Below are 55919 nucleotides of genomic sequence, written 5' to 3'. Positions count from 1 at the left end.
CGGTGCTGAGCGCGGTGAACTTCGCCATCGACAAGATCGGCCTCCCGTACATCTGGGGCGGCAACGGCACCGGCGGCAACGACCCGGGCTTCGACTGCTCGGGTCTGACGACGGCGGCGTACGCGAGCGCCGGGGTCAAGCTGATGCGGACGGCCGACACGCAGTTCCGGAGCGTTTCGCACGTGACCGACCCGCAGCTGGGCGACCTGATCTTCTACGGCGAGCCGGCGACGAAGATCCACCACGTCGGGTTGTACATCGGCAACCAGCAGATGATCGACGCGCCGCAGACCGGCCAGGCGGTGCAGGTGCACTCGTACCGCAGGGACGGCGACGACTACGCGGGAGCGGGCCGCCCGACGGCTTGAGTTCGCTGGTCGAGTGGGATGTGGTCGGTTTTCGGCCACGGTGACGAGCAGCCGACTACCGGGCGGCCGCGCGGGCTGTGGTCAAGTTTCGACCACGCCGGCGAGCGCTGGCTGGCCGTGCGGCGCGTGGTCGGTTTTCGGACGGGGCGACGAGCGCGGTCGACCGACTGGCCGGGCGGGCTGTGGTCGGAATTCGGCCACGCGACAAGCCCGGTTGGCAGGCGGCAGGCGGTCAAGTTTCGACCACGCCGGCGAGCGCTGGCCGGCCGAGCCGCGCATGGTCGGTTTTCGGCCAAGGCGACGAGCGCCCGTTGGCCGGTCAGCCGCGCGGGCTTTGGTCAGATTTCGGCGACGGCCGCCGTTAGCCGGTAGCACCGAAGGCGCGGTCAGATCACCGCGTACGAGATCCTGAAATGTTCTCCCCGCCCCCTTCAAGATATAGCCGACCCCGGGGCTTGCGGCAAGGCCGGGGTGATGCCCCAGAATGGCTCGCCTGAAGCCAGGACCAGGGGAAACGGGGATTCATCAAGTGCGTGTTCTGTTGACGACGTGGGGATCGCGCGGGGACGTCGAGCCGTTGGCGGGGCTTGCCGTCGCCTTGCGGGAGCTCGGTGCGGAGGCGCTCGTGTGCGCGCCGCCGGATGGGGATTTTGTGCGGTTGCTGGAGCGGGCCGGGGTGCCGCTGGCGCCGTTCGGCGCCTCTGTGCGTCAGGTGGTCACCGGTGAGCGGCCGGATCCCTTCCGGCTGGCGGCCGACCTGGTCGCCGCGCGGTTCGAGGCCCTTGCCACCGCCGCCGAAGGGTGTGACGTGCTGCTCGCGACCGGGCTGCTGCCCGCCGGGGCGCGGGATGTCGCCGAGAAGCTGGGCATCCCTTACGTCTACGCCAGCTTTCACCTCCACGGGCTGCCGTCGCAGGTTTTTCCTCCCGGCATGCGGCCGGGCAAGCCGTCGCCGCCCGATGAGACCGACAAGCGGGTGCTCTGGGCGCAGGACGCCGAGCGGGTCGACGCCCTGTACGGCCCTCCGCTCAACCGCGGGCGGGAGGCGCTCGGCCTGCCGCCGGTCGGCGATGTCCGGGACCACGTCTTCACCGACCGGCCGTGGCTGGCGGCGGATCCGGTGCTGTGTCCGTCCGACGGCATGACGGACCTCGACCTCGTGCCGACCGGCGCGTGGATCCTGCCCGACGAGCGCCCGCTGCCGGCCGACCTCGAGACGTTCCTGGACGCCGGTGAGCCGCCGGTCTACGTGGGCTTCGGCAGCATGGCCGCGTACGCGCCGAAGGGCATCGCGCAGGTCGCGGTCGAGGCGATTCGCGCGCAGGGCCGCCGGCTGCTGCTCGGCAGCGGCTGGGCCGAGCTCGCCCTGGCCGACGGCGCCGACGACTGCTTCGTCGTCGGCGAGGTCAACCAGCAGGCGCTGTTCCGGCGGGTCGCCGCCGTGGTGCACCACGGCGGCGCGGGCACCACGACGACGGCCGCGCGGGCCGGCGCGCCCCAGGTAGTCGTGCCGCGGATCGCGGACCAGCCGTACTGGGCCGGGCGGGTGGCCGAGCTGGGCGTCGGCGCCGCACACGACGGTTCGACGCCGACCGTCGAGTCCCTGTCCGCCGCGCTCACCACGGCCCTGGCTCCCGAAACCCGGGCGAGGGCCCAGGAAATCGCCGCCAGGGTGGGGTCCGACGGCGCCCAAGTAGCCGCGAAACTGCTCCTCGACCTGGCCGCCCAGCCGTAGCCGAGGAGGCCGTCACGGCTCCAGGTCGGCCACGCCCCGGCCGCTCACCAGGTCGAACGGCACGGACGCCTGGTCGTGCGTGATCAGCCATTCGCCGTTGATCTTCCGGAAGCCGAAGGTGGCGCGGACCCACATCCCGTCCGTCGCCACCCCGGTTTCGAGCGTGCCGCTCAGCCGGCCGAAGGCGTGGCCGAAAGCCACACTCCCGTCCACGGTGACCGTCAGGTCGCGGACCTCGTAGGACACCTCCCGGAAGAAGGTGAACGCTTTCGCCCAGTTCTTGGCCTTCGCCTCGACACCGACGTGCTGCAGCGGCGGCTCGACGTCGAAGGAGACGACGTCGGCCGCGTAGTGCCGCATCAGGCCGTCGAGGTCCTTGGCCCCGATTCCGGCGACGATCCCGTCGATCTGTCGCCGGATTTCGGCTTCGTCGGTTTCACGCCGGGACGTCGTGCGCAGCGGCGCGAGGGCTGCGCTCCAGGCGACGACCTGGTCGAGCATGGTGCCCAGCGTGCCGACGGTGTGGTCGCTGGGCTTGAGCGTCGTGAAGTTCTCGAACTCGGTCGCCAGTGGCAGCGTGACCTGCACGGCCACGTCGGCCATGTGCAGCGCGCCGCAGACCAGCCGCAGCTGCTCGACCGCTCGGGCACCGCCCGCGCCGCCGTAGGACACGAACCCGGCCGCCTTGTTGTTCCACTCGTAGTAGACGTGGTCGAGGGCGTTCTTGAGCACGCCGGGCAGGGAGTGGTTGTACTCGGGGGTGACGATCACGAACCCGTCGAACGCCGCAACGACGTCCGCCCAGGCCCGGGTGTGCTCATGGGCGTGCTCACCGGGGGTCAGCGACGCCGGCGTCGGCGCGTCCAGGTGCGGCAGCGGGTGGTCGAGCAGGTCGACGAGCTCGAACCGGGCGTCGCCGCGCCGCGACGCCCGGTCGTGGACCCAGCGGGCGACCTGCTCACCCCTGCGGCCGGGACGGGTGCTGCCGAGGATGATTCCGATCTTGGTCATCGTTCTCCTGTTCCGATGCGGGTACTCCTCCGACGACGCGGCCCGCCGGAACGTCAGGTGGCCCAGTCCCAGCCGGTGATCGTGGTGCGCAGGAGACGCGCGGCCGCCGGCAGCCGGCTGCCGGCGGCCCAGGACAGCGTGATCGCGCGGCGGCAGCCGGGGCTGTCGACGGCGAGCCAGACCAGCGGGGCGCTCAGGGCCATGCGCCGGGCGAAGCCGGGGACCAGGCCGACGCCGAGTCCGGCGCCGATCAGGTCGGCGATCGCGGTGGGCTCGTCGACCTCGCAGACGATCTTCGGCGTGTCGTCCCGCGCGGCGAAGAGCCGATCGAGCAATCGCCGTTGCCAATGCCCTTTCCGCGCGGTCACGAACGACTCGCCGGTGAGCTCCTCGACGCGCACCGAAGTGCGGCCCGCCAAGGGATGCCCGACAGGCACGGCCACCCCCACCGCCTCCTCGAACAGCTGCACCGACTCCAGGCCCTCGGCGTGGATCGGCTGCGAGGCGACACACAGGTCGACGTCCTGGGCTCGCAGGCGGCGGGCCATCTCGTCGGCCGGCGACCACTGGAGCTCGACCTCGACCGCGGGATGGTTCCGCTTGAACGCCGCCAGCGGCCCGGTCAGCGTGAGGAACGTTTCCGACGCGAGTCGCACGGACCCCAGGCCCTCGGCGACGGCACGGCGTCCCGCGTCGAGCTCGCCCAGCGAGCGTTCGACGTGGTCGCGAAAGAGCCGGCCCGCGTCGTTCAGCCGGAGGCGGCCGGCCCGGTCGAACAGCGGCGCGCCGAGCTCTGCCTCCAGCCGCGCGATGGTGCGGCTCAGCGACGGCTGGGCGACGCGCAGCTCGCGGGCGGCGCGGCTGAGGTGCTCGAGCCGCGCCACCACGAGGAACTGCCGGAGTGAGTTCAGGTCCACGGGACGCTCAGCCGAGGTGGTCGTTCGCCCCACCGGCCCAGGCGATGTAGCGCTCCGCGGACCGGCGCACCGCCCCCTGGGCGTCACCGAGGACCGTGCCGCCCAGCAGGCCGTAAAGGCGGTCGAACCCGTACGGCTCCAGCCGGTCCACGATCCGCCGCACCAGCCCGGGCGAGAGCGGGATCTTGTTGGGGTAGCTGCGCATGAACGTCACCCAGCCCGCCGCGGCCACCGGCACGATCGTGTCTCCGGCCAGCAGGGCCCCGCCGGTGGCGTTTTCGACGTGGGCCACCGCGGCGCCCGGGAAGTGGCCGCCCGCTTCGACGAGCGTCACCCCGGGCAGCACCTGTTCGGTGCCGGACCATTCGCGCAGCACCGGGTCCTCGCGCCGCACCCATCGCCGGTCGGCGGTGTGCACCAGCACCGGAACCCGCCCGAGCCGATGGCTCCAGCTGACCTGCGAGCCGTACATGTGCGGGTGGCTCGCCACGATCACCGCGGCGCCGCCGAGCTCCTCGACCTTGGCGACCAGCGCCGGGTCGAGGTGGTTCGGCGGGTCCCACAACAGGTTCCCCCGCGGGGTCTGCACCAGGTGCGTCCACTGGCCGATGCCGAACGGCGGTTCGCGGTTCAGCCGGTGCAGCCCCGGTTCCAGCTCTTCGTGCACCACGGCGTGGCCATCGGCCGACAGCTTTTCGAGAGTGGTCCACACCTGTCCGGCGGCGGGCACCCACTGGCGCTCGTCCGCGCAGATCTCGCACTCGCCCGCCGGGGGCCGGTCGGTGTCGGGGTGCTCGACCCCGCACGTCCCGCAGATCCAGATCGTCATGACGACAGTCTTGAAGCTCCAGCTAGGTCGAGGTCAAGGAATGTGTTCAGCAGTGGCGCCAGGACTTCCGGCCGGTCGAGCGGGATGATGTGACCGCAGTCCTCGATGAGGTGGGACGTCAGGTCGTCGGCGACGGGCCGCAGCTGACGGGCGAGCGTGTCCCCGACGGGCTGCGCGCCGATCGCCATCGTGGGCACGGTGAGCCGCCCGTGCGCGACGGCGTCCGCGATCTGCCCGGCGCTGACCGGCATCGCGCGGTAGTGGGCGAACGCGCCGCGCAGGGCGTCACGCCCGGTGTACGCGGCAACGAAGTGGTCGTGGATCTTGCGCGGCACCCCGCGTCCTCGCGTGCCGGCGTCGAGGAACCAGCCGATGTATTCGGCTTCGTGTCCGATGAGGACGGTCTCGGCGAGGTCCGGGACGGCGTGGAACCCGAACCACCACGGCGGTCCGCCGGCCAGGAAGTCCTCGGCGCCGGGAAGGCGGCCCAGCAACGACTCCATGAGGACGAGCCGCCGGACGCGCTCGGGGCGCCGCATCGCCAGCAGGAACGCGGGCGGCGCGCCGGCATCGATGCCGACCACAGCGGCCGTCGGCTCCCCGAGCGCGTCGAGGAGCGCTTCGGCGTCAGCGGCGAGAGTGCCCGCGTCGTACCCGCTGTCCGGCCGGGCCGTTCCGCCGAGCCCACGCAGGTCGGGCGTGATGACGCGGAACCGCGTCGCCAAACGTGGGATGATCCCAGACCAGAGCCGCCCGGTATGCGGGAAGCCGTGCAGCAGCAGGACGGCCGGGCCCTCCCCCGTGACGCTGACGTTGACCTCGATGCCGTTCGCGCGCACCATGACTCTCCCCGGAGCAGTTACCATTGGTTACCAGAAAACCGTAGGTAACTCCCCGGCCCCGGCCAAGACGGCACTTTCCCGACAGGTGGTGAGCTCCAGGTGACCCCCTCGAACCGCGGCGACCTGTTCGACCCGGCGTGCCCGACGCGCCGGTTGCTCGACCGCATCGGCACTAAGTGGACGTCGATGGCGGTCAAGGTGCTGGCCGAGGCGGACCCGCGCGAGGTGCGCTTCGCCGAGCTGCAACGCCGGATGCCGGGCGTCTCGCAGAAGATGCTGTCGGTGACCTTGCGCTCGCTCACGAACGACGGCCTGGTCGCCCGCCGCGTCGAGCCGACCGTGCCGCCGAAAGTGCACTACCGGCTCACGGATCTGGGCCGGTCCCTCGAGATTCCCTTGGCCGCGCTGCGGAACTGGGCCGAGGAGAACATGGCGGCCATCGACCGGGCCAACGCGGCCGAGTAGCGAGGTCAGGCCGGGCCGGCGAGGCCGATCAGGTTGCCCTCGACGTCGGTGAAGTGGGCGACGACGAGGTCGCGTCCCGGCGCCCGGTCCGGGCCCATCCGGCGGGTGCCGCCGAGGCGCTCGGCCTCCGCCAGCGCCGCCGCGACGTCCGGAACACCAACGTAGAACACAACGTGGCTTTGGTGGCCCGCACCGCCGCCGACCCCGCCCGGGATGCCGTCGGTCTCGACGAACCCGTAGTTCCCGGCTTCCGACACCTGGTCGGACACGGGTCCCGACGTGTCGAACTCCCAGCCGAACAGCTCGCCGTAGTAGCCGCGCAGGCGCGCCGGGTCCGTCCCGATGATTTCGAAGTGCACAACCGGATTTCCCATGGCGGCCACCGTACGCGGCTCTAGTTGTTAAAAACAACCTCGTAGTTGTAAATTGGCACCATGCCGACGAACCGGAGTTACGGCGACGCCTGCGCCACCGCCCGCGCGCTGGACGTCGTCGGGGAACGCTGGGCGCTGCTCGTGGTGCGTGAGCTGCTGCTCGGGCCGCAGCGCTTTTCCGACGTCCGCCGCGCGCTGCCGGGCGCGAGCTCGAACCTGGTCACCGACCGGCTGCGGGAGCTCGAGGGCCACGGCGTCGTGGCGCGCCGGAAGCTGCCGCCGCCGGCCGGTTCGACGGTTTACGAGCTGACGGAATGGGGCCGCGAACTGGAGCCGATCGTCCTGGCGCTGGGCGCGTGGGCGACCCGCGTCCCGCTCCCCCGGCCCGCGACGCTCGGCGCGACCTCGGTGCTGCTGTTCCTCCGCGGCTCCGCCCGCCCGCGCGAAAGCGCTTGCTACCGCGTCGAGCTGGACGCTCGGGTGTGGACGGTCCGGACCGAGCCGGGCGAGCTGACCGTCGAGCTCGGCGAACCCGACGAGCCGGACGCCGTGCTCCGGACCGACCCGCCGACGCTGAACGCCCTGCTCGAAACGCCGTCGGACCTCGACGCCGCGATCGCCGACGGCCGCGTCGAGGTCGAAGGCGATCGCAAAGCCGTGAAACGGCTGCTCACCGTGTAGGCGCGGCTTCCCGTACCCGCAGCGACGGCGCGAGGAACACGATCGCGAAGGTGACCACGACGGCCGACGACAACGCCCAGTGCAGCCCGACGCGCGTCGCGAGTGCCCCGACCAGCACCGGCTCCACCAGGAAACCCAGGTATCCGCAGGCTGCGACGGCGGCGACCGCGCGGCCCGGCGCGTCCGCCTGCTTCCGGCTCGCGACGCTCCACGCGATCGGCACGATCCCGGCCACGCCCAGGCCGACAACCGCGAAGCCGAGCACGACCGCGGCCGGCCACAGCGCGGCGAGGACCACGGCGAACCCGAGCACGGCGACCGTGGTCGCGAAACGAACGAACCGCACCGCGCCCGTCCGCGCCACCACGCGGTCGGCGACCAGCCGGACCGCGATCATCGTCCCGGAGAAGGCGAAATAGCCCAGCGAAGCGAGCGCGGGTGTCGCGCCGGTGACGTCGGCGAGGTACACCGCGCTCCAGCTGTTGACCGCGCCCTCGGCGACGAACCCGCAGAACGCGATCACGCCCAGCGGCACCAGCGCGCGGCTCGGCCACGCGAACGCCGTCTCGCCCTGGCCGCGGTCGGCGCCGGTGAGGAACCGGGTGCGCGCGGCCCACAGCGCCAGCGCGAGCAGCACCGCGCCGGCCACCGGGAAGTGCACCGAAACCGGGATGTGCAGGGCCTCCATCAGCGCGTCGGCCCCGGAGCCCGCGAGGCCGCCGATGTTCCAGAACGCGTGGAACCCGGCGAAGATCGGGCGTCCGTAACCCTCCTCGACGCGCGCGGCGTGCGCATTCATCGCGACGTCGAGCAGGCTGTTGCCCACACCGAGCACCACGAGCGCGAAGACGAACACCGGCGCCGACCAGGCGAATGCGACCAGCGGCAGCCCGGCGCACAGCACCACTGCGCCGAGCACGACGGCCGCGCGGCTGCCGATCCGCGTCAGCAGCGCTCCCGCGCCCAGCAGCGTAAGCACCGACCCGGCCGCGAGGCCGAACAACCCGATCGCCAGCTGTCCGGTGCTCAGCCCCAGCTGGTTCTGCACCGCCGGTACCCGGGCCAGCCAGGTCGCGAACGCCGCTCCGCACACGGCGAAGACGACGGAAACCCCCAGGCGAGCGCGTTTCAGTTCCCCAGTCACCCCTCGGATTATCCTGATCTTCGGTCCACGGGTGCCCTTCCGGGCGGCCGATCAGGACTCCCGCGGCCACCGCCGGAGGCCCTACGGTGGCCGGGTGAAGTCACTGAGCCACGACCGGCTGGCCGAAGCCCTCGTCACCGAGGCGGAGCTGTTCGGAACGGTGATCGCGGACGCCGAGCCGGAGCTGCGCGTCCCGACGTGTCCCGAATGGACGCTGCACGAGCTGACCCGCCACGTCGGGCTGGCCTACCACAAGTCCGCCGCGATCATCGCGAGCCGGCCCACCGGCTACGTGCCGTTCGACGCCGTGACGGTTGACGACCCACCCGGGTTCGACGCCCTCGGCGACTGGCTCCTCGACGGCGCGGAACAGCTGGTAACCGTCGTGGCCGAGGTCGGCCCGGAGACCCCGACGTCGACCTGGACCCCCGACCGCCGCGCCGGGTTCTGGACGCGGCGGCTGACCCACGAGACGGTCGTCCACCGCGCGGACGCCTCGCTCGCGACCGGCGCGGACTACGAAGTGGACGCCGACCTCGCCGTCGACGGCATCTCCGAGGGCCTCGACCTCGTGGCCGTTTTTTCGCGACAGCACCACCCGGCGCTGGACCGGACGGCACTGCGGGGCGCGGGCGAGACCCTGCTGTTCCGCGCCACCGCCCCGGCGGTCGAGTGGCTGGCGCGGCGGACGCCGTCGGCGGTCGAGGTGAGCCGGGAAACCGCCGAGGCCGACGTCGTCGTCGAGGGCCGCGCCGTCGACCTGCTCCTGGCCCTGACCGGCCGGATCGCCGCCGACGACCCGCGGTTGTCGATTTCCGGCAACGCCGATCTGTTCCGGCACTGGCGGGAGAACACGAAGTTCTGAGGCGTTCCCTCGGCTAGAATTCGGCGTTCGTTCCGCACCTGCGGACCCGAGGAGGCCGGATGCTGCTCCGTGTGCTCGCCCTTTCCGCCGCGTTGCTGGCGGGGACCGTCGCGCCGGCCGGCGCGTCGACCCGGACGGTGACGATCGACGGCGCGGTCGCCACTCCGGCGTCGTACACCGCTTCGCAGCTGAAGGCCTCCGGCGGCGACCTGGCCAAGCTCGTCGCCGCATCGGCGCCGGTGCTGCCGCCTGGGAAGAACACCGCGCTGCGCGTGACGCTGACCGTCACCGGCTCGGCGCACCGCGCGGTCACCTTCGCGCTCGCGGAGCTCGACCCGGCGTTCGGGAACCACCCCGCCGTCCTGACGACCGATCATGGGATCAATCTGGTCGTGCCAGGCGACCGGGACCGCAGCCGCAGCGTCCGGGACGTCCGGCGGGTGCAGGTGGCCGTTTCCGCCGCGACCGCCGCCGAGCGCGCCGTGCGGATCACGACCACGCACCGGTCCGTCACGCTGCCGCCGGCGTTGCTGGCTCACCTGCCGTCCCGCACGGTGACCGCGTCCTTCGGCTCGGGCACCGGCCAGCAGACGCACACCGAGACCGGGCCGTCGCTGGCCCTGGTGCTGCTGGTCGCCGGCGTGCTCCCGCGGCCGGACACCGCGGTGGTCGCGGTCGGCGAGGACGGGTACGGCGCGGCCGTCACGCTCGCCGAAGAGCGCACCGGCGGCCGCCCGCTGCTGCTGTCCACGGTGGAGGACGGTGTCCCGCTGGCCCTGCCGCGGCTCGTGCCGCTGGGGGACGTCAAGGGCGGCCGGTACGTCTCCGGGGTGACGGCGCTCGACGTGCGCTGACGTCAAATGTGGTGCACCGACTCGACGGTGTAGAGCTGCGGGTCGGCCGTCGCGAACGCCAGCGCGGCCTGCATGTGCTCCTGGCACACCGGGTCGGCGAGCATCGCGCGGAACGCGTCCACGCTCTCCCATTGCGCGTAATTGACCACGCGCGTGCCTTCGACGCCGGCGTGGATGTTCGCCGCGACGAAGCCCGGCCGGTGCCGCATGACGTCCTCGGTGGCCTTGACCAGCACGTCGACCAGTTCCTGCTGCCGCTCGGGCTCGACGGTGAAGACGTTGACCAGGGTGGCCAGATCCGCCCCGGCGGTGATGGTCGTGGTCGCCATGACTCCTCCTCGATGTCAGGGTCCTTACAAGTCCAGTATGTGTAAGGTTCCTGTCATGAGTCAAGCCCCGACCGGCGACCGGCCCGGCTACCTGCTGAAACGCGCCCAGCAGGCGCTGCACCAGGCCTGCACCGACCGCCTGCGGCCGCTGGAGCTGTCGATGGCGCAGTACGCCGTGCTGCGCGCGCTCGACGACCACCCCGGCGCGTCGTCGGCCGAACTCGCGCGGGTCACGTTTGTCACCCGGCAGTCGCTGCGGGACGTCCTCGGCGGGCTGCGGACGGCCGGCCTGGTCACCGTGGCCGAACGGGCGACCACCGGACGAGCGCTGCCGGTGGCGCTGACGCCGTCCGGCCGCACGAAGCTGCACACGGCCGACGACCTGGTGGCCGAGGCCGAGGAAGAAATGCTCGGCGACCTGTCGGGCGACCAGCGACGCTTCCTGGCCGGGCTGTTGCGCACCTGCGTCGGCAACCTGCTTGACGGCCGTCGTATAGTCGGAAACGACTAATAGGGAGCGACCAGTGCCACGCAAGATCCGCAACACACTCGCGCTGGCCCTGCTCGGCCTGCTGCTGGAACGCCCGATGCACCCGTACGAAATGGCGTCCACGCTGCGCGAGCGCTACAAGGACAGCAGCTTCAAGATCAACCCCGGCTCGCTCTACGACACCGTGGAGGCGCTGGCGAAGCACTGCTGGATCGAGCCCGTCGAGACGGTCCGGGACGGCAACCGGCCGGAGCGGACCGTCTACGCGCACACCGAGCTCGGCCGGCAGGAGTTCGTCGCGTGGCTCGACGAGCTGGTCCGCGAGCCGGTCGCGGAGTACCCGAAGTTCGTCGCGGCGGTGAGCTACCTCGGCGCGCTCGGCCCGGAGCGCGCCGCCGACGCGCTGGAGGAACGCGCGCGTCACCTCGCCGAACGCATCGAAGGCGCGGACACCGCGCTCGAGGAGACGGTCGGCAAAGGGGCACCGCGGCTGTTCATGATCGAGGTCGAGTTCGTCCGGCACGCGTGGCAGGCCGAGCTCGAGTGGGCGCGTCGCACGGTCGCCGAAATCCGGTCCGGCTCCCTGCCGTGGCCCGAACACTTCTGAGGGGAAGACCGTGCTCGAAACCGAGGTCCTGATCGCCGGCGCCGGCCCGGCCGGCCTGCTGCTCGCCGCGGAGCTCGCGCTGGCCGGCGTGCGCACGACGGTCGTCGAACGCCATCCCGAGCGGCCGCCGCACTGCCGCGGGTTCAACCTCAACGCGCGTTCGCTCGACCTGCTGGCCCGGCGCGGGCTGGCCGACGACCTCGTCGCCGAAGGCCACCAGGTGCCGCACGCGCCGGTCACGGGACTGCCCGGCCCCCTGCTGCTCGACGGCACGGCGACCGACCACCCGTTTTCGCTGGGCATCCCGCAGACGCGCGTCGAAGAGGTGCTGGAGGCGCGGGCGCTCGACCTCGGTGTCGAGCTGCTGCGGGGCCACGAGCTGCGGTCGTTCACGCAGTCGGCGGGCGACGTCCTGGTCCACTGTGGACGGGAGATCCGGGCCCGGTACCTCGTGGGGTGCGACGGCGGGCGGAGCACCGTGCGCAAGCAGGCGGGGATCGGCTTCCCCGGTGTCGACGCGCGGTGGTTCGCGCTGCTCGGCGACGTCGAATGCGAGCTGCCGTACGGGGTTTCGGCCGGTCCGGACGGCCGGACGGTGTTCGTCATCCCGCGGCCGGGGTACGTCCGGATCGTCGTCCGGGAGGACGAGCCACCGGCGGACAAGTACGCGCCGGTGCCGTTGTCGCTGCTCCAGGCGCAGGTCGACGCGGTGCTGGGCCGGCACGTCGAGCTGCGGGAACCGCGGTGGCTGACCCGGTTCGGCGACGCGGCGCGGCTGGCTTCGCGCTACCGGGAGGGCCGGGTCCTGCTGGCCGGCGACGCGGCGCACATCCACCCACCGGCGGGGGCGATCGGGGTCAACGTCGCGCTCGACGACAGTTTCAACCTGGGGTGGAAGCTGGCGGCGACGGTGCTGGGGACGGCGCCTCCCGGGCTTTTGGACACCTATCACGCCGAGCGGCACGCGGCGGGGGAACGGATCCTGGCGAACACGCGGGCCCAGGTGGCGGTGGAGGAGGCGGCGCCGGAGGAGCCGTGGGCCGACCTCCTGCGGCGGGTGGCCGCGCACCCGGCGGGGAACCGGGCGCTGGCGGAGATCGTCACCGGGTTGGACGCGTGTTACGAGCCGGGCGGGCACGCCTGGCTGGGGCGGATGGCGCCGGACGTGCCCTTGACGGTCGCGGGCCGCCCGACGCACCTGGCGGCGCTGCTGCACTCGGGACGCCCGGTGCTGGTGGATCTTGCCGGAAGGTTCGAGGGTTGGGCTTCGGAGCTCTCGGTGGTGACGGCTTCTTCGTCCACTTTGGACTTCGACGCGGTTTTGCTGCGGCCGGACGGGCATGTGGCTTGGGTCGGGGTGCCGGGGTCCGGTGATGCCGGGCTGGCCGAGGCTCTCCGGCGGTGGGTCGGGGATGTCCCGGCTCACGTCTGAGCCTCAGCGCGAGCGTTCCAGAACGGCCCGCTGCTCCACCCGGCCGTCCAGCGTGAACTTGCTGTGCGGCTTGAACCCCAGCTTCGCCACCACCCGCGCCGACGCGGCGTTCACCGGCTCGTACACCGCCAGCAACCGCTCGGCGAACCCGGACGCGAACACGTGGTCCCGCACCGCCGTCGTCGCCTCCGTCGCATAACCACGGCCCCAGCCGGAGGGGGCTATCCACCAGCCCATCTCCACCGCCGGGGCGCCCAGGCCCGACTCCGTCGCGTTCCGGCGGACCAAGGACACCACACCGTCGAAGGAATCCACTCCCGCCGACACCGCGTACCAGCCGAAACCGTGGGTGGCCCAGTGCTCGAGCGTCGCGCGGTGCTTGGTGAGCGTGTACTCGTGGCTCCACGGCTCGCCCGTGCCCACGTAGCGGACCGTTTCCGGCAGCTGGGCCAGGGCGAACAGGTCGTCGAAGAAGTCTTCAGACCACGCGTGCAGCGTGAGACGTTCCGTGGTGATCAGCACCGGCGGGAGTCTTCCAGCAGTACCGCGATGCCGTCGAGCTGGCGGCGCAGGCCGAACTCGAACGCCTCGTCAAGATCGACGTCTTCGACGCCCGTGATCACCTCCGCCAGCACCGGGAAGCGGCCCGACTCCAGGTAACCCGCGAGCAGTGCCATTTCCGTCCCCAGGCGCTGGTCGCCCGAAATGCCCGTGTCCTGCTCGGCCGCGACCTCGAACGCGTTGCTCACGGCCAGGCCGCCGACCCAGCCGTTGAGCGTCATCACCACCTGCAGCTTCACCCGGCGCCGCAAGCCCGACTCGGCCAGTGCGCGCAGGGACCAGTCGACCAGCCGCAGCCCGGCGGCCAGGACCGGCGGGCGGACCAGCGAGTTCAGCAGGATCGGCGCGAGCCACGGGTGCCGGCGGTAGGTGCGCCACTGGGCGCGGGCGGCCAGCTCGAGCCGGGGCCGCCACGCCGCCGGGCCCGGCTCCGGCAGCTCGGCCTCCCCCAGCGCCGCGTCGGCCATCAGGCGGAGCAGCTCGTCCTTGTCCGGCACGTGCCGGTACAGCGCCATCGGGCCGACCCCCAGCTCGGCGGCCAGCCGGCGCATCGACAGCGCGGCCAGGCCTTCGGTGTCCGCCAGCGCGATCGCCGCGCGCACCAGCGCCGCCCGGCCCAGCGGCGTCTTCTGCGGGGTCCGCTCGGCGACGACCGTGCCGCTGCCCGGCACCGCGCGCACCCAGCCCTGCTCGCCCAGCGCGGAGAGCGCTTTCGCCGCGGTCGCCATCGCGACGCCCCATTCGCGGACCAGCGTGCGGGTCGACGGGACGCGGTCGCCCGGCCGCAGCTCGCCCGCGTTGATCCGGCGACGCAGGTCCGCCGCGATCCGCAGGTACGGCGCCGGCTCGGCCACGAACACCTCGATCCGTACTAGAACACTTCACCTCGGGACCTAGAACGGTTTCAGGGTACTCCCCCATTGTCGGAGCCTAGGATTGCCGCGGGATTCCGCTGGTCAATACGGTGCTGATACAGCGTACGAACCAGGGGGGAAACGATGACCACGACCGAGACTCCGGCGAGCATCGGCGACGCCCGGCGCGCCACGCCGTGGTGGCGCCGCCCGTGGGTGTTCCCGCTGGGGCTGCTCGTCACGGTGTTCCTCGTGTACTCGCTCCCGCCTTACCTCGGCCTGGACCCGGCGGAGTCGCGGATCCCGGCGCCGGACGGGGTCGGCTGGTACTACCCGGTGCTCGTCACGCACATCGGTTTCGCGACCATCGCCATGGTGACCTGCTCGCTGCAGATCTGGCCATGGCTGCGGCAGAAGCACCCGGTGGTACATCGCCGGACGGGCCGCGTCTACGTCTTCGCCGGCGCGATCCCGGCGTCGATCGCGGGGTTCGCCATCGCGCTCGCCGCGCCGTTCGGGCCGATCGGGGCCGTGTCGAACGTGCTGCTCGCGCTGCTGTGGTTCGGCTGCACCGTGCAGGGCTACCGGATGGCGCGCGCCCGGCGCTTCGGTGAGCACCGGCGGTGGATGATCCGCAGCTTCGCGCTTTGCATGTCCATCATCAGCAACCGGATCTGGGGGATCGTCTGGGCGGTCGTCTTCGCGCCGCAGCTCGACACGACGTTCGGCGGCAGTGAGCTGGCGATGGGCCAGGCGATCGCCGGGATCACGACGTGGACGGGCTGGGTCGTGCCGCTGCTGGTCACCCAGTGGTGGCTGGAGCGGGGACGCAGGCGCGCCTGAGCCCGTCACCGGCGGTCATGCCCCCGAACGGCCTATGGTCCGGACCACATTAATGGTCTATACCAATCAGGACAGGAATTCCCGCCGCCGCGCTCGTCGTCGTGGAGGTCCCCCATGCGTCTACCCCGTTTCCGTCCCCTCCTGGCCGCTTTGGGCGGTTTGGCCGTGCTGGCCACCGGGTTCGCCGCGCCCGCGGACGCCGCGGCCGGCTCCCCGATCCCGGTCGGGCCCTACGTCGACATGGGCGCGTGGCCGACGCCCAGCCTCTCGGCGATGTCCGCCGCGAGCGGTGTCAAGGGCTTCACGCTCGCCTTCGTCAACTCCTACGGCTGCAAGGCCAGCTGGTTCGGCGCCTACGACCCGCGCACCGCGTGGCAGAAGGACGAGATCACCAAGATCCGCAACGGCGGTGGCGACGTCAAGATCTCCTTCGGCGGCGCGTCCGGCATCGAGCTGGCCCAGGCGTGCAGCACGTCGGCGCAGGTCGCGGCCGAGTACGACGCCGTGGTCAAGGCGTACGGCCTGAAGTACGCCGACTTCGACATCGAAGGAGCGGCCGTCGCGGACCCGACGTCGATCACGCGCCGCTCGCAGGCGCTGAAGACGTTGCAGAACAACAACCCGGGGCTCAAGATCTCGCTGACCCTGCCGGTGCTGCCGAACGGCCTCGACGCGAACGGGCTCAACGTCGTCAAGGCGGCGAAGGACGCCGGCGTCAACCTCGACCTGGTCAACATCATGGCGATGGACTACTACCAGGGCGCCGGCGACCAGGGCGCGAAGGCGATTTCCGCGGCCAAGGCGACGCAGGCCCAGCTGAAGTCGCTCTACGGGCTCAGCGACGCGGCGGCGTGGAAGAAGGTCGGCGTCACCCCGATGATCGGGGTCAACGACTCGCAGAACGAGATCTTCTACCAGAAGGACGCGAAGGCGCTGGTCGCGTTCGCGAAGACCGTCCACCTGGGCATGCTGTCGTTCTGGGAGGCCGGCCGCGACGCCAACGCGTGCACCGGGGCGCTCTACAAGTGCACCAACGTGCCGCAGTCGAAGTACGAGTTCGCGAAGATCTTCGCGGGCTACACGGGCTGAGTCACCAGCGGGCGGCGTCCGCGAGCAGAGCGTCACGCACTGCCGCGGGCCCCGCCCGGCTCGGCTCGGCCCTGGTCACGACGAACAGCGTGTTGATCGGCGGCTCGGCCGGATCCAGCAGCGCCACCAGCTCGCCCGACGCCAGTTCCGCCGCACACAAATACCGAGGCAGCACGCTCACGCCGAACCCGGCCAGCACGCACGCCAGCACACCTCGCAGGTCCGGCACCACCACTGCGGGCCCGGCGGGCGGACGGACGCCCAGCACCGAACGCCAGTAGCGGCGGATGATCGGTAGGTCCTCGGCGTAGGCCACCAGCGGCGCGGTCCGCGGGTCGCCGGTGAAGCCGCGGGGGCCGACCAGGACGAACTCCTCGTCCGTCAGCGGTGTTGCCGCCAGGCCGCGGCCGCGGGGGCGGATCGTCGAGACGACCAGGTCGTAGCGTCGCTGTGTCAGGCCGGCCAGGAGGTCGTCGGCCAGGCCGAAGCTCACACGCAGCTGGAGACCGGACGCGACCAGGCTCGCCAACGCGGGCAGGACCCGAGCCGTGGTCAGCTCGGCCGGGCCGGCCAGGTGGACCGGCGTCGCGAACGGGTCCGCCGGGCCCAGCGCGACGCCGGCGAGGGCGTCCACGTGCGGGGCGATGCGGGCCGCGAGCTCGTCGGCCACCGGTGTCGGCGTCACGCCGCGGGCGCGCCGGACGAACAGCTGCTGCCCCAGTTGCTCCTCCAGGGCTCTGACCTGCGCGGTCACCGTCGGCTGGGACAAGCCCAGCGACGGCGCCGCACCGGTCAGCGAGCCCGCGCGGTGGACCGCGAGGAACGTTCGCAGCAGGTCGAGGTCCAGGTCAGTCCTCGACCAGCTCGATCGAGTCCACGACGTTCGGGTAGAACGCGACGTGGTCCTTGATCGCCGCGACCGCGTCGTACGGCTTCTCGTACGTCCAGATCGCGTTCTCCGCCTTAACGTCACCGACGTTCAGGCTGTAGTAGTTGGCGTCACCCTTGTACGGGCAGTACGTCTCGTGGTCGGTCCGCTCCAGCACATGGGCGTCGACGTCCGCCCGCGGGATGTACTGCGCGGCCGGGTAGGTCGACTCCTGCAGGGTCAGCGCGCTGCGGCTGTCCGCCACCACGCGCCCGCCCACCTTGACCACCACGCGCGCCTGGGTCGGCTCGACGGTGATCGGGTGGTCCGGGCCCGGGACCAGCACCTTCTTCTCCGGCATGTCAGCTCCTCGAAAAGGTCGTGTACCAGGAGCAGCACCCGGGACCCGGCGGTTATTCCAGCGGATCAGGGCAGGTAGTACATCGGGTTCGGCAGTTTGGCCGGCCGCAGGGCGTAGCCGCCTTCGAGGTCGCTGAACTGGTCACCGACGTTGAGCACGATGTGCGCGCCGGTCGCCTCGATGTGCGCCCGCGTGCCCGACTTGTACTGGACCGTGGTGCAGGTCAGCCCGCACGGCAGGTAGTCCGGCGCGGTCACCTTCGGCTTGAAGAACGCCCCGGCCGGGGCCGGGTACCCCTCGTTGGCCAGGTTCTTCAGCGACTGCGGGCCCTGCAGCTCGTTGCGGCCGGTCAGGAAGTACAGCTTGACGCCGTGCTGCACGGCCCAGTTGGCCAGCTCCAGCACCGGCTTGTTCGCGGTGAACGTGCCGTTGTCGATGGCCTGCTGCTGCTTGACCGGGTCGAAGCCGAAGTCGTTGTCGGCCTCCCAGCCGTAGGTGACCTCGGCGGTGTCGTCGACGTCCAGCACGATCGCGGGGTTCTTCACCCGGCCGAGCTGCTGCTGCAGAAAGCGCTTCGCGTCCGTGACCACGCGGTTGGTGTCCTTCACGAACCGGCTCGTGTCGGAGTAGTGGTGCTTGCCGGCGGCGTCGAGGTAGTCGCCGTAGTAGGCCTTGACGTCGTTCTTGACCTGGCCGATGTTGGCCGGCTCCTTCGAGCGCGCGGCCGTCGCGTCGTCCGAGCCGGCCAGCGCGGTGGCGCCCGAGGCGACCGTGGCGCCGATGGCCGCGGCGGCGGCGAGCTTGACGAGACCTGACCATTTTCCGGACACGGTGACCCTCCAGTGCAGACTTGACGACTCGGGGAACCTACGTCACGTTCACCCGGAGTTCCACCCCTCGAAAGTTTCCGTTCACCTTTCGGCGCGGCAGAGGAACACCACCGGCGCGCGGCCGATCCGCGTCAGAACCACCGAAGCTTCCGTTTCGCCGCGTGGCTTCAGTCTGCGGCGCAACGCATCCGGGTCGACGTCGAGGCCGCGCACGAGGATCTCCAGCCGCCCGACGTCGTGTCGCTTGAGGACGGCCTTCAAGGACTTTTCGCTGTACGGACCGTGTTCGAGGACGCGGAACGCGCGCACGCCCGGCGGCGGGGTGTCCCCGGTCAGGTACGCGATGCGCTCGTCCAGCTGCCACAACCCGTGCCGCGCCGCGTAATGGCGGACCAGCCCGGCGCGGACGACGGCGCCGTCCGGGTCGACGATCCACTCCCCCGGCTCCCGGTTGGGCAGGTCGTCCGGCTCGGCGTCGGTGACTGTCCACTGTGTCCCGTCCGAGCGGAGAACCGTCGCCCGCCGGGTGACACCGGTGCCAAGGCCGCGCCAGAGGCAGGACTCGCGGACCTGGCCGTCGAGGGACACCAGTTCGACTTCGTCGGCCCACGGCGTGAGTGCGAAGTCCAGACCTGGCGCGCACTTCACCGACAGCGGACGACCTGGGTAGGCCTCGACCAGCCCGTCCAGCGGCGGGGCGAAGTCCGCGGGTTTCCACGCCCGGCGTCCCGCGGAGTCGCGGCGAGCGGGGTCGGCGACGACAACACCATCACGGCTGACCGAGCGCAGCGCGTCAGCCCTCGCGAGTCCGAATGCGACACCGGCGGCGATCCCGTTGTGCCGCGCCATCTCCAGCCGGACCGGGTCCAGATCGGACCCGAGCGCGCGCCGCGCCACCCGCGCGATCTCGACGAGGTCCGCGCCGACCGAACACGTGACGTCGTGGACGTCGAGCCCCGCCAGCCGCGACGCCCGGTGCCGCGCGACCGGCGTCGCGCTCGCCTGCTGGAGCGCGTCCGAGGTGAACAGCCAACCCTCGGCATCCACTTTGGACACGGCCTTACGCCGCAGCAGCACGGTTTCCAGGACGGCGGCCGCGAACTCCTCGCCGGCGATCCGGCGCACGGCGGCGACGGACGCGATGCGGTCGGTCAGCGGCAACGACGAAACCTCGGCGAGCGCCGCCACACCCGCGCCGGAACGCAGGTGGGCGACGTCGCCGAGGCTGAAGGAATAGCCCACTCAGGACGGCCGCTTGGTCCCGGTGATCATCACGTTGTAGAACAGCTCGCGCGGCAGGATCTTCGCCAGCAGCTTCTTGTCCACAGCGGACAGCCGCAGCCACAGCTTGTAGGCGAACAGCCGCCAGCGGACGGTCAGCTTCTCCTGCGGCACCGCCGCTTCGAACGTCCGGATCGGCCAGCCCGCGAGCGCCGCGGCGAACTCCTCGGTGACCGCGTGGACGTCCTGGGCGCCGGCCCCGCGGGCCCACGACTCCAGCTCCGACGGGTCGAACGTGTGGATGTCGACGACCGCTTCCAGCGCGGCCGCGCGCGAAGACTCGTCCAATTCGGACTGCGGACGACGCCAGCCGCTCAACGCAGGCAGCTTCGTCACGCGGGTCGTGAGGAACCAGGTGAACTGGCCGAGCTTGCGGGCGTAGAAGTCGCCGATCTTGGTCGGCTCGCCGGCGAAGACGAACCGGCCGCCCGGCTTGAGCACGCGCAGCACTTCGCGGAACGCCGCCTGGACGTCCGGGATGTGGTGCAGCACCGCGTGCCCGACCACGAGGTCGAACGTGTTGTCCTCGTACGGGATGCGCTCGGCGTCGGCGACCCGGCCGTCGACGTCGAGGCCGAGCTTCTCGGCGTTGCGCAGCGCGACCTGGACCATGCCCGGCGAGAGGTCGGTGACCGAGCCCTTCTTGGCGACGCCGCCCTGCATCAGGTTCAGCAGGAAGAACCCGGTGCCGCTGCCCAGCTCCATCGCGTGCTGGTACGGCTGCCCGTCGTCACCCGCGACGGCGTTGAACACGTCGGTGGCGTAGGAGATGCAGCGCTCGTCGTACGAGATCGACCACTTCTCGTCGTAGGTGCCGGCTTCCCAGTCGTGGTACAGCACGTTCGCCAGCTTCGGGTCGGCGTAGGCCGCCTGGACCTCTTCGGCGGTGGCGTGCGGGTTCGGGGCCGGGTCGTTCACGTCGGTCAAGGCGTCATTTCCCTTCGAAAGTGGCCTTGCCGGGCCCGTTTTCGATGAACGACTTCATGCCGTTCCGCTGGTCTTCGGTCGCCCAGAGCGCGGCGAACAGGTGCGACTCGAGCTTGAGCCCGTTCGCGAGGTCGGTGTCGAGGCCGCCGTCGATGGCCGCCTTGGCCGCGCGCAGCGCGACGGCGGGGCCGTTCGCGAACTGGGCGGCCCACTTGTGCGCGGCCGCGTAGACGTCGTCGGGAGCGACGACCTCGTCCACGATCCCCAGCGCCAGCGCCTCTTCGGCCTTGACGAACCGTCCGGTGTAGACGATGTCCTTGGTCTTGCTCGGCCCGATCAGCCGCGCCAGGCGCTGGGTGCCGCCCGCGCCGGGGATGACACCGAGCTGGATCTCGGGCTGGCCGACCTTGACGTTGTCACCGGCGACCCGGCGGTCCGCGGTCAGCGCCAGCTCGAGGCCGCCGCCGAGGGCGTACCCGGTGATGGCCGCGACGACCGGCTTCGGGATGTTCGCGATGGCGGCCAGCGTGCCGGTGAGGTTCGCGCCGAACTTGGCGATCTCGGGATAGCTGCGGCTGGCCATCTCCTTGATGTCCGCGCCGCCCGCGAAGGTCTTCTCGCCGCCGTAGAGGATCACCGCGCGGACGTCGTCACGCTCGGTGGCCTCCTTCGCCAGCTCGGCGAGCTCGGCGGTGACCTGGGCGTTCAGGGCGTTGACCGGCGGGCGGTCGAGCCGGATCGTGCCGACCCCGTCCTTGACCTCGAGGGTTACGAACTCTCCCACGTCACTCCTCCTCGTTGACGGACTGCCAGCAGGCTACCGGTCGGTAAGCGACAGCTTAGCGACGGCGGGCGAAGAAGCGATCGCCGGAACGCTCCAGGACGAGGTCCTGGTCGAACGTCTTCGAGAGGTTTTCGCTGGTGATGACGTCGTCCACGAGCCCGGACACCACCGCGTGGCCGTCGCGGAGAAGCAGCGCGTGGGTGAACCCCGGCGGGATCTCCTCGACGTGGTGGGTGACCAGCACGAGCGCGGGCGCGTCCGGGTCGAGGGCCAGCGCGGAGAGCCGCGCGACGAGGTCCTCACGGCCGCCCAGGTCGAGCCCGGCGGCCGGTTCGTCGAGCAGCAGCATCTCCGGGTCGGTCATCAGCGAGCGGGCGATCAGCGCCCGCTTGCGCTCGCCCTCGGACAGCGTGCCGAAGGTGCGCTCGGCGAGGTTCCCGATGCCCATCGCGTCGAGCAGCTCGCTCGCGCGGGCGGTGTCGAGGGTGTCGTATTCCTCACGCCAGCGCCCGAGCACCGCGTAACCGGCGCTGACCACGACGTCCTTGACGAGCTCGTCACCCGGCACGCGCTGGGCGATGGCCGCCGAGGTGAAGCCGATGCGCGGGCGCAGGTCGAAGATGTTGACCCGGCCGATCCGCTCGCCGAGCAGGTCGACCTCGCCGGTGGTCGGGTGCAGCTCGGCCGCGGCGAGGCGCAGGAGGGTGGTCTTGCCCGCGCCGTTCGGCCCGAGCACCACCCAGCGCTCGTCGAGCTCCACGCTCCAGTCGAGGCCGGCGAGGAGGTCGTTGGTCCCCCGGCGGACGCCGACACCGGCCATCCGGACCACGAGATCGTCAAGTTCGCTGGGCTGGATCGGCTCGCTCACGAACCCCATTCTGTCTGCCGTCGCGCGCGCGTGCGCACCCGCCCGGGTGAGACGGCGAACCGGCAGGTCGGAGCGGGTTCCACGAGGTGGAACAGCGCAGTCGGGAAGTGTCGGCCGCGCGCGTGCTGTGGCAGGATCATGAGCATGACAGCCGACGCGCCCGCCACCCCGGTCACCCGGGGGTCGTTCTGGCGCCGCCGTGCGATCGACCTGCTCCTGGTCGCGTCCGCCGGGTGTACCCGGGCACCGCTCGGCTGATCCCGCGTGCCCTCGCCGGCGCCGCGGACGGCCGGGCCGTGCTGCCCCCGCCGTCCCGATCACTTCGCGTCCGAGGAGCACCCGCGTTGACCACGTCCCTCGTCCGGCCCCCCGTCGAGATCCACCCGCAGCTGACCGACCCGCTGCTGCCCGACCTGCTGCACCCGTCGCGGCTGTTGTGGACACCGCGTGAGCTGGCTGACCTGACCGCCACCGTGACCACCGAGCTGACCGCGAACCTGCGGAGCATCCTGCGGTTCGACGAGGACCGCCGCTGGTGGGCCCGGCTGGCCCTGACCGACGGCGTCGAGCTGTGGCTGCTGTCGTGGCTGCCCGGCCAGCACACCAAGCCGCACGACCACGGTGGCGCGTCCGGCTCGTTCACCGTGCTGCAGGGCGAGCTCGGCGAGGAGTACCGCTACCCCGGCGGCCCGGTCCGGCGCCGCACGCACGTCCCCGGCCAGGGCATCGGCTTCGGCGCCGGCCGCGCGCACCAGGTGACCGGCCTCGGCGACCGGCCCGCGGCCAGCATCCACGCGTACTCGCCGCCGCTGGTGGCGACGCGCAACTACGAGAGCCTCGCCGACGTCCCGGCCGAAATCCCGCCGTTGCCCGCTATCGTCCAGCGATGAGCGCCATCGACACCTTCCTCGAGAAGGCCCGGTCCGGTCTGGAGCGGGTGTCGCCTTCGCGGGCCCACGAGCTGCAGGAGGCGGGCGCGTTGCTCGTCGACATCCGGCCCTTCGCGAACCGCCAGGCCGAGGGCGAGATCCCCGGCGCGGTGGTCGTCGAGCGGATCCACCTGGAGTGGCGGCTGGCGCCGGACAGCGAATGGCGGCTGCCCTCGGTGACCCCGGACGCGACCGTGGTCGTGCTCTGCAACGAGGGGTACTCGTCGAGCCTGGCCGCGGCCGACCTGCAACGGCTGGGCCTGCGCAACGCGACCGACCTCGAAGGCGGCTTCCGCGCCTGGGCCTCCGCCGGCCTGCCCGTGCAGACCGGCGGAAGCCCCGCGGTGCCCTAGGCGAGCGCCGGGGCGACCTGCTCGGTGAACAGGTCGATGCCGGAGCGGTCGTACGCGGCTTCCGGGAAGTTGAAGATCGCGTAGGACATGCCGAGCTCGCCCATCGCGGCGAGCTTCTCGGTGATCTGCTCGGGCGTGCCGGTGGTCGGGCTGTTCTCGAAGTTGCCGGCCCAGCGCTCGACGGCGTCGGCCTCGATGTACTTGGCCAGGTGGGACCGCAGCCACGCCAGCTTGTCCTGGACGTCCTTCTCGGTCGCCCCGATGACGATGTTGTGGTTGGCCGAGCGGACGATGGCGTCGAAGTCGGTGCCGACGTCCTTGCAGTGCTGCGCGAGGATCTCCGACTTGCGGGTGAAGGTCTCCGGGTCGGCGGCGAAGTTCGTGTACTTCGCGTACTTCGCGGCGATCTTGAGCGTCTTCTTCTCGCCGCCACCGGCGATCCACAGCGGGATGCCGCCGTCCTGCGGCGGCAACGGACGCAGGATGGCGCCGTCCGTCTGATAGTGCTTTCCGTCCAGTGTGGACTTTCCGGTCGTCCAGAGGTCGCGCATGATCTGCACGCCTTCGTCGAGCTGGCCGAGCCGCTCGCCGGCGCCGGGGAAGCCGTAGCCGTAGGCCCGCCACTCGTGCTCGTACCAGCCCGCGCCGATGCCCATCTCGACGCGGCCGCCGGAGATGGTGTCGGCGGTCGCGGCCACCTTCGCCAGGTAGGCCGGGTTGCGGTAGCCCATGCAGGTGCACATCTGGCCGAGCCGCACGGTGTCGGTCGCGGCGGCGAACGCCGAGATCAGCGACCACGCCTCGTGCGTCGCCTCCTCGGTCGGGACGGGCACGGTGTGGAAGTGGTCGTAGACCCAGATCGATTCGAAGGGCCCGGCCTCGGCGTGCTTCGCCAGGCCGAGCATGGTCTTCCAGTGGTCCGCGGGATCGATGCCGGCCAGGTCCAGCCGCCACCCCTGCGGAACGAAAATTCCGAAGCGCATGCGGCCAACTTAACGCCGCCCGCGGCCGCGCGCGCTGTGATTTCCGGCCGCGCTGGGCTGGAGTAACTCCAGGTCAGGCCGGCGCGGCTTGCCCCTCAGGCCAGGAAAGAGAGTGCACCGTCGATCCGCCCTCGTCAGCCTTCCGGCTCCCAGTTGACGGAGTCCGGACGCATCCCGCCGGACTCCACGAACTCGCGGGCAGCCTTACGCACGTCGGCCTCGAGGAGTTCGGCGTAGATGACCTCACCTCATTCCGGCAGCGGGAACGCACACAGCTACGGGCGAGGCGCAGAAGCGCGGCGTTCCCCTCCGCTCCAGGTCAGGCCAGCACGACGCGCGCCAGCTCGGCCGGCGCGGCGAGCAGACCGTGCTTCGGCAGCACCCGCACCGTGTATCCGATCGAGCCCGGCCTCGGCAGCTTCAGGCGGGCCGCGAAGGCGCCGATGCCGTCGTCGGTCATCGGGACCGTGACCGCGTCGCGTAGCTCGTCGTCGTCGCCGACGCGGCCGACCACCGCCTGGATGTCCACTTCGGACGGATCAAGGCCGGCCAGGTCGATGCGGGCCCGGATCGTCACCTCCGTGCCGACCACCAGCGGCTCGGTCGCCTCCACCAGCAGCTCCGAGTCGAAGATCCGCAGCCGCGGCCACGAAACCTCGAGCTTGGTGCGGTAGTCCGCCAGCGACAGCGCGCCGCGGTAGCCGTCACCCGTGGCCGCCGCGACCATCCGGGACGCCGGGAGGTACCCGTTGTCGACGTATTCGCGGACCATCCGGGACGCCTGCACCCGCGGGCCGAGCGTCTCCAGCGTGTGCCACACCATCGACAGCCAGCCGGTCGGCACACCGCCGTCCGAACGGTCGTAGAACAGCGGCGCGATCTGCTGGCCGAGCAGCTCGTACAACGCCGCGGCCTCGAGGTCGTCGCGGCGCAGCGGGTCGGCGACGCCGTCCGCGGTCGGGATCGCCCAGCCGTTGCTGCCGTCGTAACACTCGTCCCACCAGCCGTCGCGGATGGACAGATTGAGGCCGCCGTTCAGGGCCGACTTCATGCCCGACGTCCCGCACGCCTCCAGCGGCCGCACCGGGTTGTTCAGCCAGACGTCACACCCGCGGTACAGGTACCGGGCCATCGACATGTCGTAGTCCGGCAGGAAGACGATCCGGTGCCGCACGTCGGCGCCGTCGACGAACCGGACGATCTGCTGGATCAGCTGCTTGCCGTTCTCGTCGGCCGGGTGCGACTTACCGGCGACGACGACCTGGATCGGCCGGTCCTCGTGCAGCAGCAGCGTGCGCAGCCGCTCGGGGTCGCGCAGCATCAGCGTCAGCCGCTTGTACGTCGGGACGCGTCGGGCGAAGCCGACGGTCAGCACGTCCGGGTCGAACACGGAGTCCACCCAGCCCAGCTCCAGCGGGGACGCGCCACGCTGCAGCCACGCCGCGCGCACCCGGCGCCGGACCTCGAACACGAGCTTCTCGCGCAGCTCGCGCCGCAGCTCCCACAGCTGGGCGTCGGACACGCCGGCGCGCAGCGGGCCCTCGCCGACGTCGAGGCCCCACTCGCGCCCGAGCAGCGTGCTGAGCTCGCGCGCCACCCAGGTCGGGCCGTGGACGCCGTTCGTCACCGACGAGATCGGCACCTCGTCGTGGTCGAACCCGGGCCACAGCCGGGAGAACATCTTGCGCGTGACACGCCCGTGCAGCTGCGAGACGCCGTTCGCGCGCTGCGCCAGCCGCAGGCCCATGTGCGCCATGTTGAACAGCCCGGGGTTGTCCTCCGCGCCGAGCGCGAGCACGCGGCGCGGGTCGATGTCGGGCACCAGGCGCCCGTCGGAGAAGTAGCGCTGCACCAGGTCCACCGGGAACCGGTCGATGCCCGCGCTGACCGGGGTGTGCGTCGTGAACAGCGTCCCGGCGCGGACGGCGGGCATGGCCTCGTCGAACGCGAGGCCGTCGGCCTGCACGATCTCGCGGGCGCGCTCGAGGCCGAGGAACCCCGCGTGCCCCTCGTTCGTGTGGAACACCTTGGGCTGCGGGTGGCCGGTCAGCTCGCAGTACTTGCGGACGGCGCGGAAGCCGCCGATGCCGGCCAGGATCTCCTGCCGCAGCCGGTGGTCGGCGTCGCCGCCGTAGAGCCGGTCGGTGACGCCGCGCAGGTCGTCGTCGTTGGCCTCGGTGTCGGTGTCGAGCAGCAGCAGCGGGACGCGCCCGACGCGGGCCTGCCAGATCTGCGCGCACAGTTCGCGTCCGCCCGGCATCGCGACGCCGATCAGCACCGGGCGCCCGCCGGCAGTCAGCAGCTCGAGCGGGAACGCGTTCGGGTCGATGACCGGGTAGTGCTCGACCTGCCAGCCGTCGAGCGACAGCGACTGCCGGAAGTAGCCGTTGCGGTAGAGCAGCCCGACGCCGACCATCGGCACGCCCAGGTCGGACGCGGCCTTGAGGTGGTCGCCGGCGAGCACGCCGAGGCCGCCGGAGTAGTTCGGCAGGGCTTCGGTGACGCCGAACTCCATCGAGAAGTAGGCGACCGCGGGCGGCAGGTCCGGGTCGTCGCGCTGCTGGTACCAGCGCGGCTCGGACAGGTAGTTCTCCAGGTCCGCGGCGGCGGCCCGGGCGCGCTCGAGGAAGCCGTCGTCCACGGCGAGCTCGTCGAGGCGGTCCGGCGGGAGCGCGGTGAGCATGCGCAGCGGGTCGCGCACGGAGTTGAACAGCTCGGCGTCCATCGACGCGAAGAGGTCGCGCGTCGGCGGATGCCACGTCCAGCGCAGGTTGGTGGCCAGCGCGCCCAGGCCGGACAGCGACTCCGGGAGACTGGCGCGGACGGTGAACCGGCGGACTGCACGCATGGGAAGCGACGATATCGGGCCACGGCCCCGCGTGCGCAGGGAGTAGTTCGGGGATAACGCGCACGCGTCCCGTAAGCCCTGGGTATGGTCCTGCCCGTCGGGTAGGCGGGCACGAGAGCGAGTGAACAGATGATCCCAGGGGGAGGACGGCGCGCGCTGGTCGCGTTGCTGGCCGTCGCGGCCGTGGCCGTGAGCGGGTGCAACGGCAAGAGCGGCGGCGCGAGCGGGGACCCGGCCAAGGACACCGGCGCCGGATCGGTCTCCGGGCTCCCGGTGACCCACTTCGAGAGCGGCCTCAAGCCGGACGCGCCGACGCCGCGTCTCGACGTCCGCAACGCCGACGGCGGCGAGGACGACAAGCTCGCCACCGCCGCGATCGACGACGTCCAGACGTACTGGGGCGAGCACCTGCAGGCCGACTTCGGGCAGCAGTTCGAGCCGGTGAAGTCGCTGCTGTCCTACGACGCGCAGACCGACACCGAGGAAACCGGCTGCGGCAGCGTGAAGAAGCTCGTGAACGCGTTCTACTGCCCGGTCGACGACTCGGTGGCGTGGGACCGCGGCGTGCTGCTGCCGATGCTGCGCCAGCGGTTCGGGCCGATGTCGGTGGTCGTCGTGCTCGCGCACGAGTTCGGCCACGCCGTGCAGTACCGGCTGGGTGACAAGGCCGGCATCACGAAGAGCACCCCGACCGTGGTCAAGGAGCAGCAGGCCGACTGCTTCGCCGGCGGGTACTTCCGCTGGGTCGCCGAGGACAAGAGCAAGTACTACCGGGTGTCGACGTCCGAGGGCCTGAACCAGGTGATGGCGTCGATGTTCCTGATCCGCGACCAGGCGGGCACCAGCGCCGCCGACAAGGGCGCGCACGGCACGGCGTTCGACCGCACCTTCGCGTTCCAGGCCGGGTTCGAGAAGGGCCCGAAGGAGTGCGCGGCGATGAACACCGACAACGTCAAGGCCCGGCTGACCGAGCGCCCGTTCGACAAGGGTGACACCGGCAAGGGCGACGCGAAGTTCACCAACCAGGCGGTCGAGCTGCTGAAGAAGAGCCTCGACGAGGCGTTCAAGGGCGCGGGGGTGGCGGCCCCGGAGATCACCGACGGCGGCAGCTGCCAGACCACCCCGCCGGCGTCGTACTGCCCGGCCGACAACACGGTGAGCATCGACCTGGCGAAGCTGGCGCAGCTGGCCCAGCCGATCGACCGCGAGGCCGAGATGAAGGGCGAGGACCCGGGCGGCATGGGCGACTTCGCGGCGTTCTCGGAGGTCGCGTCGAGGTATGCGCTGGGGATCCAGAAGGGGGTCGGCGCGTCGATCGACAACCCGAACGCCGGCCTGCGGACGGCGTGCCTGGTGGGCGCGTGGGCCGCGTTCACGAACCGCCCGGGCGACCTGCGGCTGTCCGCGGGTGACCTCGACGAGGCGATCGCGGACCTGCTGCAGCCGGAGAGCCTGGTGTCGGCGGATGTGAACGGGAAGCGTCCGGACAGCGGTTTCGACCGCGTCGAGTCGCTGCGGCGCGGGTACCTCGAGGGCTCGTCGGTCTGCTCGAAGCAGTACGCCTGAGGGCTTGAGAAAGGCCCCCACCGCGTGGTGGGGGCCTTTTTTGTGGCCGGGAACGGTGGGGTTCGGCTGGTTTCATCGCGAACGGTCCTTTCGCGCCCCCTCTCCCGGGCACGAACGGCCCTTTCGCGCCCATCGCACACCGACGCGAACAGCCCGCCCAGGCCCGCCCCGGCGCGAACGAGCCACTCGCACTCCTGCCCAGCGCGCACGAAGGCCCCCACCGCGTAGTGAGGGCCCTTTTGTGGTCGGGAACGGTGGGGTTCGGCTGATTTTGTCGCGAACGGGCCACTCGCGCTCCTCTCGCGGGCACGAACGGCCCCTTCGCGCCCATCGCACACCGACGCGAGCAGCCCGCCCAGGCCCGCCCCCGGCGCGAACTGGCCACTCGCGCTCCTGCCCAGCGCGCACGAAGGCCCCCACCCGGTGACTCGGGGTGGGGGCCTTTCTCGTGCGGTCTAGAAGAGGGCGCTCGCCAGATCGCGGCGAGCCTTCATGACACGATCGTCGGCCGGGTCGAAGAGCTCGAACAGCGCCACCAGGTGCTCGCGAACCCTGTTGCGGTCGTCGCCCGCTGTGCGGCGGACCGCGTCGATCAAGCGCTTGAAGCCCGCCTCGACGTCGTTCGACGCGATGTCGAGGTCGGCCGCGTCGAGCTGGGCCGCCAGGTCGGTCGGGTCCGCGTCGGCCTTGGTGCGGGCCTCCGGGTCGGCGTTCTCGGCCCGGGCCGTGAACTTGACCTGGGCCAGGGCGTTCTTCGCCAGCTCGTTCGCCGGTTCGACGTCCAGGATGCGCTCGTAGGCCGCCTGCGCCGCCGCGAAGTCGCCCTGCTCGAACGCCTCTTCCGCCTCGGTGAAGCGCGGGTCCTCGGGCTCCTCGACCGGACCCGCTCCGCCCGCTTCGGCCTCGCGGATCGACGGGAGCTTGTCGCGCAGGGCGTCGAGCAGCGCGTTGATCCACTTGCGGATCTCGGGCTCGGGCAGCGCGCCGGAGAACGCGTCGACCGGCTGGCCGCCGCCGATGGCGACGATCGTCGGGATGGACTGCGCGCCGAACAGCTGCGCGATGCGCGGGTTGGCGTCGACGTCGACCTTCGCCACGACCCAGGCGCCGCCGGACTCGGCGGCCATCCGCTCCAGCACCGGCGACAGCTGCTTGCACGGGCCGCACCACTCGGCCCACAGGTCGACGATCACCAGCTGGTGCAGGGACCGCTCCACGACCTCGGTCTGGAAGGTCGCTTCGGTGACGTCGATCACGGCCTCGGACGAGCCGGGGGCGGGCGGCGGCGGGCCGTCCCCGCCGGCCGGGCCGGCGGGCGGGGCCGGCTGCTTGCGCGCCGTTTCGGCGCGGGCCTTGAGCGCGGACAGGTCCACCGCGCCGGAAAGGGCGGCGGACAGGGCCGCTGACTTCGCTGCAGATCCGCGTGGTTGTGTCACGCTTCCATCCTGGCACGCGCGCCGGGACGTTTCACCGGGTGCCCGGCCCGTCCGCTTGGCAGGACGGCGTCGGGTGGGGCAGGCTCGGCCGGTGCACATCCGGCGTGACGTGAAGGTGGGCCTGTCCATCGCGGCGGCCGTCGCCTGGATCGGCGCGGTGACCCTGCTGATCGTGCACGAGCCCGACCCGGGCGCGGCCTCCCCCGGCGAGCTGCGCGACAAGCTCGCGTCGGCGCTGTCCGGCCACGACGCGGACGCCTTCGCCGGCCTCGTCGACTACCCCGGCTCCGGCGGCGACGACTTCGCGAAGGACTACGTCGCGGTGCTGGCCGACCACGGGGTGCACGACGTCCGCGTCGCCCTCGGCCCGGACGCGGCGGCCCCCGTCCACGCGACGATCGAGGGCGCCCTCGGCGACGGCAGGCCGTTCAGCTACGCGCTGAACGTGACGAGCGAAGACGGCCGCTGGACGGTCGCCTTCACCCCGCCACTCCCTTAATCCTCGCGCAGGTGGGCCTCGACGCGGTCCACCTTGGCCTCCAGCTGGCCGGAGAAGCCGGGGCGGATGTCCGCTTTCAGGACCAGCCCGACCCGCGCCGAACCCTCCCCCGCGGCTTCGACCGCGCGCTTCACGACGTCCATCACCTCGTCCCAGCTCTCGCCCTCGATGTTCGTGAACATCGCGTTGGTCGAGTTGGGCAGCCCGGACTCGCGGACGACCTTCACCGCGCGGGCGACGGCCTCGCTGACTCCGCCGTCGGGCTCCCCGCCGGACGGGCTCACGCTGAACGCGACGATCATGCTCGGAAGTCCCTTCTTCGGTGTTCTTTTCCGCCGGTCGGGCGACACCCGCCGGTACCCGCTGGTAACTTCGCGTGTCATGAACCGTCCGCTGCCGTTCGACCCGATCGCCCGCGCGGCGCAGCTCTGGGAGGACCGGATCGGGCCCTCCGGCACCATGGCCGCGGTGACCGGCGTGATGCGCGTCCAGCAGATCATCCAGTCCGCGGTGGACGGCGCGCTCAAGCCGCACGGCCTGACCTTCGCCCGGTACGAAGCGCTGGTGCTGCTCACCTTCGCCCGCAGCGACAGCCTGCCGATGCGGGTGATGGGCGAGCGGCTCCAGCTGCACCCCACCAGTGTCACCAACATAGTCGACCGGCTGGAGCGCGACGGGCTCGTGAAGCGCGTCCCGCACCCGACCGACCGCCGCACGACGCTCGTCGAGATCACCAGCGAAGGCCGGAAGCGCCGCGAGTCCGCCACCGAGGCCGTCACCGCGATCGACTTCGGCCTGTCCGGGCTCACCGACCGGCAGACCGAGCAGCTGACCGACCTGCTGACGAAGGTGCGTCGCGCGACAGGCGACTTCACCGAATAGAAGAAGGGCCCGCGCCGAAGCACGGGCCCTTCTCATCTGCTGGGATCAGGCGGCGACGGGTTCCTTGACCTGGAACAGGCCGACCCCGCCGTGGGACAGCCGCTGCGGGCCGTCGAGCTTGCCGTTGCGCAGCGCCCACTTCTCGAACAGCCACGTGAACAGCGGCGGGATGCTCGCGAGCAGGGCGTAGACCAGGGTCTTCGGGCGCCAGCCGAGCGGCTTCGCCACGGACAGGGAGACGACCACGTAGAGGACGAAGATCACGCCGTGCACCATGCCGATGACGGGCACGCCGCCCTCACCGGAGGAGTGCACGACGTACTTGAGGAACATCCCGACAAGCAGCGCCGCCCAGGACAGGGCTTCGGCAACTGCGGCCACGCGGAACACTAGAGCGGCCTTGCTGGACACTTCTTCCTCCTGTGGGGTCTCACCACTTTGTCGTAGGCACAAAAAACGTCCGACGCACCGTCCAAGGCGGACTGCCTGTGGACGTCAACGGCGCTGTCGGACGTGCTGAGACCAGTGTGAGGCGTGATGGCCCTCACGGGAACACCGGGGCCCGTGACGATGCTCACGAACGTGGTCCACTGTGGTCCGGACCACGTTCGCGAGCACCACTATCTAGTCAGAACACGGGGAAACCGGTGCTGCGGAGGGCGACGTGCCCCAGGTCGCCTTCGCGACATCGGCAGTCAAGGAGAAGTCGAGCGTCGTGCCACGCTTCAGCTGGTCCACGTTGACATACACCCGGTCACTCGGCTTCGAGCCGACCTCGAGCCCCGAGACGTACTGCAGCTTCGAGCCGTCCGCGCCGGGCGCCTTGATCGTGACGTCCCGCCCGTTCTCCAGGTGCAGCACGGACTTCGCGAAGCGCGGCGAGTTGAGCACGAAGTTCCCAGTCCCTGGGACGGCGGGATAGAGCCCCAGCGCGCTGAAGACGTACCACGCCGACATCGTGCCGAGGTCGTCGTTGCCGGTGACGCCGTTGGGCGCGTTGGTGAACAGCGTGTGCGCCGCCCGCACGACCGTCGACGTCTTCGCCGGCTGCCCGGTGAGCGCGTACATCCACGGCGAGTGCAGGTCGGGCTCGTTGTTCGGGTTGTAGCGGAACTGGTCGTAGTAGTCGTACGGGCCGACGACCCAGTTCTCCCGGACGGCCGTCGCCGGGTTCTTCACCAGCGCGTCGTAGGCGAAGAAGTCGTCGAGGCGCTTGCCGGTGGCCGCCGGGCCGCCCATCCGCTGCTCCAGGCCGGGGACGTCCTGCTGGACCAGCCACTGGTACTGCCAGGCCGTGCCCTCGTGGAAGCCGTCCTGGCTCTGCGGGCTGTACGGCTTGTCGGCCGGGCTGAACCAGGCGCCGCCGGCGACCTTCGGCCGGAAGAAGCCGTCGAAGCCGCGGTCGGTCTGCGACTCGTCCCAGAGCGTCCGGTAGGTCCGGCCCTTCTGCTTCAAAGCGGCCGCGTCGGACTTCTTGCCGAGCGCCGCCGCCATGACCGACAGCGAGCAGTCACCGAGCGCGTACTCCAGGGTCGCCGACGCGCCGTGGTTCGGGTCGGTGTCCTGACCCTTCTTCGGGAAGTTCGGGTCGTACTGGACGAAGCCGTCAGCCTGGTAGCTCGCGTTGCCGGAGCGGCCCTGGAACGGCGACGACGCGGGCGGGATCTGCGTCGAGTTCTGCAGCAACGCCTGGTAGGCGCGCATCTCGTTGCCCGACAGCGCCCCGAACCGCCAAAGGTCCACGAGGAACGGCGTGACCGGGTCACCCGTCATCGTGTTCGTCTCCTGGCTCGCGTACGCCCACCGCGGCAGCCAGCCGCCCTGGTCGTGGATGGCCAGGATGCTCTTGGCGATATCACGAGCGCGGTCCGGCCGCAGCAGCGCAAGGAGCTGGTTCTGCGTGCGGTAGGTGTCCCACAGCGAGAAGAAGTCGTAGTACGTCCAGCCGACCGCGCGGTGGATCTTCTTGTCGAAGCCGTAGTAGCGGCCGTCGGCGTCGTTCGCGGTCAACGGCTGCAGCAGCGCGTGGTACAGCGACGTGTAGAAGACCGTGCGGTCGTCGGTCGTGCCGCCCTTGATGTCCACAGTGGACAGCTCGCGCCGCCAGGTCCGCTGGACGTCCGCCTTGGCGGAGTCGAACGACCGGATGTGCTCGGCCGCCAGGTTCACCCGGGGCCCGGCCGCGTCCACCTGCGAGATCGCCGTGGTCGCGGTGACCTGGCCCGCGCCGCCGAACGACAGCCACGCGCCACGCAGGCCCGCGCCGCCTTCGGAAGACCGGCTGCCGGGGGTGCCGCCGGTCGGCGACCAGGTGCCGAACGTCTTGAACGGCTTGTCGAACTTCGTCGTGAAGTACGTCGTGTAGGCCTTGCCGCCGCAGAAGGCCTGCGACTCCACGGTTCCTTCGACGGTCCGGTCGTCGACGACGCGGATGCTGCTGCCCGTCACCGGTTCCTTGTCGTTGGCCTGCCCGACGTTGACGAAGACGTTGGCATCACCGGGTTTCGCAAAGGTGTACCGCTCGACACCCGCGCGCGTCGCCGCGGTCGTCTCGACGTCGACACCGCCGTAACCGGTCAGGTGGACCTTGTAGTAACCGGGCTTGCCGACCTCGCCGTCGTGGGTGAACGGCGCCGCGTACTTCGTCTGGTCGAAAGTGGACGCCTTGGTCGTGTCGAACGCCTTGCCGGGCCCGATCTCGCCGGTCGTCGGCAACGTCGAGACGAGGCCGCCCTGCTCCCAGCAGCCCGCGCCGGACAGGAAGAAGTGGCCGAAGCCGCGGATGGCCGTGTCGGTGTAGCGGTAGCCGGCGTAGTGCGAGGTGATGGGGCTGACCTGCGTCATCCCGAACGGCGCCGACGCGCCGGGGAACGTGTTGCCCTCGTCCTGCGTGCCGATGAACGTGTTGACGGCGTCCAGGGCATCCCCGCCGGCCGCGGCCGCGACGGGGGTGAGCCCCGTCGCGGCCGCGGTCAGCGTGAGAAAGCCCGCCAGGATGGTGCTTTTCATGCGCCGATGCCGATCGCGAACACGTGGAGCGCACCGCCGCTGACGTTGTCCGGCAGCGTCACGCTCGCCACGGTCTTGCCCGCGTCGAGGGTGATCGGGTTGGTGCCGAACACCATCGTGCGGATCTGCTGCGGGTCGCTGCCCGCGGCGTTGCGGTACGGCGTGGACAGCACGATCCGGTTGCCGAACGACGGCTGGGCGCCGCCGCCCCCGAGGGTCCAGTCGGAGAATCCGATGGTGGCGGTGGACTTGCTGCCGTCGGTGTAGGTGATCGTCAGCGTGCCGGACGCGTTGCCGTTGGACGCCGAGCCGAGCAGCGCCAGCCGTCCCGAACCGCTCACGTTCACCGTCTGGCCTCCTGCGACCGCGTTGTCGGGGTCGCCGGCCGGGAACGCCGGCCAGGTGAACTTGATGCCGTCACTGGTCACCGTGCCGCCCGGGTTGGCGCCGGCCGCGGCCAGCGCGTTCGCCGAGTAGCTCCAGCCGCCGCCGTCGAAGTTGGCCGCCGACGAGTCGGAGTCCGGCGAGATGCCGGCGTTGTCGACCGTGGCGAGCCAGCTGTTCGGCTGCGCGACCAGCACCGTGAGCACCGCCTGCGTCGAAGCCACCCCCGGCGCCGAGAACGTCACCGGGATGCGGCGGGCGCCGTCGGCCAGCCCGGCCGGGACGGTCACCGTCACGTCGGCGTGCGCCTTGCCGCCCGCCGGGACAGCGATGCTGCCCGACGCCGGGGTCAACGTGACCCCGTCGACACTGCCCGCGCTGTAGGTCCAGGTCCGGGCCGTACCGGAGAGGTCCTGGACACCGACCGACGCCTGGGACGTCGACCCTGCCGGCGTCACCGCGCGCGCCGGGTCCACAAAGGACAGGCTCGGCTTCTCCTGCTCGCGGAACGACGGCGGTGCGTCGGCCGCCGCACTGCCCCACGCGGTTGCCGTGGCGGACCGCGTGTAGTCGAGCGTGCCGCCACTGGAGATCAGCGACTCCGGCAGCCACGCCTTGTAGGCCGCGCCACCGTTGACCTTCAGGCTGCCGACGTAGTCACCGGTGCCCGGCGCGTTGATCGTGATCTTCTTGCCCGCGCCGGTGGTGAGCACGGCGTGCTCGAAGCGCGGGGTGACGAGCAGCGTCTCGGCGCGGCCCGGGATCTCCGGGTAGACGCCGAGCGCGGACCAGACGTACCAGGCCGACATCTGGCCGAGGTCGTCGTTGCCGATCAGGCCTTCGGGACGCGGGTTGTACAGCTCGTCCATCGAGCGGTGCACGATCGCCTGGGTCTTGGCCGGGGCGCCCGCGTAAGAGTAGACGTACGGCGCGTTGGAGTTCGGCTCGTTGCCCATGAAGGCGTACGGCTCCTGGGTGCCCGCGTTCAGCTGGGTGAAGAAGGTGTCCAACCGCGACTGGGTCGCGGCCGGCCCGCCGAACGCCGTCACGACGCCGGCGAGGTCGTAGGGCACCATCCACTCGTACTGCGCGCCGTTGCCCTCGACCCAGCCCTGCGAGCTGGCGGGGTCGTAGGTGCCGGCGAACGAGCCGTCCGCGTTGCGCGGCTGCAGGTGACCGGTGCCCGGGTTGTAGAGGTTCTGCCAGTTCTGCGCGCGCTTCATGAACGTCGTGTACGTCGCGCTGTCCCCGAGCCGCTTCGCGAACTCGGCGATGGAGAAGTCGGCGCTGGTGTACTCGAGCGTGTCCGCGCCGGCGCCCGGCACGTACCCGAGCTTCTGGTAGTCGTCGAGGCCCGGCCGCTCGGTGTAGCCCTGCGTCGGCTGGGTGGCGCCCTTGATCATGAGCAGCAACGCCTTCTGGGCGTCGAAGTCCCGCGCCCCGAACGCGTACGCGCTGGAGACGATGATGTGGTACGGGTCGCCGTTCATGACGCCGGTGTAGTCGTTGGCCACCGTCCAGCGGTCCCACGACCCGCCCTGCTCGGCGTAGGCCATCATCGACCGGACGATGTCCGAGGTCTCCTTGGGGTCGATCGTCGCCAGGAGCGGGGCTTCCGAGCGGTAGATGTCCCAGCCGGAGAAGTTGGTGTACATCGCGTGGCCCTTGTCGGCCTTGTGGATCCGCCCGTCGAAGCCGGGGTACTGACCGTCCACATCGGAGAACACGTTCGGCTGGATCAGCGAGTGGTACAGCGAGGTGTAGAACGTCGTCAGGTCGGCGTCCGAGCCACCGGTGACGGCGATCTTGCCGAGCTGGTCGTTCCACGCCTTCCGCGCACCCGCGGCCACGGTGTCGAACGACTTCTTGGTGTTCTCGGCCTTGAGGTTGGCCTTCGCGCCGTCGACGGACACAAAGGACAGTCCGACCTGGACGTTCACCTGCGCGCCGTTGAGGTTGGCGAAGGTGACGTACCCGCCGCTGCCCGGGCCGGACACGGTGGTGTCCTGCTGCTTGGCCTTGGCCGGGCGCGCGATGGAGGCGTTGACACCGTTGGGCTGCGCGACCTTCGCCTTGGCCCCACCGGTTTCGGCGGACTTGCCCGGCGTCACGGCGCCGTTCTTCCAGGTGCCGATCGACTCGAACGGCGTGTCGAACTTGGCCGAGAAGTAGACGCGGTAGCTGTTCTGCGCGCCGCAGAAGCGGCCGCTGGTGGCCCAGCCGCTGATGGTGTCCTTGCCGATGGTGATCGACGCGTCGTCGGTGCCGTTGACCGAGCCGGACGTGTTGACCAGCAGCGTCGAGGACGCGCCGGCCGGGTAGGTCAGCCGCGCGGAGCCGGTGCGCTGGGTCGCGGCCAGCTCGACCTTCGCGCCGCTGTCGAGGGTGACGTCGTAAGCGCCGGCCGTCGCGTGTTCGTTGGCGTGCGAGAACTTCGACGTGTAGTGCCCGGGGTCGGTCGCCGGGGAGGTCGAAACCTCACCGACGTACGGGATGAACGGAATGTCCTGATAGGTCGAACAGCCCGCGCCCGAAAGGTGCGTCAGGCTGAACCCGGTCAGGGCGTTGTCGTCGTAGAAGTACCCGCCAGGCTGGGACTTCACGGTGTCCGGGCTCCACTGGACCATGCCGAACGGCGCGACCGCGCCCGGGAACGTGTTGCCGGCGCCGCCCCCGGTGCCGTGGTCGGCGCCGCCCGGACGGGTGCCCACGAAGGGGTTGACCCACTTCGCGAAATCCGTCGCCGGGCCCGCCGCGGCGGGGACAGCGGGAGCCACCGCTGCCGTCACCGCCAATGTCAGGAAAGCAAAACCGGCTCTGAAGCGCGCTCGCGCCATCGCCATCGCCTCTCACCTCATCAGCGCGACCCGAAACGGTGCAATGACAACCTTGTCGCGCAGTCGGTCGAACCGGGTCACCTTGGGCAGCGTCTCACCGGACAGTCAAGTGTCCCGTCAAGACCTGTCCACTTCGGGACAGCGTGATCAGCCGTCTGCCGTACGACGTCGGTAGCCGAATCGGCACAATCCACGCACGAACCGTTGACAACTCACCGGGCGGTGGCGTTCAATCCCGTGCACTATGACAACGTTGTCTCCACCCGGCCGGGACCGGGACGGCAGCACGCGCACCGCGAGCCGCCGGGCCACGATGAGCGATGTGGCGCGGCTGGCGGGCGTGTCGATCAAGACCGTCTCGCGCGTGGTCAACGACGAACCGGCGGTGCACCCGGACACCGCCGAGCGGGTCATGGCGGCCATCGAGCAGCTGGGGTTCCGGCGCAACCTCGGCGCGCGGAACCTGCGCCGCGGGTCGACCACCGGGACCATCGGGCTGATCGTCGAGGACGTCGGCAACCCCTTCTACTCCGAGCTGAACCGCGCGGTCGAGCGGATCGCGACGTCGTTCGGGCGCCAGGTGCTCACCGGCTCGTCCGAGGAGAACTCCGACCGCGAGCGCGAGCTCGTGCTGGAGTTCTGCGCGCGGCGGGTGGACGGCATCCTCGTCGTCCCGGCCGGCCTGCAGCACGGGTACCTGGTGCCGGAGATGCGCGCGGGCACGCCGGTGGTGTTCATCGACCGCCCGGCCGGCGACATCGTGGCCGACACCGTGCTGGTGGACAACCTCGGCGGCACCATCGAAGCCGTCACCCACCTGGCGAAACACGGCCACCGGCGGATCGCCTTCCTCGGGGACAGCCCGGACATCTTCACCGCCGCCGAGCGCCTGCGCGGCTTCCGCGAGGGCTGCGTGCGCAACGGGATCTCCTACGACGAGTCCCTGGTCTCCATGCGTACCCCGACGCCGGACTACATCGGCGACGCGGTGAAGCGGCTGATGCACGGCCCGGACGCGGCCACCGCGGTGATCGCCGGCAACAACCGGGTCGCCGTGCACGTGCTGCGCGCGCTCGCCCACGCCGAGCAGCGCCCGGCGATGGTCGGCTTCGACGACTTCGAGCTGGCGGACCTGCTCGACCCGCCGGTCACCGTCGTCGCGCACGACGTGAGCGCGCTCGGCCACGCCGCGGCCGAGCTGCTCTTCGCGCGCGTCCAAGGAGATCAGTCCCCGCCCAGAAAGGTAGTCCTGCCCGTGCATCTCGTCGCCCGTGGTTCCGGTGAGGTCGCCCCGTGACCCTCGAACCGATCCGCCTCCCGGCCAACCAGCCGCCGCAGTTCTACCGCGGGGGCGACGCCATCGCGGCGCTGCGCGGCGCGTCTTCCGAGAAGAAGTTCGGCCCGGAGGACTGGGTCGCGTCGGTGAGCACCATGTTCGGCCAGGAGACCAACGGCCTGACCCGGCTCCCGGATGGCGCCTGGCTGCGGGACGCCGTGCTCGCGAACCCGAACGCCTGGCTCGGCGCCAAGCACGTCGAGGCGCTCGGGACGTCGACCGGCCTGCTGGTCAAGCTGCTCGACGCGGGCCAGCGGCTGCCCGTGCACTTCCACCCGGACGACGCCTTCGCGAAGCAGCACTTCGACTCGCACTTCGGCAAGACCGAGGCGTGGATCGTGGTCGGCACCTACGGCGACGACCCGCGCGTCTACCCCGGCTTCAAGGAGACGCTGTCGAAGGCGACGGTCTCCGAGTGGACGCGCGAGCAGGACGTGCCGTCGATGCTGGGCGCGCTGAACAGCGTCCCGGTGACCGCGGGTGACACCGTCTACATCCCGGCGGGCCTGCCGCACGCGATCGGCGAAGGCGTCTTCGTCGTCGAGCTGCAGCAGCCGACGGACTTCTCGCTGACCATCGAGTGGCGCGACTTCCTCGCGTCGCCGGAGAAGGGCCACCTCGGGATCGGCTTCGACACCGCGATCGAAGCGCTCGACACGTCGGGCTGGGACGCCGGGCGCCTGGAGACCATCATCAAGCGCACCGCGGGCGACACCGGGTCCACAGTGGACCTGCTCGCCGGCGGCTCGGAGCAGTTCTTCCGAGCCGAGCAGCTGCGCACGGACAAGACGACAACGTTGTCACTCGACCCGTCGTTCGCGGTGCTGGTGGTCCTCGACGGCGAGGGTGTCCTGCGCACCGAGCACGGCGGTGACCACGCGCTGGCGAAGGGCGACACCTACGTCATGCCGTTCGACGCCGGCCAGACCGAGCTCGCCGGGACCACGACGGTGATCCGCTGCCGGCCGCCGGCGCCGGAAGGGAGGCGGGGATGAGCGAAGTCCTGCTGGAAGCGGTCGACCTGGTCAAGCGGTACGGGTCGGTCGAAGCCCTGCGCGGCGCGTCGTTCCAGGCGCGCGCGGGTGAGGTGACGGCGCTGATCGGCGACAACGGCGCCGGCAAGTCCACTTTGGTCAAATGCCTCTCCGGCGCGGAGCAGCCGACGTCGGGCAAGATCCTGCTGGACGGCGCCGACGCCCACTTCGACTCGCCGACGACGGCGCGGCGCCTGGGCATCGAGACCGTCTACCAGGACCTCGCCGTCGCCCCCGAGCTCGACCCGGCCGCGAACCTGTTCCTCGGCCGCGAGATCCACCGCAAAGGGATCCTCGGCAAGCTCGGCATGCTCGACAAGGCCGAAATGCGGCGCCAGGCCGTCGAGGAGTTCCAGCGCCTCGGCGTGACGCTGCAGAGCACCGACGTCCCGATCGGCTCGCTCTCGGGCGGGCAGCGGCAGAGCGTCGCGGTCGCGCGGTCGGTCGTGTGGGCGTCGAAGGTCGTGTTCATGGACGAGCCGACCGCGGCGCTGGGCGTCGTGCAGCGCGAGCGCGTGCTCGACGTCATCAAGAAGGTGCGCGACAAGGGCATCGCCGTCGTGCTGATCAGCCACAACATGCCCGAGGTGCTCTCGGTCGCCGACCGCGTCGAGGTGCTGCGGCTGGGCAAGCGTGTCGCCCGGTTCACCGGGCCGGACACGAAGCTCGAAGACCTCGTCGCCGCGATGACCGGGGCGCTCGTGCAAGAGGAGGCCGCGTGAGCGTGTCGACACCCGCGCAGAAGGACATCCAGGAGTCGCCGGAGGCCGGGTTCGGCAAGCGGCCCCTCGGCAAGCGGCTGGTCGGCGCCAACACGTTCTGGATCGCGCTGGTCCTGGTCGCGCTGGTCATCGTGTTCAGCGCGATCGCTCCCGGCGAGTTCCCGACGCTGTTCACCTTCCAGACGCTGCTCATCGAGACGTCGGTGCTGCTGGTGCTCTCGGTCGGCATGACGTTCGTGATCATCACCTCCGGCATCGACCTGTCCGTCGGCTCGGTGCTGATCTTCGCCGGCATGGTCGCCGGCAAGGTGATGGAGGCGATGTCCGGCGGCAACGCGTCGAACGCCGGCTGGGGCGTCATCGTCGTCGGCCTGGTCGCCGCGGTGGTCGCCGGCACGGTGTGGGGCCTGGTCAACGGCTTCCTCATCGCCGTGGCGGGGATCCCGCCGCTGATCGTCACCCTCGGCACGATGGGTGCGGCGCTGGGCGCGGCCTACCTGCTCAACAACGGGTCGGACGTGCGCAGCGTGCCGGTGGTCCTCAACCAGACCCTCGGGTACGGCACCTCGTTCGGCGTGGTGCCCAACCTGGTCATCGTCGCCGTCGTGATCACCCTGATCGGCGCGTGGCTGCTGCACACCACGAAGTTCGGCCGGTACACCTTCGCCGTCGGCTCCAACGCCGAAGGCGCGCGGCGCGCGGGCATCGGCGTCACCGCGCACCTGCTGAAGGTGTACACGCTGACGGGGTTCCTGGCCGGCATCGCCGGGTTCCTCTCGCTGGCGTACTACGCGTCGACCACGATTTCGGCGCACACCACCGACAACCTCAACGCCATCGCCGCGGTCGTGATGGGCGGGACGAGCCTCTTCGGCGGCGTCGGCTCGGTGCTGGGCACGGTGATCGGCGTGTTCATCCCGGCGGTGCTGAAGAAGGGTTTCAACATCACCCACGTCCAGGACTTCTGGCAGATGATCGCCGTCGGCGCGGTGCTGATCGCGGCGGTCTGGTTCGACCAGCGGCGCCGCCGTCGCCGCAACTCCCGCTGATTCCCCCCTGAGTACAAAGAGGTGCTTATGAAGCTGACCAAGACTCTCACCGCCATGGGTGCCGTGGTCTCCGCCGCGGCCTTGCTCACCGCGTGCGGGTCCGGCACGGTCGGGCAGAGCGGGTCCGGTGACAGCCAGGCCAACTCGGCCGGCTCGAAGAAGCTGGCGCTCATCCCGGGTGTGCAGGCCGAGCCGTTCTACATCTCGCTGCAGTGCGGCGCGCAGGCCGAAGCCAAGAAGCTCGGTTACGAGCTGACCACGCAGGCGCCGCAGAAGTTCGACGCGGCCATGCAGACCCAGCTCGTCAACGCCCTCGGCTCAAACCCGCCGGCCGCGCTGCTCATCGCCCCGACCGACGACACGGCGATGCTCGCGCCGATCCAGCAGGTCAAGAACCGCGGCGCGAAGATCGTCGAGGTCGACACGTCGCTGAAGGACACCAGCGTCGCGGCGTCGTCGGTCTCCTCCGACAACGCCGAGGGCGGCAAGCTCGCGGCCCAGACGATGGCCAAGCTCGCGAACGGCAAGAGCGGCTCGGTGCTCGTGCTCGACACGATCGCCGGGACGTCGACGACGGCGGCGCGCGCGAAGGGCTTCGAGGACGAGCTGAAGAACACCCCGAACCTGAAGTCGGTCGGCGTCCAGTTCACCCAGAACGAGCCGGACCAGGCGGCGTCCAAGGTGACGGCGGCGCTGTCGTCCACCCCGGACCTCATCGGCATCTTCGCGACGAACCTCAACACCGGTGAGGGCGCGGCGACCGGCCTGCGCAACGCGGGCAAGGTCGGCGCGGTGAACCTGATCGGCTTCGACGCCAGCCCCTCGGAGGTCGAAGGCCTCAAGAGCGGCCAGTACCAGGCCCTGATCGCCCAGGACCCGGCCTCGATCGGCACCCAGGGCGTCCAGCAGGCGGTGGCCGCGATCGAGGGCAAGCCGACCACGCGGAACCTCACCGCGCAGCTGCACTCGATCACCAAGGCCGACATGGACGCCAACTCGCAGTACTTCTACAAGCAGAGCTGCTGACCCGTCCGTCAGAGCCCTGTGCGGGGTGTTCGCTGCCCGCACAGGGCTCTGACCAGTGGTTTCGCCGCCGGTGATCGCTTACTGCCGGTCACCGCGGTGAGATAACCGCTCACCGCACGACCCGTTCCCCCGCCCGGGTGGGCTCCGTCACACTCATCTGCACATGCATTGGCACATGCATGATCGCAGGGAGGGTGCGATGAACTACGAGCGGCCGGCCGAGCACCGGACGATCTTCGCCGTGGACGTCGAGGGTTACGGCGATCGGCGCAGGACCACACCACACCGCCTGGCGTTGCGCGAAGGGCTGTACCGCGCGCTGTTCCGGGCGTTCGACGACGCCGGTGTCCCGTGGCGGCACTGCCGGAGAGAGGACTGCGGCGACGGCGTCTTCGTCCTCGCCCCGGCGGAGATCCCCAAAGGACCCTTCGTCGAGTTCTTGCCCAACGCGCTCGCCGTGGCGCTGCACCGGCACAACCTGACCCACGACGCCGGGGCGCGGATCCGGCTCCGGATGGCGCTGCACGCGGGCGAAGTCGCCTACGACGACTTCGGCGTCACCGCGCCGGCGATCAACCAGACGTTCCGGCTCCTGGAGGCCGCGCCGCTGCGGCAGGCGCTCAAGTCGTCGCGGGGCGTCCTGGCGCTGATCACCTCGGCGTGGTTCTTCGAGGAGGTCGTCCGGCACAGCGACGGGCTCGACCCGGCGACGTTCCGGCCGGTCCCGGTGACGGTCAGGGAGACCCGCACGACCGGCTGGATCTCGCTGCCGGACCGGCCGTACCCGGCCGACACGAGCCTGGTCGTCCCGGACCGCCGTCCGGTCACGGCGATCGACGAGTACCGCACCTGGCGCCGGTTCCGCCGCCACGCCCAAGTGCTGGCCGACCGGGAGGACCCCGGGTAGCCGTAGGATCTACTCCCCTGGACACCGTCGCCGAGGGGAGGCCCGATGACCGTGCACCTGCGTCCGGCGTCGCGCGCCGACCCGCTGCCGGTGCTCGCCGCCGCCCGCCGGATCACCGACGACCTGCGCGACGGCCTGTCCGGCACCCGCGCCCGCCGCGCCGCGCACGGCCTGCGCCGGCTGTTCGGCTTCCCGGGGCTGGGCCTCACCGACCTGTCCGGCTCGCTGCTGTGGTCGGGGCGGCCGGGGCCGGACGCGGTCGTCGCGACGGTGCTCGACGGGGTGCTGCACAGCGAGGAACCCGGCTCCGCGCAGGACGTCCTGGTGCTGCCGCTGCACGTCCACGACGAGCTGGCCGGGGCGATCCTGGTCGTCGGCGACGTCCGCGACTCGGTGGCGGGGCAGGCCGCGGACCTGGTCGTCCAGGCGCTGGAGCGCGGCCGGCTCGAGGCGTCGGCGGAGCAGGCCGCGCAGGCCGAACTGCGGGCGCTGCGGGCGGAGATGTCCCCGCACTTCGTCTACAACGCGCTCACGGTCATCGCGTCGCTGGTGCGTTCGGACCCCGACCGCGCCCGTGACCTGATGCTGGACTTCGCCGACTACACGCGTTACAGCCTGGCGCGGCACGGCGAGTACACCGTGGTCGCCGAGGAGTTCCGCGCGATCGAGACGTACCTGGCGCTGCAGCGGGCGGTGCTCGGCGAACGGCTGCGCGTCCAGGTGCGGGTGGCGCCGGAGATCCTCGCCGTCGCGGTGCCGTACCTGGTGCTGGAGCCGTTGGTGGAGAACGCGATCCGGCACGGCATCGAACCGCGCTCGGGCACCGGGTTCGTCCAGGTGCACGGCCAGGCGGAAGGGAACGACTGCGTGATCTTCGTCGAGGACGACGGCGTCGGCATGGACCCGAAGCGCGCGGCGGACATCCTCGCCGGCCGCACCGGCGACGACGACCCGGCCGGGCTCGGTCTGGCCAATGTGGACAGACGACTGCGGGACGTCTACGGCGCCTGGTACGGCCTGACCGTCGAGACCGAGGTCGGCGCGGGCACCCGGGTGGTCGTGCGGGTGCCGCGGTTCCAGCCGGGGGTGCTGCCGTGACGTCGCTTCGGGTACTCGCCGTCGACGACCTGCCGCCGGCGTTGGACGAGCTGTGCACGATGCTGCGCGAAGCGCCCGAAGTCGGCGAAGTCGTCGGCGCGAGTGACGCGCTGAAGGCGTTGAGGCTGCTTCAGGCGGACAGGTTCGACGCGGTGTTCCTCGACATCTCGATGCCGGGCCTCGACGGGCTCGAGCTGGCGGGGTTGCTGGCCAAGCTGAGCGAGCCGCCGGTGATCGTGTTCGTCACGGCCCACGACGGCCACGCGGTGACGGCGTACGGCATCGGCGCGGTCGACTATCTGCTCAAGCCGGTCCGCGCGGAACGGCTGTCGGCGGCGCTGGCGAAGGTGACGCGCAACGCGACGCCGTCGTCGCGGTCCACGCCGGACGCGATGGCCGCGCTCCCGGTGGAGTCCGGCGGGCGCACACGGTACGTCCGCCGCGACGACGTGCTGTTCGTGGAGGCCCACGGGGACTACGTCCGGCTGCACACGCGGGGTGGCGTCCATCTGGTCCGGATGCCGATCTCGCGGCTCGAGGAGTACTGGGAGGGCACGGGGTTCAGCCGGGTGCACCGCGGGTTCCTGCTGGCGGTGGGCGCGGTGCTGGAGCTGCGGAGCGACTCGGCGGGCGGGTTGCTGGCGCACACGGAGGCGGGGGACGTCCCGGTGAGCCGGCGGCATGCGCGGGACCTGCGGGACCGGTTGCTGGAGGCCGCTCAGCGTGGGCAGCTCGGACCGGGCGCGCGATGAGCCGCCGGTCCACCTGCTCCCGGCGCAGCGGTGGGCGGCCGCCTGCACTCGCCCACTGCTCGGCCAAGCCCGCGATGCGCCGCCGACCTGAAGCCGCCTGCTCCCAGCCCAGCGCGGGCCGCCCTTGGCCGGGCTCACGATGAGCAAGATCCGCCGGGTCGCCGTCACGAGCCCGCAGACCCGGCTCGCCCACGCCCGGCGCCGCTCGCGTCACCGCTGGCGCCAGCCCCGGCTCCCCGTCGGCGACACCCAGCGCGCCACCACCCTCTACCGCGCGCAACGCCGCCGCGGCATCCCCGCGCTCGTCCTCATGTTCACGCTCCTCCTCGGCCTGCCCGGCGTCTTCGCGATCTTCCCCGGCCTGGACACCCTGCGGCTGCTGGGAATCCCCGTCTCCTGGCTGATGATCGCCGTCCTGCCCTACCCCGCGATGGCCCTCCTGGCCCGCTGGCAACTGCGTCGAGCCGAGCGCCTCGAGGACGACGACTAGTGGGCGTCGCACTCGCCGTCGCGCCGGTCGTGCTCGCGACGCTGCTCATCGGCGTCCGCGGGGTCGCCGCCATGCGCACGACGTCGGACTTCCTCGTCGCCTCGCGCCGGATCTCGCCGCTGGTCAACTCCGCCGCCGTCTCCGGCGAATACCTTTCCGCCGCCTCCTTCCTAGGGGTCGCCGGGCTCGTGGTCAAAGACGGCATCGGAGCACTCTGGTACCCGGTCGGCTTCACCGCCGGGTACATCGCGATGCTCGTCCTCGTCGCCGCCCCGATGCGGCGCTCCGGCGCGCTGACCGTCCCCGACTTCGCCGAAGCCCGCCTCAACTCGCCCGCGCTGCGCCGCCTGGCCGCCGTGGTCGTCCTGGTGATCGGCACCATCTACGTCGTCCCGCAGTTCCGCACCGCCGGGCTCGTGCTCACCGCGGTCGGCGGCACGCCGTACTGGGTCGGTGTCGTGCTGGCCGGCGCCGCCGTCAGCATCACCCTCGCGCTCGGCGGGATGCGCGCGGCGACCTACGTCCAGGCGTTCCAGTTCGTGCTGAAGCTCCTGCTCTTCCTGATCCCCGCGATCTGGCTCGTGCTGCAGGCCGGCGCGGTCAACCGCACCGACGCCCTCAACCCCGTCGAGTTCACCCACTTCGCCCGCGAGACGCCGGTGAAGTTCGAAGTCGACGTCACGATGGAGATCCGCGAGCCGACCGCCGTCCGCCGCAACGGCGTCGCGGAAACCCTGCCGCCGGGCGAGTTCACCGCGCACAGCCAGGACGAGGTCGTGTTCGGCGCGGGCGCGGCCGTCCCCGCGGTCCGCGGCGGCGCGCCGCTCGGCGGGCACGACTGGCAGCGCCCGCTGCTCGACCTCGGCGACCAGGGCTACCCGCTGCTCGGGACGTGGGCGGTGCTCATCGCGACCATGCTCGGCACGATGGGCCTGCCGCACGTCCTCATGCGCTTCCACACCAGCCCGGACGGCCGCGCCGCCCGCCGCACGGCCGCGATCACCGTGGCGCTGCTGGGGATCTTCTACCTCTTCCCCGGTGTCTACGGCGTGCTCGGCCGGGTGCTCGTGCCCGGCCTCTACCTCTCCGGCGCGACCGACACGGTGGTCGTCGCGCTGCCGTACCAAGTGGACAGTGGCTGGGCCGGCGGGCTCTTCACGGCGTTGCTCACCGCGGGCGCGTTCGCCGCGTTCCTGGCGACGTCGCTCGGCCTGCTGCTCGTGATGTCCGGCGCGATCGCGCACGACCTCGTCCCCGGCGGGCTGCGGCGGCTGCGGATCGCGGTGTTCGGCGTCGCCGGGGTCATGGTGCTGCTGGCGCTGCGCTCGGCCGAGCTCGACGCCGGGGTGCTCGTCACGTGGGGCTTCACCGTGGCCGCGTCGACGTTCTGCCCGCTGCTCGTGCTCGGCATCTGGTGGCCGCGGCTGACCGCGGCCGGCGGGATCGCCGGGGTGCTGGCGGGGCTCGTCGCGTCGTCCGGCTCGATCCTGTTCGCGCTCGCCGGGCCGCCGCTGCGCGGCTGGGTGGCGATCTTGGTGCAGCAACCGGCACCCTGGTCGGTGCCGCTGGCGTTCGGCGTAATGGCGCTGGTCTCCCTGCGGGGCCGGCCCCCCGCCTGGTCGACGGCGGCGATGTTGCGGCTGCACCTCGACGAACCCCGTTCGACGGGACCGCGCGACCGTTCGTCAACCGTTCGTCGTCTGGCCCGGCTGTTGAGCCGCTGAATCTTCACGCGAGACTCACACGTCCCTACGGTGTCGCACGTCACTTTCCGCAACGTCGCAGGGAGCAGCGATGAGCACGACGGACACCGGCGGCGGGCCCCCGGACACGTCAGAGACCATCTGGGAACGCGCCCACGAAAGCACCGAATTCCGTGAGCTGCGCAGCCGCCTGCGCCGGTTCGTCTTCCCGATGACGGCGCTGTTCCTGGTCTGGTACCTGCTGTACGTGCTCCTCGCGGACTACGCGCACGGCTTCATGAGCACGAAGGTCTTCGGCAACATCAACATCGGCCTGATCTTCGGCCTGCTGCAGTTCGTCTCGACGTTCGTCATCACCGGCCTCTACGTCCGGTACGCCAACCGGAAGCTCGACCCGGTCGCGGAGAAGATCCGTGAGGACATCGAGAAGGAGCAGGCATGAAAACTCTCGCCGCGGGGGTGGAAGGCAGCAGCCCGCTCCTCAACATCCTGATCTTCGCCGCGTTCGTGGTCATCACGCTGGTGATCGTGTTCCGGGCCAGCCGCAACACGAAGACGGCGTCGGACTACTACGCCGCCGGCCGCGCCTTCACCGGTCCCCAGAACGGCATCGCCATCTCGGGTGACTACCTGTCGGCGGCGTCGTTCCTCGGCATCGCGGGCGCCATCGCCATCAACGGTTACGACGGCTTCCTCTACTCCATCGGCTTCCTGGTCGCGTGGCTCGTCGCGCTGCTGCTGGTCGCGGAACTGCTGCGCAACACCGGCAAGTTCACGATGGGCGACGTGCTGGCGTTCCGCATGAAGCAGCGCCCGGTGCGGGCCGCCGCCGCGACGTCGACGCTGGCCGTGTCGTTCTTCTACCTGCTGGCGCAGATGGCCGGCGCGGGCGGCCTGGTGGCGCTCCTGCTCGGTGTCGAAGGCGGTGGCGCGCAGGCCATCGTGATCGCCGTGGTCGGCGTGATCATGATCGCCTACGTCCTGATCGGCGGCATGAAGGGCACCACCTGGGTGCAGATCATCAAGGCCGCGCTGCTGATCGTCGGCGCGCTCGTGATCACCCTGTGGGTGCTCGGCAAGTACAACTTCAACTTCTCCAGCCTGCTGCAGGCCGCCGTCGACAAGGCGGGCAAGGCCGGCGAGACGCTGCTCGGCCCGGGCAAGCAGTACGGCGCCACCGGAACGTCCAAACTGGACTTCTTCTCCCTCGGCATCGCCCTGGTGCTCGGCACCGCGGGCCTGCCGCACGTCCTGATGCGCTTCTACACCGTGCCGACCGCTCGCGACGCGCGTCGCTCGGTGGTCTGGGCGATCGTGCTGATCGGCGTGTTCTACCTATTCACGCTGGTGCTGGGCTACGGCGCCGGCGCGCTGGTCGGGCCGGACACGATCAAGAAGGCACCCGGTGGCGTCAACTCCGCCGCGCCGCTGCTCGCGCTCGAACTGGGCGGGCCGGTGCTGCTGGGCCTGATCTCCGCGGTCGCGTTCGCCACGATCCTCGCGGTGGTCGCCGGCCTGACGATCACGGCGTCGGCGTCGTTCGCGCACGACGTCTACGCGAACGTCGTCAAGCGGGGCAAGACGTCGCCGGACGCGGAGGTCAAGGTCGCCCGGATCACGGCGGTGGTGATCGGCGCGCTCGCGATCGGCGGCGGCATCCTGGCCAACGGGCAGAACGTCGCGTTCCTCGTGGCGCTCGCGTTCGCGGTGGCGGCGTCGGCGAACCTGCCGACGATCCTCTACTCACTGTTCTGGAAGCGGTTCAACACCCAGGGCGCGCTGTGGTCGATCTACGGCGGCCTGGCCATCACGGTCGTGTTGATCGTCTTCTCGCCGGCGGTGTCCGGCAAGAGCACCTCGATGATCAAGACCGCGGACTTCGCCTGGTTCCCGCTGAGCAACCCCGGCATCGTCTCGATCCCGGCCGCGTTCATCCTGGGCTGGCTCGGCACGGTCCTGTCCAAGGAGCACAACGAGAAGAAGTACGCCGAGATGGAGGTCCGCTCCCTCACCGGCGCGGGCGCCGAGAAGGCCGTCGCGCACTAGCGGCACAGAGACACCGAAGGCCGTCGCGGGTCACCCTCGCGGCGGCCTTCGGCCATCTCCTGGTCAGTAGGGCAGCTTGCCTTCGGCGATTCCCGAGAGCGTGGCTTCGAACTGCTTGCGCACGTACTGCCACAGGCCGCCGCCCAGCGAGATCCGCGCGACGCCCAGCTCGGCGAGCCCGGCGAGGCTGGTTCCGGGCCGCGCGGCCACGTTGACCGCGCCGCCGACCCCCTGGACGAACTCCGCGAGCAGGTCGGGCGCCCCCAGGTGGATCGGGTAGACGCAGTCGGCGCCCGCGTCGAGGTAGGCCTTCGCCCGCTCGACGCCGCCGGCCAGCGCTTCCTTGGCGTCGACCCCGCGGAAGGAGTCGACGCGGGCGTTGATCACCAAGGCGTCCCCCGCCGCCTCGCGCAGGGCCGCGATCCGGTCCGCCTGCTCGGCGACCGGCCGCACGTCCCCGGTCGTGTGGTCGGTGTCCTCGAAGTTGCAGCCGACCGCGCCGGCCTCCAGCAGCCGGGCCGCCAGCTCGGCGCCGGTCAGGCCGTAACCCGCCTCGGCGTCGACGGTCACCGGGACGCCGACGGCGTGGGCGATCCGCGCGGCGGCCGCGAACATCTCGTCGGCGGGCGCCTGCTCACCGTCGGGGAACCCGAGCGCGGCGGCCACGGCGACCGAGCTGGTCGCGACGGCCGGGAAGCCGGCGGCCTCGACGAGCTTGGCGGTGTCGGCGTCCCAGGCGTTCGGCAGCACCAGCGGCCGGCCCGGGACGTGCAGCGCCTTGAGCGCGGCGGCGCTCACGCGTCACGCTTCGGAAGCGGGCTGTGGCTGGTCACGGCCATGCGGTTCCAGCTGTTGATCGCGATGACCTCCCACGCGACCGCGCGGTACTGGTCTTCGGTGAGCACCTTCGTGGCCTGCTCGTAGACCTCGTCCGGCACGCTCTGGGTCGCCGACAGCTTGGTCATCGCCTCGGTGAGGACGAGGGCGGCCTCTTCCTCTTCGGTGAAGAGGTCGGTCTCGCGCCAGCCGTCGAGCACGAACAGCCGGCGGGCCGACTCGCCCATTTCGAGGGCGTCGCGGCTGTGCATGTCGAGGCAGTACGCGCAGCCGTTGAGCTGGGAGGCCCGCATCTTCACCAGTTCGAGCAGCTTCGGGTCGACGCCCGCGTTCTCCGCGGCCTTGTTCACCTCGGCCTGCAGGTTCGCCATCGCCTGGTAGATCCCGGGCGCGCGCCCGAGTCCGATTCGCTTCGTCATGCCATCCACGCTAGCCCGAACTGGTCCACGGGTATGGTCCAGTGGCATGACGGATTCGTGGTCCAGTTCCGGGCTCGACGTCCACCTCGACTGGCAGCCCTCGACCGGCCGGAGCGGCCTGGCGGCGGCGATCCGCGCGGCCATCCGCGAGGGCCGGTGGCAGCCGGACGCGACGGTGCCTTCGACGCGTTCCCTGGCCCATGACCTGGGCGTCGCGCGCGGCACGGTCACCCGCGTGTACGCCGACCTGGCCGCCGAGGGGTACCTGCGCACCGCCCAGGGCGCGCCGACGCGGGTGGCGACCGCGGGTTCCCTCCCGCAGTCCGCGCCGCGGCCGGCGCCTCGCGAACCGGCGCCGCGCTGGGACCTGCGCCCGGGCCGTCCGGACCTGACGGCGTTCCCCCGCCAGGCGTGGATCACCGCGACGCGGCGTGCCCTGCTGCGCACCCCGGCGGCGGCGTTCGGCTACGAGTCGGAGCTGGGCGCGCCGGAGCTGCGTGACGCGCTCGCCGGGTACCTCGCCCGGGCGCGCGGAGTGGTCGCCGACCCGGCGCGGATCGTGGTGTGCCACGGGTTCTCGCACGCCGTCGCGGTCCTCGGCAGGGCACTGCACGGTCTGGGTGTCGGCGAAATGGCGTTCGAGAACCCTTCGCTGCGGTTCTACCGTTCGATCGCGGCGGCCCAGGGCCAGCGGATCGTCGGGGTGGACGTCGACGAGCACGGGATCGACGTGTCCGCTTTGGACAGTCCGGCGGTGGTCGTGACAGCGGCGCACCAGTACCCCACGGGCGTCACGCTGGCCCCGCCCCGCCGGGCGGCGCTGGCCCGCTGGGCCGGCGATTCGGGCGCGTACGTGCTGGAGGACGACTACGACGGCGAGTTCCGCTTCGACCACCAGCAGGTCGGGGCGCTGCAGGCGCTGGCGCCGGAACGGGTCGTCTACGCGGGGACGGCCAGCAAGACGCTGGCCCCGGCGCTGCGGCTGGCGTGGCTGGTGCTGCCGCGATCGCTGGTGGAGCCGGTCCGCGCGGCCATGGCCGACAGCGGCTCACGCCCGGCGGTGCTGAGCCAGCTGGCGCTGGCCGAGCTGATCGGCTCGGGTGCGTACGACCAGCACATCCGCCGCAGCCGAGCCGAGTACCGCGCCCGCCGCACCCGGCTGCTGGCGGCCCTCCCGGACACGGTCCGCCCCCAGGGCATCGCGGCCGGCCTGCACCTGCTGCTGGTCCTGCCCCCGGACGGCCCCTCGGAGGCAACGGCCCTGGCAGCCTGCCGCCGCCGCGCGATCGGCATCGAGGGCCTCACGGACTACTGGATGGACCCAAACCGCCCAGGCGGCCTAATCGTGGGCTACGCAGCTACGCCGAAGCACGCCTTCGCCGGCGCAACCCAAACGCTGATAGAGGCCCTCTGGGAAATAACCACCTAACCCCCTCCCCTCCCCCCTCCCGCACTCCCGCCCCCACCGCTGCGAGTTCCGCCCCCAATCACGCAAGTCCCGCCCCCAGTCACGCGAGTCCCGGCCCCAGCCACGATTTCCGGCCTCAGTCACGCGAATTCCGCCACCAATCACGCGAGTTCCGGCTTCAGCCACGCGAGTCGCGGCCTCACCACACAAGTCCCAGCGACGCGAGCTCCGCCTTCAATCACGCGAGTCCCGGCCTCAATCACGCGAGTTCCGGTCCCAACCACGCGAGTTCCGCGCTCAGTCACGCGAGTCCCGGCCCAAAAGACGCGTGTCGTCCATCCAGGTACGCGAGTCGTCCGCCCAGGTACGCGAGTCGTCCACCTGGGTACGGGAACCGACCCTCAGGCACGCGAGCCGACCTTCCATGCGCGCGAGTCGACCCTCCAATCACGCGTGTCGACTCCTCAATCACGCGAGTCGACCCTCCAATCACACGTGATGCCCCTTCAATCACACGTGATGCCCGCTCAATCACGCGTGATACCTCTCCGATCACGCATGAAGCCCGCCCGATCACACCGACCCCGCGGGCCACCCCAGCCGGAGTGGCCCGCGATCGGCATCAGAACCAGCAGTCCGGCCGAACCCGCAACAGTTCCGTCCGCAGCTTCGGCGTCCCATCAACCGGAGCAGGATCCTCCGCAGTCGGCACGATCCCGCCCGCGGCCACCTTGTCCAACGTCCGCAGACCCGCCGCGCCGACCGTGCCGAACACCGTGTAGTCCGGGCGCAGCGCGGAATCGCCATACACCACGAAGAACTGCGATCCGTTCGTCGCCGGGCCCGCGTTCGCCATCGCCAGCAGACCGCGCGCGTACACCTTGCGCGCGCCCGTCGGGTCGGTCGGGGCCGGGGGCAGGTCCAGCGGCAGCTCGTCCTTGTACTTGTAACCCGGGCCGCCCTCGCCGGTTGCCGTCGGGTCGCCGCACTGCAGGACCTTCAACGTCGGGTACGACGTCAGGCGGTGGCACACCGTGTGGTCGTAGAACCGGTGGTTCGCCAGGTGCAGGAAACTCTGCACCGTGCACGGCGCCTTCGCGCGGTCGAGCCGCAGCGGGAGCGCGCCCTGGCTGGTCGGGACCGCGACGTCGACCTTGCCGTGGCTCGGGGTGTGCCGCGGGTCGGGCGGCAGCGGCACCGGCCGCGACGCCGGTTCGTCCGGGGTCTCGGTGTACTGGCAGGGCCCGTGGGTCGTCTTCGGTGGTGGGGCGTCGGCCGCGGTGGCTACGCCGTTGCCGGCCACGAACAACGCGCCCGCCGCCAGCGCGGTGACGAGTGTCTTCTTCATCCTGCACGCCCTCCCAGTGATCGCCCGGTTCCGGAGCGCCCCGCAGTCTAGGGCCCGGCACCGACAACAAGAACCGGCGAAAGTCGCCCATGTCACGCGGTCGGGTGAACCTCACCGCCACAACCCCGAAATTGTCGGACCCCCTCAGCACGATGGTGATCACGCGGCGAACCCGTCGCGCCCCGAAGGGAGAACGTCATGGATTTCCGGCGAAGACCCGTTGCCGTGGCAGGGTTTCTGCTCGCACGACTCGCGTCGGCCTTGCTACCCGCGAAGGTCCGCGATCAGCTCCGCCGCCGCCGCGAACGGATCGATCTCCCGCGCCACCACGCGTTCGGCGACCTCGGCCAGCCGTCCCCCGCCGCGCAGGTCCGCCAGCTCGGCGCGCAGCCGCCGGACCGCGATGGCCTCGACCTCGTCGCGCGCCCGGGCGGCCCGGCGCCGGGCCAGCTCGTCGTGCGCGACCAGCCACTCGTGGTGGGAAGCCAGGGCACTGACCACTTCGTCGACGCCCTCGCCCTTCGCCGCGACGGTCCGCACGATCGGCTGCCGCCAGCTCGGCCCGCGGACTTCCCTGCGGGCCAGGGAAATCATCTGCTTGAGGTCGTGCACCGTCGCGTCCGCGCCCTCGCGGTCGGCCTTGTTCACGACGAAGACGTCGGCGATCTCCAGCACGCCCGCCTTCGCCGCCTGGATCCCGTCGCCCATGCCCGGCGCGAGCAGCACCACCGTGGTGTCGGCCAGTTTCACGACGTCCACTTCGGACTGACCGACGCCGACGGTCTCGATCAGCACCACGTCGAACCCGGCGGCGTCGAGCACGCGCACGGCCTGCGGGGTCGCCCACGAGAGCCCGCCGAGGTGCCCGCGCGTGGCCATCGAGCGGATGAACACCCCAGGATCGGTGGCGTGCTCGGTCATCCGGATCCGGTCGCCGAGCAACGCCCCGCCCGAAAACGGCGAAGACGGGTCGATCGCCAGCACCCCGACCCGCTTGCCTTCGCCGCGCAACGCCGTGAGCAGCGCCGACGTCGAAGTCGACTTGCCGACGCCGGGTGGCCCGGTGAGCCCGACGACCCGGGCCCGCCCGGTGTGCGGGGTCAGCGCCCGCGCGATCTCCGCGACGCGCGGGTGGGCGTCCTCGACGAGCGAGAGCAGCCGCGCGACGGCACGGGGCTGCCCGTCCCGCGCGCGGCCGACCAGGTCGTCGAGGTCGAGGGGTGCGGTCACTTACGCCGACGGCACCCGCAGCAGGAGGGCGTCGCCCTGACCGCCGCCACCGCACAGCGCGGCCGCGCCGAGCCCGCCGCCGCGGCGGCGCAGCTCGTGGATCAGGTGGACGGCCAGCCGCGCGCCCGAGGCGCCGATGGGGTGGCCCAGGGCGATGGCGCCGCCGTTGACGTTGACCTTCTCCGGGTCGAGGCCGAGCTTCTCGGTCGAGACGAGCCCGACCGCGGCGAAGGCTTCGTTGATCTCGACGAGGTCGAGCGCGTCGGCGCCGAGCCCCGCCTTCGCCAGCGCGGCGAGGATGGCGTTCGACGGCTGCTCGTGCAGGCTGGCGTCCGGCCCGGCGACCACGCCGTGCGCGCCGATCTCGGCGAGCGCGGTGAGGCCGAGCTCCTCCGCCTTCGCCTTGCTGACGACGACAACCGCGGCGGCGCCGTCGGAGATCTGCGAGGCCGAGCCGGCGGTGATCGTGCCGTCGGAGGCGAAGGCGGGGCGCAGCTTGGCGAGGCCCTCGGCGGTCGTGTCGGCGCGGACACCCTCGTCGGTGTCGAAGACGACCGGGTCGCCCTTGCGCTGCGGGAT

The 55919-nt window shown here is 71.3% G+C and carries 58 protein-coding genes (2 of these 58 cut by a window edge); 29 read left to right on the top strand and 29 right to left on the bottom strand.

From position 1 onward, the window contains the following. On the top strand, positions 1–368 hold the 3' portion of the coding sequence (locus tag ACZ63J_RS36015) for a C40 family peptidase (RefSeq protein WP_465399196.1). It extends 757 nt beyond the left edge of the window; the window shows 368 of its 1125 coding nt (coding positions 758–1125); its start codon lies off the left edge, out of view; the stop codon is at positions 366–368. A gap of 529 nt (positions 369–897) precedes the next feature. Continuing rightward, positions 898–2103, top strand: a complete 1206-nt coding sequence (locus tag ACZ63J_RS36010; RefSeq protein ID WP_465399158.1) for a glycosyltransferase — start codon at positions 898–900, stop codon at positions 2101–2103. A gap of 12 nt (positions 2104–2115) precedes the next feature. Here the strand turns inward: ACZ63J_RS36010 and ACZ63J_RS36005 are convergent, their stop codons facing one another. From ACZ63J_RS36005 to ACZ63J_RS35990, 4 genes are read right to left on the bottom strand one after another with little or no spacing between them, the layout of a single operon-like run. Next, a complete protein-coding gene (locus tag ACZ63J_RS36005; RefSeq protein WP_465399157.1) occupies positions 2116–3114 on the bottom strand; it encodes an NAD(P)H-dependent oxidoreductase in 999 nt (332 codons plus the stop codon). A 53-nt stretch (positions 3115–3167) separates the two neighbouring features. Beyond that, positions 3168–4031: a LysR family transcriptional regulator gene (locus tag ACZ63J_RS36000; RefSeq protein ID WP_465399156.1), complete on the bottom strand. Its 864-nt coding sequence runs from the start codon at positions 4029–4031 to the stop codon at positions 3168–3170. A 7-nt stretch (positions 4032–4038) separates the two neighbouring features. Next, the gene (locus ACZ63J_RS35995) at positions 4039–4860 is read right to left on the bottom strand and encodes an MBL fold metallo-hydrolase (RefSeq protein WP_465399155.1); all 822 of its coding nucleotides are present in this window, start codon (positions 4858–4860) and stop codon (positions 4039–4041) included. Beyond that, positions 4857–5702, bottom strand: a complete 846-nt coding sequence (locus ACZ63J_RS35990; protein WP_465399154.1) for an alpha/beta fold hydrolase — start codon at positions 5700–5702, stop codon at positions 4857–4859. Before ACZ63J_RS35990 ends, ACZ63J_RS35995 begins: the two co-directional genes overlap by 4 nt. A gap of 99 nt (positions 5703–5801) precedes the next feature. On the opposite strand from ACZ63J_RS35990, the gene ACZ63J_RS35985 reads away from it, so the two are divergent. Beyond that, the gene (locus tag ACZ63J_RS35985; protein WP_465342456.1) at positions 5802–6167 is read left to right on the top strand and encodes a winged helix-turn-helix transcriptional regulator; all 366 of its coding nucleotides are present in this window, start codon (positions 5802–5804) and stop codon (positions 6165–6167) included. Positions 6168–6172: 5 nt separating this feature from the next. On the opposite strand, the gene ACZ63J_RS35980 is transcribed toward ACZ63J_RS35985, so the two are convergent. Further along, positions 6173–6541: a VOC family protein gene (locus ACZ63J_RS35980; protein WP_465399153.1), complete on the bottom strand. Its 369-nt coding sequence runs from the start codon at positions 6539–6541 to the stop codon at positions 6173–6175. Positions 6542–6601: 60 nt separating this feature from the next. Here ACZ63J_RS35980 and ACZ63J_RS35975 point away from each other — a divergent pair, with 60 nt between their 5' ends. Then, a complete protein-coding gene (locus tag ACZ63J_RS35975) occupies positions 6602–7222 on the top strand; it encodes a winged helix-turn-helix transcriptional regulator (protein WP_465399152.1) in 621 nt (206 codons plus the stop codon). On the opposite strand, the gene ACZ63J_RS35970 is transcribed toward ACZ63J_RS35975, so the two are convergent. Further along, positions 7212–8366 carry an MFS transporter gene (locus ACZ63J_RS35970; RefSeq protein ID WP_465399151.1) on the bottom strand — a complete coding sequence of 385 codons (1155 nt, stop codon included), beginning with the start codon at positions 8364–8366 and terminating at the stop codon, positions 7212–7214. The two genes, ACZ63J_RS35975 and ACZ63J_RS35970, sit on opposite strands and share 11 nt — an antisense overlap. Before the next feature lie 94 nt (positions 8367–8460). Between ACZ63J_RS35970 and ACZ63J_RS35965 the strand changes: the two genes are divergently transcribed. Then, a complete protein-coding gene (locus ACZ63J_RS35965) occupies positions 8461–9231 on the top strand; it encodes a maleylpyruvate isomerase family mycothiol-dependent enzyme (protein ID WP_465399150.1) in 771 nt (256 codons plus the stop codon). Between the two features lie 59 nt (positions 9232–9290). Further along, positions 9291–10085, top strand: coding sequence for a hypothetical protein (locus ACZ63J_RS35960; protein WP_465399149.1), 795 nt, complete (start codon positions 9291–9293; stop codon positions 10083–10085). 2 nt (positions 10086–10087) lie between these two features. Here ACZ63J_RS35960 and ACZ63J_RS35955 read toward each other — a convergent pair whose 3' ends face one another. Further along, positions 10088–10414: a putative quinol monooxygenase gene (locus ACZ63J_RS35955; protein WP_465342463.1), complete on the bottom strand. Its 327-nt coding sequence runs from the start codon at positions 10412–10414 to the stop codon at positions 10088–10090. A gap of 55 nt (positions 10415–10469) precedes the next feature. Here ACZ63J_RS35955 and ACZ63J_RS35950 point away from each other — a divergent pair, with 55 nt between their 5' ends. The 3 genes from ACZ63J_RS35950 to ACZ63J_RS35940 are packed head-to-tail and all read left to right on the top strand — an operon-like array spanning position 10470 to position 12943. Continuing rightward, positions 10470–10925, top strand: coding sequence for a MarR family winged helix-turn-helix transcriptional regulator (locus ACZ63J_RS35950; RefSeq protein WP_465399148.1), 456 nt, complete (start codon positions 10470–10472; stop codon positions 10923–10925). Positions 10926–10938: 13 nt separating this feature from the next. Further along, a complete protein-coding gene (locus ACZ63J_RS35945) occupies positions 10939–11511 on the top strand; it encodes a PadR family transcriptional regulator (protein WP_465399147.1) in 573 nt (190 codons plus the stop codon). A gap of 10 nt (positions 11512–11521) precedes the next feature. Then, positions 11522–12943 carry an FAD-dependent monooxygenase gene (locus ACZ63J_RS35940; RefSeq protein ID WP_465439766.1) on the top strand — a complete coding sequence of 474 codons (1422 nt, stop codon included), beginning with the start codon at positions 11522–11524 and terminating at the stop codon, positions 12941–12943. A gap of 3 nt (positions 12944–12946) precedes the next feature. Here ACZ63J_RS35940 and ACZ63J_RS35935 read toward each other — a convergent pair whose 3' ends face one another. Together ACZ63J_RS35935 and ACZ63J_RS35930 are read right to left on the bottom strand one after the other, a co-directional pair. Beyond that, complete coding sequence (locus ACZ63J_RS35935) at positions 12947–13465, bottom strand: GNAT family N-acetyltransferase (protein WP_465399145.1); 519 nt, start codon at positions 13463–13465, stop codon at positions 12947–12949. Further along, positions 13459–14364, bottom strand: a complete 906-nt coding sequence (locus tag ACZ63J_RS35930) for a TetR/AcrR family transcriptional regulator C-terminal domain-containing protein (protein ID WP_465399144.1) — start codon at positions 14362–14364, stop codon at positions 13459–13461. The genes ACZ63J_RS35935 and ACZ63J_RS35930 overlap by 7 nt, the downstream gene beginning before the upstream one ends. Positions 14365–14502: 138 nt before the next feature. On the opposite strand from ACZ63J_RS35930, the gene ACZ63J_RS35925 reads away from it, so the two are divergent. Together ACZ63J_RS35925 and ACZ63J_RS35920 are read left to right on the top strand one after the other, a co-directional pair. Then, positions 14503–15201 (top strand): DUF2306 domain-containing protein, encoded by a 699-nt coding sequence (locus ACZ63J_RS35925; RefSeq protein ID WP_465399143.1) that lies wholly within the window; start codon positions 14503–14505, stop codon positions 15199–15201. A gap of 114 nt (positions 15202–15315) precedes the next feature. Next, complete coding sequence (locus tag ACZ63J_RS35920) at positions 15316–16290, top strand: chitinase (protein WP_465399142.1); 975 nt, start codon at positions 15316–15318, stop codon at positions 16288–16290. Position 16291: 1 nt separating this feature from the next. Here ACZ63J_RS35920 and ACZ63J_RS35915 read toward each other — a convergent pair whose 3' ends face one another. The 7 genes from ACZ63J_RS35915 to ACZ63J_RS35885 all read right to left on the bottom strand — a co-directional run bounded on the left by ACZ63J_RS35915 (position 16292) and on the right by ACZ63J_RS35885 (position 22218). Continuing rightward, on the bottom strand, positions 16292–17122 hold the full coding sequence (locus ACZ63J_RS35915; RefSeq protein WP_465399195.1) for a LysR family transcriptional regulator: 831 nt from the start codon (positions 17120–17122) through the stop codon (positions 16292–16294). A gap of 16 nt (positions 17123–17138) precedes the next feature. Further along, positions 17139–17519 (bottom strand): DUF427 domain-containing protein, encoded by a 381-nt coding sequence (locus ACZ63J_RS35910; protein ID WP_465399141.1) that lies wholly within the window; start codon positions 17517–17519, stop codon positions 17139–17141. Positions 17520–17584: 65 nt separating this feature from the next. Next, on the bottom strand, positions 17585–18349 hold the full coding sequence (locus ACZ63J_RS35905; RefSeq protein ID WP_465399140.1) for an HAD family acid phosphatase: 765 nt from the start codon (positions 18347–18349) through the stop codon (positions 17585–17587). Between the two features lie 81 nt (positions 18350–18430). Beyond that, complete coding sequence (locus tag ACZ63J_RS35900) at positions 18431–19591, bottom strand: class I SAM-dependent methyltransferase (protein WP_465399139.1); 1161 nt, start codon at positions 19589–19591, stop codon at positions 18431–18433. Continuing rightward, on the bottom strand, positions 19592–20557 hold the full coding sequence (locus ACZ63J_RS35895; RefSeq protein WP_465314137.1) for a class I SAM-dependent methyltransferase: 966 nt from the start codon (positions 20555–20557) through the stop codon (positions 19592–19594). Between the two features lie 4 nt (positions 20558–20561). Further along, complete coding sequence (locus ACZ63J_RS35890) at positions 20562–21341, bottom strand: enoyl-CoA hydratase/isomerase family protein (RefSeq protein WP_465399138.1); 780 nt, start codon at positions 21339–21341, stop codon at positions 20562–20564. 55 nt (positions 21342–21396) lie between these two features. Continuing rightward, positions 21397–22218 (bottom strand): ABC transporter ATP-binding protein, encoded by an 822-nt coding sequence (locus ACZ63J_RS35885; protein WP_465314139.1) that lies wholly within the window; start codon positions 22216–22218, stop codon positions 21397–21399. A gap of 335 nt (positions 22219–22553) precedes the next feature. On the opposite strand from ACZ63J_RS35885, the gene ACZ63J_RS35880 reads away from it, so the two are divergent. Beyond that, on the top strand, positions 22554–23099 hold the full coding sequence (locus ACZ63J_RS35880; RefSeq protein ID WP_465399137.1) for a cysteine dioxygenase: 546 nt from the start codon (positions 22554–22556) through the stop codon (positions 23097–23099). Further along, positions 23096–23491, top strand: coding sequence for a rhodanese-like domain-containing protein (locus tag ACZ63J_RS35875; RefSeq protein WP_465314141.1), 396 nt, complete (start codon positions 23096–23098; stop codon positions 23489–23491). The genes ACZ63J_RS35880 and ACZ63J_RS35875 overlap by 4 nt, the downstream gene beginning before the upstream one ends. Here the strand turns inward: ACZ63J_RS35875 and ACZ63J_RS35870 are convergent. The 3 genes from ACZ63J_RS35870 to glgP all read right to left on the bottom strand — a co-directional run bounded on the left by ACZ63J_RS35870 (position 23488) and on the right by glgP (position 27322). Then, entirely contained in the window at positions 23488–24474 is a 987-nt protein-coding gene (locus ACZ63J_RS35870; protein WP_465399136.1) for an LLM class F420-dependent oxidoreductase, read from the bottom strand. The two genes, ACZ63J_RS35875 and ACZ63J_RS35870, sit on opposite strands and share 4 nt — an antisense overlap. Positions 24475–24608: 134 nt before the next feature. Then, positions 24609–24686 (bottom strand): Imm1 family immunity protein, encoded by a 78-nt coding sequence (locus ACZ63J_RS35865; RefSeq protein WP_465399194.1) that lies wholly within the window; start codon positions 24684–24686, stop codon positions 24609–24611. A 107-nt stretch (positions 24687–24793) separates the two neighbouring features. Continuing rightward, the gene (gene glgP / locus ACZ63J_RS35860; RefSeq protein ID WP_465338119.1) at positions 24794–27322 is read right to left on the bottom strand and encodes an alpha-glucan family phosphorylase; all 2529 of its coding nucleotides are present in this window, start codon (positions 27320–27322) and stop codon (positions 24794–24796) included. Between the two features lie 129 nt (positions 27323–27451). Here glgP and ACZ63J_RS35855 point away from each other — a divergent pair, with 129 nt between their 5' ends. Beyond that, positions 27452–28888: a neutral zinc metallopeptidase gene (locus ACZ63J_RS35855; protein WP_465338120.1), complete on the top strand. Its 1437-nt coding sequence runs from the start codon at positions 27452–27454 to the stop codon at positions 28886–28888. A gap of 455 nt (positions 28889–29343) precedes the next feature. Here the strand turns inward: ACZ63J_RS35855 and ACZ63J_RS35850 are convergent, their stop codons facing one another. Continuing rightward, positions 29344–30324: a tetratricopeptide repeat protein gene (locus ACZ63J_RS35850; RefSeq protein ID WP_465399135.1), complete on the bottom strand. Its 981-nt coding sequence runs from the start codon at positions 30322–30324 to the stop codon at positions 29344–29346. 91 nt (positions 30325–30415) lie between these two features. On the opposite strand from ACZ63J_RS35850, the gene ACZ63J_RS35845 reads away from it, so the two are divergent. Further along, positions 30416–30823, top strand: coding sequence for a hypothetical protein (locus ACZ63J_RS35845; RefSeq protein WP_465338122.1), 408 nt, complete (start codon positions 30416–30418; stop codon positions 30821–30823). Here ACZ63J_RS35845 and ACZ63J_RS35840 read toward each other — a convergent pair. After that, positions 30820–31125: a thiamine-binding protein gene (locus ACZ63J_RS35840; protein WP_465399193.1), complete on the bottom strand. Its 306-nt coding sequence runs from the start codon at positions 31123–31125 to the stop codon at positions 30820–30822. The genes ACZ63J_RS35845 and ACZ63J_RS35840 overlap by 4 nt on opposite strands. A 79-nt stretch (positions 31126–31204) precedes the next feature. On the opposite strand from ACZ63J_RS35840, the gene ACZ63J_RS35835 reads away from it, so the two are divergent. Next, positions 31205–31705, top strand: coding sequence for a MarR family winged helix-turn-helix transcriptional regulator (locus ACZ63J_RS35835; protein WP_465314149.1), 501 nt, complete (start codon positions 31205–31207; stop codon positions 31703–31705). Positions 31706–31750: 45 nt separating this feature from the next. Here the strand turns inward: ACZ63J_RS35835 and ACZ63J_RS35830 are convergent, their stop codons facing one another. The 3 genes from ACZ63J_RS35830 to ACZ63J_RS35820 form a co-directional block, all read right to left on the bottom strand. After that, positions 31751–32116, bottom strand: coding sequence for a DUF3817 domain-containing protein (locus tag ACZ63J_RS35830; RefSeq protein WP_465338124.1), 366 nt, complete (start codon positions 32114–32116; stop codon positions 31751–31753). 213 nt (positions 32117–32329) lie between these two features. Next, the gene (locus ACZ63J_RS35825; protein ID WP_465399134.1) at positions 32330–34714 is read right to left on the bottom strand and encodes a GH92 family glycosyl hydrolase; all 2385 of its coding nucleotides are present in this window, start codon (positions 34712–34714) and stop codon (positions 32330–32332) included. Next, complete coding sequence (locus tag ACZ63J_RS35820) at positions 34711–37941, bottom strand: GH92 family glycosyl hydrolase (protein ID WP_465399133.1); 3231 nt, start codon at positions 37939–37941, stop codon at positions 34711–34713. The genes ACZ63J_RS35825 and ACZ63J_RS35820 overlap by 4 nt, the downstream gene beginning before the upstream one ends. A 307-nt stretch (positions 37942–38248) precedes the next feature. Between ACZ63J_RS35820 and ACZ63J_RS35815 the strand changes: the two genes are divergently transcribed. The 12 genes from ACZ63J_RS35815 (at position 38249) to ACZ63J_RS35760 (ending at position 50098) form a co-directional block, all read left to right on the top strand. Further along, positions 38249–39232: a LacI family DNA-binding transcriptional regulator gene (locus ACZ63J_RS35815; RefSeq protein WP_465314214.1), complete on the top strand. Its 984-nt coding sequence runs from the start codon at positions 38249–38251 to the stop codon at positions 39230–39232. Further along, positions 39229–40266 carry a class I mannose-6-phosphate isomerase gene (locus ACZ63J_RS35810; protein ID WP_465399132.1) on the top strand — a complete coding sequence of 346 codons (1038 nt, stop codon included), beginning with the start codon at positions 39229–39231 and terminating at the stop codon, positions 40264–40266. The genes ACZ63J_RS35815 and ACZ63J_RS35810 overlap by 4 nt, the downstream gene beginning before the upstream one ends. Next, a complete protein-coding gene (locus ACZ63J_RS35805) occupies positions 40263–41027 on the top strand; it encodes an ATP-binding cassette domain-containing protein (protein ID WP_465338128.1) in 765 nt (254 codons plus the stop codon). Before ACZ63J_RS35810 ends, ACZ63J_RS35805 begins: the two co-directional genes overlap by 4 nt. Further along, on the top strand, positions 41024–42076 hold the full coding sequence (locus ACZ63J_RS35800) for an ABC transporter permease (protein WP_465399131.1): 1053 nt from the start codon (positions 41024–41026) through the stop codon (positions 42074–42076). Before ACZ63J_RS35805 ends, ACZ63J_RS35800 begins: the two co-directional genes overlap by 4 nt. Positions 42077–42103: 27 nt before the next feature. Beyond that, positions 42104–43102, top strand: a complete 999-nt coding sequence (locus ACZ63J_RS35795) for an ABC transporter substrate-binding protein (RefSeq protein WP_465399130.1) — start codon at positions 42104–42106, stop codon at positions 43100–43102. A 199-nt stretch (positions 43103–43301) separates the two neighbouring features. Continuing rightward, positions 43302–44009: a hypothetical protein gene (locus ACZ63J_RS35790; protein WP_465399129.1), complete on the top strand. Its 708-nt coding sequence runs from the start codon at positions 43302–43304 to the stop codon at positions 44007–44009. A 45-nt stretch (positions 44010–44054) separates the two neighbouring features. Then, a complete protein-coding gene (locus tag ACZ63J_RS35785; RefSeq protein WP_465338132.1) occupies positions 44055–45107 on the top strand; it encodes a sensor histidine kinase in 1053 nt (350 codons plus the stop codon). Continuing rightward, a complete protein-coding gene (locus tag ACZ63J_RS35780) occupies positions 45104–45859 on the top strand; it encodes a LytR/AlgR family response regulator transcription factor (RefSeq protein ID WP_465338133.1) in 756 nt (251 codons plus the stop codon). Before ACZ63J_RS35785 ends, ACZ63J_RS35780 begins: the two co-directional genes overlap by 4 nt. Before the next feature lie 139 nt (positions 45860–45998). Beyond that, positions 45999–46349, top strand: coding sequence for a hypothetical protein (locus ACZ63J_RS35775; RefSeq protein ID WP_465399128.1), 351 nt, complete (start codon positions 45999–46001; stop codon positions 46347–46349). After that, a complete protein-coding gene (locus tag ACZ63J_RS35770; RefSeq protein ID WP_465399127.1) occupies positions 46349–48073 on the top strand; it encodes a sodium/solute symporter in 1725 nt (574 codons plus the stop codon). The genes ACZ63J_RS35775 and ACZ63J_RS35770 overlap by 1 nt, the downstream gene beginning before the upstream one ends. Before the next feature lie 70 nt (positions 48074–48143). Beyond that, on the top strand, positions 48144–48494 hold the full coding sequence (locus ACZ63J_RS35765; protein ID WP_465314161.1) for a DUF485 domain-containing protein: 351 nt from the start codon (positions 48144–48146) through the stop codon (positions 48492–48494). Continuing rightward, positions 48491–50098, top strand: coding sequence for a solute symporter family protein (locus ACZ63J_RS35760; protein ID WP_465399126.1), 1608 nt, complete (start codon positions 48491–48493; stop codon positions 50096–50098). The genes ACZ63J_RS35765 and ACZ63J_RS35760 overlap by 4 nt, the downstream gene beginning before the upstream one ends. 63 nt (positions 50099–50161) lie before the next feature. Here the strand turns inward: ACZ63J_RS35760 and ACZ63J_RS35755 are convergent, their stop codons facing one another. Both ACZ63J_RS35755 and ACZ63J_RS35750 read right to left on the bottom strand, forming a co-directional pair. Next, positions 50162–50896: an isocitrate lyase/PEP mutase family protein gene (locus tag ACZ63J_RS35755; protein ID WP_465399125.1), complete on the bottom strand. Its 735-nt coding sequence runs from the start codon at positions 50894–50896 to the stop codon at positions 50162–50164. Continuing rightward, positions 50893–51354: a carboxymuconolactone decarboxylase family protein gene (locus ACZ63J_RS35750; protein ID WP_465399124.1), complete on the bottom strand. Its 462-nt coding sequence runs from the start codon at positions 51352–51354 to the stop codon at positions 50893–50895. Before ACZ63J_RS35750 ends, ACZ63J_RS35755 begins: the two co-directional genes overlap by 4 nt. A gap of 46 nt (positions 51355–51400) precedes the next feature. On the opposite strand from ACZ63J_RS35750, the gene pdxR reads away from it, so the two are divergent. Then, positions 51401–52783, top strand: coding sequence for a MocR-like pyridoxine biosynthesis transcription factor PdxR (pdxR, locus tag ACZ63J_RS35745; RefSeq protein ID WP_465399123.1), 1383 nt, complete (start codon positions 51401–51403; stop codon positions 52781–52783). A gap of 601 nt (positions 52784–53384) precedes the next feature. Here the strand turns inward: pdxR and ACZ63J_RS35740 are convergent. The 3 genes from ACZ63J_RS35740 to ACZ63J_RS35730 all read right to left on the bottom strand — a co-directional run. Beyond that, positions 53385–54110, bottom strand: coding sequence for a peptidylprolyl isomerase (locus tag ACZ63J_RS35740; protein WP_465399122.1), 726 nt, complete (start codon positions 54108–54110; stop codon positions 53385–53387). Positions 54111–54374: 264 nt separating this feature from the next. Continuing rightward, complete coding sequence (meaB, locus tag ACZ63J_RS35735) at positions 54375–55340, bottom strand: methylmalonyl Co-A mutase-associated GTPase MeaB (protein WP_465399121.1); 966 nt, start codon at positions 55338–55340, stop codon at positions 54375–54377. Next, positions 55341–55919, bottom strand: partial view of an acetyl-CoA C-acetyltransferase gene (locus tag ACZ63J_RS35730; protein WP_465399120.1) — the 3' portion only. The gene runs 609 nt beyond the window's last position; only the last 579 of its 1188 coding nucleotides appear in the window; its start codon lies beyond the right edge, outside the window; the stop codon is at positions 55341–55343. It abuts the gene before it with no gap.

The organism is Amycolatopsis sp. NPDC104863 (assembly GCF_055582965.1).
The sequence above is the reverse complement of the archived record's forward strand: the minus strand, read 5'-3'. Positions and strand labels throughout refer to the sequence as shown.

Coding starts and splice junctions, on each gene's coding strand:
- ACZ63J_RS36005 (WP_465399157.1), bottom strand. CDS start 3,114: ATGACCAAGATCGGAATCATCCTCGGCAGCACCCGTCCCGGCCGCAGG.
- ACZ63J_RS35995 (WP_465399155.1), bottom strand. CDS start 4,860: ATGACGATCTGGATCTGCGGGACGTGCGGGGTCGAGCACCCCGACACC.
- ACZ63J_RS35990 (WP_465399154.1), bottom strand. CDS start 5,702: ATGGTGCGCGCGAACGGCATCGAGGTCAACGTCAGCGTCACGGGGGAG.
- ACZ63J_RS35980 (WP_465399153.1), bottom strand. CDS start 6,541: ATGGGAAATCCGGTTGTGCACTTCGAAATCATCGGGACGGACCCGGCG.
- ACZ63J_RS35975 (WP_465399152.1), top strand. CDS start 6,602: ATGCCGACGAACCGGAGTTACGGCGACGCCTGCGCCACCGCCCGCGCG.
- ACZ63J_RS35960 (WP_465399149.1), top strand. CDS start 9,291: ATGCTGCTCCGTGTGCTCGCCCTTTCCGCCGCGTTGCTGGCGGGGACC.
- ACZ63J_RS35955 (WP_465342463.1), bottom strand. CDS start 10,414: ATGGCGACCACGACCATCACCGCCGGGGCGGATCTGGCCACCCTGGTC.
- ACZ63J_RS35950 (WP_465399148.1), top strand. CDS start 10,470: ATGAGTCAAGCCCCGACCGGCGACCGGCCCGGCTACCTGCTGAAACGC.
- ACZ63J_RS35925 (WP_465399143.1), top strand. CDS start 14,503: ATGACCACGACCGAGACTCCGGCGAGCATCGGCGACGCCCGGCGCGCC.
- ACZ63J_RS35920 (WP_465399142.1), top strand. CDS start 15,316: ATGCGTCTACCCCGTTTCCGTCCCCTCCTGGCCGCTTTGGGCGGTTTG.
- ACZ63J_RS35910 (WP_465399141.1), bottom strand. CDS start 17,519: ATGCCGGAGAAGAAGGTGCTGGTCCCGGGCCCGGACCACCCGATCACC.
- ACZ63J_RS35885 (WP_465314139.1), bottom strand. CDS start 22,218: ATGGGGTTCGTGAGCGAGCCGATCCAGCCCAGCGAACTTGACGATCTC.
- ACZ63J_RS35875 (WP_465314141.1), top strand. CDS start 23,096: ATGAGCGCCATCGACACCTTCCTCGAGAAGGCCCGGTCCGGTCTGGAG.
- ACZ63J_RS35870 (WP_465399136.1), bottom strand. CDS start 24,474: ATGCGCTTCGGAATTTTCGTTCCGCAGGGGTGGCGGCTGGACCTGGCC.
- glgP (WP_465338119.1), bottom strand. CDS start 27,322: ATGCGTGCAGTCCGCCGGTTCACCGTCCGCGCCAGTCTCCCGGAGTCG.
- ACZ63J_RS35855 (WP_465338120.1), top strand. CDS start 27,452: ATGATCCCAGGGGGAGGACGGCGCGCGCTGGTCGCGTTGCTGGCCGTC.
- ACZ63J_RS35840 (WP_465399193.1), bottom strand. CDS start 31,125: ATGATCGTCGCGTTCAGCGTGAGCCCGTCCGGCGGGGAGCCCGACGGC.
- ACZ63J_RS35835 (WP_465314149.1), top strand. CDS start 31,205: ATGAACCGTCCGCTGCCGTTCGACCCGATCGCCCGCGCGGCGCAGCTC.
- ACZ63J_RS35825 (WP_465399134.1), bottom strand. CDS start 34,714: ATGAAAAGCACCATCCTGGCGGGCTTTCTCACGCTGACCGCGGCCGCG.
- ACZ63J_RS35820 (WP_465399133.1), bottom strand. CDS start 37,941: ATGGCGATGGCGCGAGCGCGCTTCAGAGCCGGTTTTGCTTTCCTGACA.
- ACZ63J_RS35815 (WP_465314214.1), top strand. CDS start 38,249: ATGAGCGATGTGGCGCGGCTGGCGGGCGTGTCGATCAAGACCGTCTCG.
- ACZ63J_RS35805 (WP_465338128.1), top strand. CDS start 40,263: ATGAGCGAAGTCCTGCTGGAAGCGGTCGACCTGGTCAAGCGGTACGGG.
- ACZ63J_RS35795 (WP_465399130.1), top strand. CDS start 42,104: ATGAAGCTGACCAAGACTCTCACCGCCATGGGTGCCGTGGTCTCCGCC.
- ACZ63J_RS35790 (WP_465399129.1), top strand. CDS start 43,302: ATGAACTACGAGCGGCCGGCCGAGCACCGGACGATCTTCGCCGTGGAC.
- ACZ63J_RS35785 (WP_465338132.1), top strand. CDS start 44,055: ATGACCGTGCACCTGCGTCCGGCGTCGCGCGCCGACCCGCTGCCGGTG.
- ACZ63J_RS35775 (WP_465399128.1), top strand. CDS start 45,999: ATGAGCAAGATCCGCCGGGTCGCCGTCACGAGCCCGCAGACCCGGCTC.
- ACZ63J_RS35765 (WP_465314161.1), top strand. CDS start 48,144: ATGAGCACGACGGACACCGGCGGCGGGCCCCCGGACACGTCAGAGACC.
- ACZ63J_RS35760 (WP_465399126.1), top strand. CDS start 48,491: ATGAAAACTCTCGCCGCGGGGGTGGAAGGCAGCAGCCCGCTCCTCAAC.
- ACZ63J_RS35750 (WP_465399124.1), bottom strand. CDS start 51,354: ATGACGAAGCGAATCGGACTCGGGCGCGCGCCCGGGATCTACCAGGCG.
- pdxR (WP_465399123.1), top strand. CDS start 51,401: ATGACGGATTCGTGGTCCAGTTCCGGGCTCGACGTCCACCTCGACTGG.
- ACZ63J_RS35740 (WP_465399122.1), bottom strand. CDS start 54,110: ATGAAGAAGACACTCGTCACCGCGCTGGCGGCGGGCGCGTTGTTCGTG.